Origin of the sequence: Streptomyces lothianensis, from assembly GCF_047779955.1 — a bacterium.
Classification (GTDB): Bacteria; Actinomycetota; Actinomycetes; order Streptomycetales; family Streptomycetaceae; genus Streptomyces.
The window spans coordinates 111639-168140 of sequence record NZ_JBLMKT010000078.1; the positions used below are offsets into that span (position 1 = coordinate 111639).

Annotated in this window: 52 protein-coding genes (2 of these 52 running past the window's edge); 17 read left to right on the forward strand and 35 right to left on the reverse strand. The window is 70.3% G+C overall.

The window, feature by feature from the left end:
- The 5 genes from ACLF6P_RS28365 to ACLF6P_RS28385 all read left to right on the forward strand — a co-directional run.
- Positions 1-367, forward strand: partial view of an endonuclease/exonuclease/phosphatase family protein gene (locus ACLF6P_RS28365; protein WP_415954199.1) — the 3' end only. Its footprint begins 1514 nt before the window's first position; 367 of the gene's 1881 nt are visible here — the last part of the coding sequence; the start codon falls outside the window, past its left edge; the stop codon is at positions 365-367.
- 109 nt (positions 368-476) lie between these two features.
- Positions 477-1433 carry a GNAT family N-acetyltransferase gene (locus ACLF6P_RS28370; RefSeq protein ID WP_415954201.1) on the forward strand — a complete coding sequence of 319 codons (957 nt, stop codon included), beginning with the start codon at positions 477-479 and terminating at the stop codon, positions 1431-1433.
- Positions 1434-1629: 196 nt separating this feature from the next.
- A complete protein-coding gene (locus ACLF6P_RS28375; RefSeq protein ID WP_415954203.1) occupies positions 1630-2610 on the forward strand; it encodes a MarR family transcriptional regulator in 981 nt (326 codons plus the stop codon).
- Positions 2611-2667: 57 nt separating this feature from the next.
- Positions 2668-3042, forward strand: coding sequence for a roadblock/LC7 domain-containing protein (locus ACLF6P_RS28380; RefSeq protein WP_415954205.1), 375 nt, complete (start codon positions 2668-2670; stop codon positions 3040-3042).
- Positions 3043-3046: 4 nt separating this feature from the next.
- Positions 3047-3478: a hypothetical protein gene (locus tag ACLF6P_RS28385; protein ID WP_415954207.1), complete on the forward strand. Its 432-nt coding sequence runs from the start codon at positions 3047-3049 to the stop codon at positions 3476-3478.
- 78 nt (positions 3479-3556) lie between these two features.
- Here ACLF6P_RS28385 and ACLF6P_RS28390 read toward each other — a convergent pair whose 3' ends face one another.
- The 6 genes from ACLF6P_RS28390 to ACLF6P_RS28415 form a co-directional block, all read right to left on the reverse strand.
- The gene (locus tag ACLF6P_RS28390) at positions 3557-3931 is read right to left on the reverse strand and encodes a hypothetical protein (RefSeq protein WP_415954208.1); all 375 of its coding nucleotides are present in this window, start codon (positions 3929-3931) and stop codon (positions 3557-3559) included.
- Between the two features lie 56 nt (positions 3932-3987).
- On the reverse strand, positions 3988-4380 hold the full coding sequence (locus ACLF6P_RS28395; protein ID WP_415954209.1) for a roadblock/LC7 domain-containing protein: 393 nt from the start codon (positions 4378-4380) through the stop codon (positions 3988-3990).
- 76 nt (positions 4381-4456) lie between these two features.
- Entirely contained in the window at positions 4457-5284 is an 828-nt protein-coding gene (locus tag ACLF6P_RS28400) for a transcriptional regulator (protein WP_415954211.1), read from the reverse strand.
- Positions 5281-5628: a hypothetical protein gene (locus ACLF6P_RS28405; protein ID WP_415954213.1), complete on the reverse strand. Its 348-nt coding sequence runs from the start codon at positions 5626-5628 to the stop codon at positions 5281-5283. Before ACLF6P_RS28405 ends, ACLF6P_RS28400 begins: the two co-directional genes overlap by 4 nt.
- 525 nt (positions 5629-6153) lie before the next feature.
- The gene (dapD, locus tag ACLF6P_RS28410; protein WP_415954215.1) at positions 6154-7143 is read right to left on the reverse strand and encodes a 2,3,4,5-tetrahydropyridine-2,6-dicarboxylate N-succinyltransferase; all 990 of its coding nucleotides are present in this window, start codon (positions 7141-7143) and stop codon (positions 6154-6156) included.
- 84 nt (positions 7144-7227) lie between these two features.
- Entirely contained in the window at positions 7228-8454 is a 1227-nt protein-coding gene (locus tag ACLF6P_RS28415; protein WP_415954216.1) for an MFS transporter, read from the reverse strand.
- Positions 8455-8644: 190 nt separating this feature from the next.
- Here ACLF6P_RS28415 and ACLF6P_RS28420 point away from each other — a divergent pair, with 190 nt between their 5' ends.
- Positions 8645-9556 carry a winged helix-turn-helix transcriptional regulator gene (locus tag ACLF6P_RS28420; protein WP_415954218.1) on the forward strand — a complete coding sequence of 304 codons (912 nt, stop codon included), beginning with the start codon at positions 8645-8647 and terminating at the stop codon, positions 9554-9556.
- A gap of 61 nt (positions 9557-9617) precedes the next feature.
- Here the strand turns inward: ACLF6P_RS28420 and ACLF6P_RS28425 are convergent, their stop codons facing one another.
- Both ACLF6P_RS28425 and ACLF6P_RS28430 read right to left on the reverse strand, forming a co-directional pair.
- Positions 9618-10283: a TetR/AcrR family transcriptional regulator gene (locus ACLF6P_RS28425; RefSeq protein WP_415954220.1), complete on the reverse strand. Its 666-nt coding sequence runs from the start codon at positions 10281-10283 to the stop codon at positions 9618-9620.
- 28 nt (positions 10284-10311) lie between these two features.
- Entirely contained in the window at positions 10312-10632 is a 321-nt protein-coding gene (locus tag ACLF6P_RS28430; protein WP_415954222.1) for a DMT family transporter, read from the reverse strand.
- Positions 10633-11200: 568 nt separating this feature from the next.
- Here ACLF6P_RS28430 and ACLF6P_RS28435 point away from each other — a divergent pair.
- Positions 11201-11704 (forward strand): hypothetical protein, encoded by a 504-nt coding sequence (locus tag ACLF6P_RS28435; protein ID WP_415954224.1) that lies wholly within the window; start codon positions 11201-11203, stop codon positions 11702-11704.
- A 120-nt stretch (positions 11705-11824) separates the two neighbouring features.
- On the opposite strand, the gene ACLF6P_RS28440 is transcribed toward ACLF6P_RS28435, so the two are convergent.
- The 8 genes from ACLF6P_RS28440 to ACLF6P_RS28475 form a co-directional block, all read right to left on the reverse strand.
- Positions 11825-12160 carry a metal-sulfur cluster assembly factor gene (locus ACLF6P_RS28440; RefSeq protein WP_415954226.1) on the reverse strand — a complete coding sequence of 112 codons (336 nt, stop codon included), beginning with the start codon at positions 12158-12160 and terminating at the stop codon, positions 11825-11827.
- Positions 12157-12630 (reverse strand): Fe-S cluster assembly sulfur transfer protein SufU, encoded by a 474-nt coding sequence (gene sufU / locus ACLF6P_RS28445; RefSeq protein WP_415954228.1) that lies wholly within the window; start codon positions 12628-12630, stop codon positions 12157-12159. Before sufU ends, ACLF6P_RS28440 begins: the two co-directional genes overlap by 4 nt.
- 10 nt (positions 12631-12640) lie before the next feature.
- Entirely contained in the window at positions 12641-13897 is a 1257-nt protein-coding gene (locus ACLF6P_RS28450; protein ID WP_415954229.1) for a cysteine desulfurase, read from the reverse strand.
- Positions 13894-14658 carry a Fe-S cluster assembly ATPase SufC gene (gene sufC, locus ACLF6P_RS28455; RefSeq protein WP_415954230.1) on the reverse strand — a complete coding sequence of 255 codons (765 nt, stop codon included), beginning with the start codon at positions 14656-14658 and terminating at the stop codon, positions 13894-13896. The genes ACLF6P_RS28450 and sufC overlap by 4 nt, the downstream gene beginning before the upstream one ends.
- Positions 14659-14663: 5 nt before the next feature.
- Positions 14664-14984, reverse strand: coding sequence for a non-heme iron oxygenase ferredoxin subunit (locus ACLF6P_RS28460; protein WP_415954232.1), 321 nt, complete (start codon positions 14982-14984; stop codon positions 14664-14666).
- Positions 14984-16162, reverse strand: coding sequence for a Fe-S cluster assembly protein SufD (sufD, locus tag ACLF6P_RS28465; RefSeq protein ID WP_415954233.1), 1179 nt, complete (start codon positions 16160-16162; stop codon positions 14984-14986). Before sufD ends, ACLF6P_RS28460 begins: the two co-directional genes overlap by 1 nt.
- An 86-nt stretch (positions 16163-16248) precedes the next feature.
- Positions 16249-17673, reverse strand: coding sequence for a Fe-S cluster assembly protein SufB (sufB, locus tag ACLF6P_RS28470; protein ID WP_415954235.1), 1425 nt, complete (start codon positions 17671-17673; stop codon positions 16249-16251).
- Positions 17670-18446, reverse strand: coding sequence for a helix-turn-helix transcriptional regulator (locus ACLF6P_RS28475; RefSeq protein ID WP_415954236.1), 777 nt, complete (start codon positions 18444-18446; stop codon positions 17670-17672). The genes sufB and ACLF6P_RS28475 overlap by 4 nt, the downstream gene beginning before the upstream one ends.
- Positions 18447-18694: 248 nt before the next feature.
- On the opposite strand from ACLF6P_RS28475, the gene ACLF6P_RS28480 reads away from it, so the two are divergent.
- From ACLF6P_RS28480 to ACLF6P_RS28490, 3 genes are all read left to right on the forward strand, one after another.
- Positions 18695-19618 (forward strand): ABC transporter ATP-binding protein, encoded by a 924-nt coding sequence (locus ACLF6P_RS28480; RefSeq protein WP_415954238.1) that lies wholly within the window; start codon positions 18695-18697, stop codon positions 19616-19618.
- Positions 19615-20382, forward strand: coding sequence for an ABC transporter permease (locus tag ACLF6P_RS28485; RefSeq protein ID WP_415954240.1), 768 nt, complete (start codon positions 19615-19617; stop codon positions 20380-20382). The genes ACLF6P_RS28480 and ACLF6P_RS28485 overlap by 4 nt, the downstream gene beginning before the upstream one ends.
- Before the next feature lie 130 nt (positions 20383-20512).
- Positions 20513-21511: a COX15/CtaA family protein gene (locus ACLF6P_RS28490; RefSeq protein ID WP_415954242.1), complete on the forward strand. Its 999-nt coding sequence runs from the start codon at positions 20513-20515 to the stop codon at positions 21509-21511.
- Here the strand turns inward: ACLF6P_RS28490 and ACLF6P_RS28495 are convergent.
- From ACLF6P_RS28495 to ACLF6P_RS28505, 3 genes are all read right to left on the reverse strand, one after another.
- Positions 21420-22589 (reverse strand): amidohydrolase family protein, encoded by a 1170-nt coding sequence (locus ACLF6P_RS28495; RefSeq protein WP_415954244.1) that lies wholly within the window; start codon positions 22587-22589, stop codon positions 21420-21422. The genes ACLF6P_RS28490 and ACLF6P_RS28495 overlap by 92 nt on opposite strands.
- 114 nt (positions 22590-22703) lie before the next feature.
- The gene (locus tag ACLF6P_RS28500) at positions 22704-23054 is read right to left on the reverse strand and encodes a hypothetical protein (RefSeq protein WP_415954246.1); all 351 of its coding nucleotides are present in this window, start codon (positions 23052-23054) and stop codon (positions 22704-22706) included.
- 90 nt (positions 23055-23144) lie between these two features.
- Complete coding sequence (locus ACLF6P_RS28505; protein ID WP_415954307.1) at positions 23145-24095, reverse strand: heme o synthase; 951 nt, start codon at positions 24093-24095, stop codon at positions 23145-23147.
- 453 nt (positions 24096-24548) lie between these two features.
- Here ACLF6P_RS28505 and tkt point away from each other — a divergent pair, with 453 nt between their 5' ends.
- From tkt to pgl, 5 genes are read left to right on the forward strand one after another with little or no spacing between them, the layout of a single operon-like run.
- Positions 24549-26636 (forward strand): transketolase, encoded by a 2088-nt coding sequence (gene tkt, locus ACLF6P_RS28510; protein ID WP_415954248.1) that lies wholly within the window; start codon positions 24549-24551, stop codon positions 26634-26636.
- Positions 26637-26679: 43 nt separating this feature from the next.
- On the forward strand, positions 26680-27798 hold the full coding sequence (gene tal / locus ACLF6P_RS28515) for a transaldolase (RefSeq protein ID WP_415954250.1): 1119 nt from the start codon (positions 26680-26682) through the stop codon (positions 27796-27798).
- A 4-nt stretch (positions 27799-27802) separates the two neighbouring features.
- The gene (zwf, locus tag ACLF6P_RS28520) at positions 27803-29332 is read left to right on the forward strand and encodes a glucose-6-phosphate dehydrogenase (RefSeq protein ID WP_415954251.1); all 1530 of its coding nucleotides are present in this window, start codon (positions 27803-27805) and stop codon (positions 29330-29332) included.
- A complete protein-coding gene (gene opcA, locus ACLF6P_RS28525; protein WP_415954253.1) occupies positions 29329-30456 on the forward strand; it encodes a glucose-6-phosphate dehydrogenase assembly protein OpcA in 1128 nt (375 codons plus the stop codon). Before zwf ends, opcA begins: the two co-directional genes overlap by 4 nt.
- Positions 30453-31238 carry a 6-phosphogluconolactonase gene (gene pgl / locus ACLF6P_RS28530; protein WP_415954255.1) on the forward strand — a complete coding sequence of 262 codons (786 nt, stop codon included), beginning with the start codon at positions 30453-30455 and terminating at the stop codon, positions 31236-31238. Before opcA ends, pgl begins: the two co-directional genes overlap by 4 nt.
- Positions 31239-31446: 208 nt before the next feature.
- Here the strand turns inward: pgl and ACLF6P_RS28535 are convergent, their stop codons facing one another.
- The 15 genes from ACLF6P_RS28535 to ACLF6P_RS28605 all read right to left on the reverse strand — a co-directional run bounded on the left by ACLF6P_RS28535 (position 31447) and on the right by ACLF6P_RS28605 (position 51977).
- Complete coding sequence (locus ACLF6P_RS28535) at positions 31447-31932, reverse strand: DUF2087 domain-containing protein (protein WP_415954257.1); 486 nt, start codon at positions 31930-31932, stop codon at positions 31447-31449.
- Between the two features lie 110 nt (positions 31933-32042).
- Entirely contained in the window at positions 32043-33695 is a 1653-nt protein-coding gene (gene pgi / locus ACLF6P_RS28540; RefSeq protein WP_415954259.1) for a glucose-6-phosphate isomerase, read from the reverse strand.
- Positions 33696-33774: 79 nt separating this feature from the next.
- Entirely contained in the window at positions 33775-35046 is a 1272-nt protein-coding gene (locus tag ACLF6P_RS28545; protein WP_415954261.1) for an MFS transporter, read from the reverse strand.
- Between the two features lie 157 nt (positions 35047-35203).
- Positions 35204-35539 carry an RNA polymerase-binding protein RbpA gene (locus ACLF6P_RS28550; protein ID WP_003976875.1) on the reverse strand — a complete coding sequence of 112 codons (336 nt, stop codon included), beginning with the start codon at positions 35537-35539 and terminating at the stop codon, positions 35204-35206.
- 291 nt (positions 35540-35830) lie between these two features.
- Entirely contained in the window at positions 35831-36061 is a 231-nt protein-coding gene (secG, locus tag ACLF6P_RS28555; protein ID WP_415954308.1) for a preprotein translocase subunit SecG, read from the reverse strand.
- 149 nt (positions 36062-36210) lie between these two features.
- Positions 36211-36987, reverse strand: coding sequence for a triose-phosphate isomerase (gene tpiA / locus ACLF6P_RS28560; protein WP_415954310.1), 777 nt, complete (start codon positions 36985-36987; stop codon positions 36211-36213).
- Positions 36988-36989: 2 nt separating this feature from the next.
- The gene (locus ACLF6P_RS28565; protein WP_415954263.1) at positions 36990-38201 is read right to left on the reverse strand and encodes a phosphoglycerate kinase; all 1212 of its coding nucleotides are present in this window, start codon (positions 38199-38201) and stop codon (positions 36990-36992) included.
- Positions 38202-38455: 254 nt separating this feature from the next.
- Positions 38456-39466 carry a type I glyceraldehyde-3-phosphate dehydrogenase gene (gap, locus tag ACLF6P_RS28570; protein ID WP_415954265.1) on the reverse strand — a complete coding sequence of 337 codons (1011 nt, stop codon included), beginning with the start codon at positions 39464-39466 and terminating at the stop codon, positions 38456-38458.
- A 216-nt stretch (positions 39467-39682) separates the two neighbouring features.
- A complete protein-coding gene (locus ACLF6P_RS28575; RefSeq protein ID WP_415954267.1) occupies positions 39683-42643 on the reverse strand; it encodes a M14 family metallopeptidase in 2961 nt (986 codons plus the stop codon).
- Positions 42644-42865: 222 nt separating this feature from the next.
- Complete coding sequence (whiA, locus tag ACLF6P_RS28580) at positions 42866-43855, reverse strand: DNA-binding protein WhiA (protein ID WP_415954269.1); 990 nt, start codon at positions 43853-43855, stop codon at positions 42866-42868.
- On the reverse strand, positions 43846-44871 hold the full coding sequence (locus tag ACLF6P_RS28585) for a gluconeogenesis factor YvcK family protein (RefSeq protein ID WP_415954270.1): 1026 nt from the start codon (positions 44869-44871) through the stop codon (positions 43846-43848). Before ACLF6P_RS28585 ends, whiA begins: the two co-directional genes overlap by 10 nt.
- Positions 44868-45809, reverse strand: coding sequence for an RNase adapter RapZ (gene rapZ, locus ACLF6P_RS28590; protein WP_415954272.1), 942 nt, complete (start codon positions 45807-45809; stop codon positions 44868-44870). The genes ACLF6P_RS28585 and rapZ overlap by 4 nt, the downstream gene beginning before the upstream one ends.
- A 36-nt stretch (positions 45810-45845) precedes the next feature.
- Positions 45846-47840 carry an excinuclease ABC subunit UvrC gene (gene uvrC, locus ACLF6P_RS28595; RefSeq protein ID WP_415954274.1) on the reverse strand — a complete coding sequence of 665 codons (1995 nt, stop codon included), beginning with the start codon at positions 47838-47840 and terminating at the stop codon, positions 45846-45848.
- Between the two features lie 61 nt (positions 47841-47901).
- The gene (locus ACLF6P_RS28600) at positions 47902-48597 is read right to left on the reverse strand and encodes a response regulator (RefSeq protein WP_415954276.1); all 696 of its coding nucleotides are present in this window, start codon (positions 48595-48597) and stop codon (positions 47902-47904) included.
- A 398-nt stretch (positions 48598-48995) separates the two neighbouring features.
- Positions 48996-51977, reverse strand: a complete 2982-nt coding sequence (locus tag ACLF6P_RS28605; protein ID WP_415954278.1) for a nitrate- and nitrite sensing domain-containing protein — start codon at positions 51975-51977, stop codon at positions 48996-48998.
- Between the two features lie 514 nt (positions 51978-52491).
- Between ACLF6P_RS28605 and ACLF6P_RS28610 the strand changes: the two genes are divergently transcribed.
- Both ACLF6P_RS28610 and ACLF6P_RS28615 read left to right on the forward strand, forming a co-directional pair.
- Positions 52492-52848 carry a LytR/AlgR family response regulator transcription factor gene (locus tag ACLF6P_RS28610; protein WP_415954280.1) on the forward strand — a complete coding sequence of 119 codons (357 nt, stop codon included), beginning with the start codon at positions 52492-52494 and terminating at the stop codon, positions 52846-52848.
- A gap of 132 nt (positions 52849-52980) precedes the next feature.
- Positions 52981-53409 carry a Rieske (2Fe-2S) protein gene (locus ACLF6P_RS28615; protein WP_415954281.1) on the forward strand — a complete coding sequence of 143 codons (429 nt, stop codon included), beginning with the start codon at positions 52981-52983 and terminating at the stop codon, positions 53407-53409.
- Positions 53410-53530: 121 nt separating this feature from the next.
- On the opposite strand, the gene uvrA is transcribed toward ACLF6P_RS28615, so the two are convergent.
- A protein-coding gene (gene uvrA / locus ACLF6P_RS28620; RefSeq protein WP_415954283.1) for an excinuclease ABC subunit UvrA crosses the window boundary here: on the reverse strand, positions 53531-56502 show its 3' portion. It continues 25 nt past the right edge of the window; only the last 2972 of its 2997 coding nucleotides appear in the window; the start codon falls outside the window, past its right edge; it ends in the stop codon at positions 53531-53533.

Genomic DNA, 56502 nt, shown 5'->3' on the forward strand with positions numbered 1-56502 from the left:
CCAGCCGCCGGTGCGCTCCTCCGAGGAGCAGCGGCTGCAGCAGGCGCAGGTGGTGAACGGCTTCGTCAAGGATCTGCTCGCGGTGCAGCGCAAGGCTGACGTGGTCGTGCTCGGTGACATCAACGACTTCGAGTTCTCGGCGACGGCGAAGGCGCTGACGGACGGCGGCGTCCTGGAGACCGCGATCACGTCGCTGCCGCGCGCCGAGCGCTACTCGTACGTCTACCAGGGCAACTCTCAGGTCCTCGACCAGATCCTGACCAGCCCGTCGATCGACGACTACTCCTACGACAGCGTGCACATCAACGCGGAGTTCGCCGAGCAGAACAGCGATCACGACCCGCAGGTCCTGCGCTTCGAGCCGTGAGCCTTTCGGTCGTGGCCGCCGTCCCGCCCCTCTCCGCCCTTGACCTCAAGCGGACTTGAGATTCCAGGATGGAGATCGACAAGACGGCGGCTACGACCAGAGGCCGGTCATGACCTCCATGACCCTGACCATCGAAACCGTTCCCGACCTGGACCGCCCAGGTATCGGCGCCGTGCTCGCCAGCACGTGGGACGCCAAAACCCCCGAGCGGCAGGACGCGGCGATCGCCGCAATCGTCAAGACATGGGAGAGCCGGCCCTGGCCCGCGGAGGGGCCCGTCGCGTACAGCGTGTTCAAGGGGACGGACGGCGCCTCGCTGCTGCACCTCTCGCAGTGGCGCCGGCTCTCCGACCACGACGCGTTCGTGGCCCGGCAGCGCACCGAGCGCAACACGGAGATCGACGACGCGGTGCCGGGCATCGAGCGACGCACGGCCGTCCCCGGCGACGGAGTCGGCTCACCCACGCCCGAGTGGGCCCGGGTGCGGAGCTTTCCGGGGGTGGTCGGGGGCGGTGTGCGGCGGTGGCTGCCGGGGGGGGGAGCCTCAGCACCGGGTGAGCGGTGGGTGAGGCGACGGACTGCCGGAGCCCGGTCCCCGGGCTCGTGCGAGACTCGCCGCATGATCCTCCGCCCCGCGACCCGCGCCGAACTGCCCGCCGTCCTCGCTCTGCTCGCGGACGAGAGTCAGGTGGTTGACCCCGAATCCGTGCTGGTCGGCGAGGCACACGAGCGGGCGTTCGAGGCGATCCGGGCCGACGCGCGCAACGAGATGCTGGTACTCGTGGACGGGACCGGGCTCATCGTGGGCTGCGCTCAGCTCACGTACATTCCCGGGCTCGGCCAGGCCGGGCGGGAGCGGGCGCTGGTCGAAGCGGTGCGGGTACGGGCGGACCGGCGGGGCGAGGGCCTGGGCGCGGAGCTGATGAGGCTGGCGGTCGACAGGGCCCGGGACCGGGGCTGCGGGCTGATGCAGCTGACCAGCAACAAGCGGCGGGATGCGGCTCACCGCTTCTACGAGCGGCTCGGATTCGCACGCAGCCATGAGGGCTTCAAGCTCTCGCTGTGAGCGAGCCGCTCCCTCGGGGACCGGCGCTCCTTCGACGTGCGCCGCGGACGCCGAGTTGACCCTTAAGTAGCCGGTCGGTAATCCGATCGCATAACGACGCCAATGAACAGGGTATTTCTCTTTCTGCCACCTTGAGCATCCCTCTTTCGGGTGAGTGGATTTCACTGATACACATTGCCTGCCGGTTAGGGGAGCAATGTCTGCTGTTCAGGATTTCCACGCGCGGGGTGCGGTTCATTCGATGATCCGCGCCCTGGAGCCATATGAGGCGGACAGAGCCACCTGCGCGATCCGAATATCCGGAAATCCGGGTGGCTCGCTGCACCTGCGTGAGGGCCGGGTGGTGAGTGCGGGCAGCCCTGGTGCGCCCGGCCTGGAGACCATGCTTCTGCGCTCGGGGCGCATACCGGAGCAGGAGTGGAGCGCGGCGCGGGCCGCCGTCGGCCCCGGGACGGCCCGCAACTGCGTCGAGCAGGCACTCGGCCCCCTGATCGCCGGCGGGCGCATCGGAGCCGCGGAGCTGCGGGTGATGCACCGGATGGCCGTGTACGACGCGATGTTCGCGATCGTCGCCGGACGCGTGGACGACTGTCGCGCGGCCGATCCCGACGGCGACGCGGTGGTCATGCCCGGTACCGACGAGCCCCCGTCGACGCTGATCCACGAAGCGGCCCGCAGGCTGCGGGCCCTGCTGAGCCTCGCCGACCCCGTGGCGCCCGACGGTGACGCGCTGCTGGCCGCTCCCGGCGCCGGGACCGCGGTCCGCGCCGGTTCCGAAGACGTCCGGGCCACCACGCCCGAGGTCCGCCAGGACATCGTCGCGCTCGCCGACGGCCGCCGCACCGCGCGTGACATCGCCTTCCGTACCGGCCGTGGGCTCTACACCGTGACGGTCGAGGCCTCACGCATGCTCGGCGAGGGACTGCTCGCCCGCGCCTCGTCCGCCGCCCTCGAGACCGGCCCGCGACCGTATGAGACGGGCCGCCGGGCGTTGACGCCCCGTCGGCCGGAGGGAAACTCCGCACCGGCCGGACCGCACCCGGGAGGAAGCCTCCCCCGTCGCGATCCCGAGGTCGGCCGCACACCCAGAACTCTCGCCCCGGAAATGACCGCGGCGAGTTGGAAGGGAATTTTCCGAAGGGGTGGACGAAGCAGGCATCCCGAGCCCGGAACTTGAGGGCAGGAAGAAATTCCCGATGCATGGAAACACATCAGCGCAAGGGGGGTCCACTGCATGGATCAACAGAAATTGGCCGAGGAGATGCGGCAGTTACGAAGGGAACTGCCCGGCATAACCGACACGGCCGTCGCGGCTGCCGACGGGCTGCTGATCGCAGCCGACACAAGCAGCACCATCGACGCGGAGAGCCTGGCCGCGATCGCCGCGGCGGGCCTCGGCCTGGCCCGGCGCACCACTGCCGCGACCGAGCGCGGCGAACTGCGCCGCCTCGTGAACCACGGCAGCCAGGGCTGCACAGCGGTGTACCCGGTGGGCGACACCGCGCTCATGGTGGTCGTCGGCGACGAGGGCATGGACGTCGAAGCACTGCACCGGGAGTGCCCGCCGGTGCTGAACCGGATCGGCATGATCCTGACGGACGGAGCGTGAACGCATGGCCGCCAAGCGAATGGCACAGAGCTTCTCGGACCAGTGCCTTGCCCTGTGCAAGGCACTGCGCTCGGAGACACCCGATTGCGTCGCCAGCGGGGTCGTCGACATGAGCACCGGCATGCTGCTCTCCTACGAGACGGTGGACAGCCACCCGCCGGAGGTACTCGATCTGCTCGCGGGGGCGACGTTGGACATGTTCCAGGGGCGCAACGTGGTGATGATCGAGGACGTGTTCAAGGAGCGCAGGGGTGTCAGCAGCGATCAGCACTACTTCCAGGAGGTCCTGGTGAACAGCGACCACTTGACGCACCTGTTCATCCGTATGAACGACCAGCAGGATGTGGTCGCCGTCGCCGTATGCCGCAAGTCGGTCAACGTGGGCATGCTCTTCGCTCAGGCACGCAGGGTGGTCAAGGAGTTCGCAGGGTTGTGACCCGTTCTGTGCGACGGGTTTCGTGACCACAGCGAAGGGCGGTGCCGCGCGCGAGGCGCGGCACCGCCCTTCGGCGTCTCACACGTCCAGCTCGCTTTCGATGCGCTTCAGCTGGTGGCGCGCCATGGCAAGGTTGGCGCGTTCCTTGTCCAGGGCCATGTAGAGGAAGAGCCCGCTGTTGTTACGGGACTTCAGCAGGCGGATGAGGTGGTACTGGCTGCCCAGGGTGATCAGGATGTCCTCGATCTCGTCCTTGAGGCCCAGCATCTCCATGGTGCGCATCTTGGCGCGCATCACGTCGGTGTTGCCCGCGGCCGCGACGGACAGGTCGAGGTCCTTGCCGCCGCCCAGGGTACCGAGGGCCATGCCGCTGCTGTAGTCGACCAGGGCGACGCCCAGCGCCCCCTCTATCCCGGTCATGGCTTCCTTGAGGGCCGTCTCGGTGTTGATCATCGGTGCCGCACTTCCTTTGCGTCGGTTCGGGGAACGGGGGGTGGGTGGGTTCATGGTCAGGTCTTCTCCAGTCGTTCGAACGCGCCGTCGAGCAGTTCTCCGATGCGAGAGCTGGACCGGCGGGCCTCGATGCGGAGTCGGCCGATGTTCGCCCGGGGCTCCGTCGCCAGCATCAGGACGGCCAGGCGTCCCGCGGCGTGGCCGACCAACCAGCCCTGGTCGCCGCGGATCAGGAGCTCGCGGGCCGTGCCCGTCGCAGTGGCCTCCGCCAATCGGAGAGCCGCAGTCAGGGCATCGGCGGTACGGGCGCCGGTGCTCGGTGTGTCGGGGCCGGTGACACGCTTGGCGATCACCTTTCCGTCGTGGTCGACGACAAAAGCTCCGGTGAGCTGCGGCATCGCGGCCCGCAGGCGCCGCAGTTCGTCCTCCAGCTCGGCCTCTGCCGCCATGATGTGCATCCTCTCCGCTCGGCGTCGGGCCCTGCGCCTCATCGAGGTGCTCCGGACACGTCGGACAGAAGTGGCTTCACAGAGCGACCTCCAAGGCGTCTCGGACACGCTGCAGCAGGGCGGTGTCCGGTGAAACGAAGCCGTCCGGTGCCCGTGGCCGGGTGGTGGGCGAGCGGCTCATCCGCTCGACACCGGGGGGCTCATGGGACGGCGGTCGGCACGACCGCACCAGACCGGCGATGGTCAGACGGCGCACTTCGAGGAGCACGTGGAAGGCGGGCCGGCCCAGTTCACCTGCGATCTCGACCGGTGTGCGGGAGCCGTCGGCCAGGGCGAGGAGAGCGCGTCGGCTGCCGGTCAGCCGCGGGTCGGCCTCGTACGGGCCTCGTTCCACCGGCAGTTCGTCCGTCTCCCGCCCCGGCCAGAGCCCGTCGAGCAGGCGCCGCCGGCGGTGGGACTCGTTCAGCAGCCGTCCGGCCGCCACGGAGCGGGGCGCGGCCTTGCCGGTGACGGACCCGTGCTGGAATCCGGCCGGTCCACCGCCGGGGCCGAGGGCGAAGAACGCGGCGTCGAAGAGGGCGGTGAGCCAGTACCTCTCGAGTTCGCTCTCGCCTACGCATCCGTCCTTGATCAGGTGATCCGGGACGGCGAGTGCATCCGAGCAGTGGACGACCGTCTCGTCCCACGTACTGCGCGGCAACCGCCCTGCGGCGACGAGCAGGCGCCCGAGGTCCGGCGCCGCTTCACTCTCGGCGTGCACCACGCGGCCGTCGATCAGCCGGAGCGACCCGGTGGCGCGCCGCAGCACGCCGGTGGCACGCTCGTCGGCAAGCCGCAGCAGCATGGGGGACCGGGCGGGCAACGCCGGCGGTACCTGCCCGGTGGCGGCGTGCGCGCGGTTCATCTCGGCCCTTGCCGTACGAGACCCTGTCCCAGCCGCCCTGCCAGGTCCTGCAGGCGCAGCCGGGCGAGTGCGAGATTGCTCGTGTCCCGGTCGAGCCAGAGATGGACGAAGGGGCTGCTGCCGGGTGCCGATTCGACGAAACGCAGGAGGTGGTACCCGGTCCCGTTGGTGACGATGAGGTCCTCGACCGAGGTGGGCCGGTCGGGTATCGGCCCTGGTTCGGCTGCGCGACCCGCCTCCGGCATATGCCCGGATTCGCGCCTACGGGAGGCGAACACGGCCGACTCCGCTACCAGCCGTGCCAGTTCGGCGGCCTCGACGGCGGCGGCCTCGGGATCCTCCATAGGCCACTCCCCCGCCGAATCCAGCGCGAACCCACAGGTCCAGTCCACGAGCGCGGCGCCTCTGGCGCCCGGTACACCCATTGCCTCAACCAGCAGCGCGTTGATCCCCGGCACCCAAATCCCCTCCCCCTCCGGCGCATCCGTCGCGCCCATGTGACCGGGAGGCTACGGGGCTTCCGGGTACCTCCGCCGCGCAGTGGCACATTCCAGCGGAACTTGCCCGGCACCGACCGAGACCTGTCCGATTCCGTTCGAATCCGGACAGGGTTTCACCGGCGCACCCGCGTGTATCCGGGGGTCCCACGGCAGAACCCGAACCTCCTCGGCTCCGGCCCGAGGGAGCCTCGCGTGGCCGGTCGAAGGCGGGCGGGATCGGCGGTGCCGCGGACACGCGAGCGCCCTCCCGGGCCGTCCTGGGGCCGCGGAAGGGCGCTCGATGGTGACCGACGTCGACAGCCACCGGCAGTTCGGCGGCAGGTCAGAGCGTTGATCGATGCGGCGGCCGCAGGTCACGGCCGTCCGTGATCAGTTGTGGCTGTGCAGCACGTCGTTCAGGCCGCCCCAGACCGCGTTGTTCGGGCGGGCCTCGACGATGCCCGAGACGGAGTTGCGGCGGAAGAGGATGTTGTTCGCGCCGGAGAGTTCGCGGGCCTTGACGATCTGGCCGTCGGGCATCGTGACGCGGGTGCCCGCCGTGACGTACAGACCGGCCTCGACCACACACTCGTCGCCGAGCGCGATCCCGACGCCCGCCTCCGCGCCGACCAGCGAACGCTCGCCGATCGCCACGCGCTGTGTGCCGCCGCCGGACAGCGTGCCCATCGTGGAGGCACCGCCGCCGATGTCGGAGCCGTCGCCGACGACGACGCCCTGGGAGATGCGGCCCTCGACCATGGAGGTGCCGAGCGTACCGGCGTTGAAGTTGACGAAGCCCTCGTGCATCACGGTGGTACCCGCGGCGAGGTGCGCGCCGAGGCGGACCCGGCCCGCGTCGGCGATCCGTACGCCCTTCGGCGCCACGTAGTCCAGCATCCGCGGGAACTTGTCCACGCCGTGCACGACGAGGTGCAGGCCCTCGGCGCGGGCGTTGAGGCGGACCGTCTCGAGGGTGTCGACGGGGACCGGGCCGAGGGAGGTCCAGGCCACGTTGGTGAGCAGCCCGAAGAGGCCTTCGAGGTTCTGCTCGTTCGGCCTGACCAGCGTGTGGCTGAGCAGGTGCAGGCGCAGGTACGCATCGTGGGCGTCCAGCGGCTTGTCGTCCAGGGAAGCGATCACCGTACGGACGGCGACGATCTCCACGCCCCGACGCTCGTCCTTGCGCACGGCCTTCGCGGCACCCGCGCCCAGCAGCTCGACGGCACGCTCGGCACTCAGCCGCTCGGTACCGGCCGGGCCGGGGGCCTCGCTGAGCTCGGGGGCGGGGAACCAGGTGTCGAGGACGGTGCCGTCCGGGGTCAGCGTGGCAAGACCCGCGGCGACGGCGCCGGTGGTACGGGGGGCAGTGATGTCGGTCATGGGGGAAAACCTAACCGGCGGGCGTGCGGGGAGGCGAACCGGTCTCAGGGTGCGGGCCCGGCGATACGTCGCCAAGGCGGCGCTTCACGCCGAAGGCGCCGTACGCCTTTCTGGTCGACGAGCGTACGGACACCACAGGACGGCGCATCCCGCGCCCGCCGCGAGGGCCGCGCAGAGCGGCCACAGCAGGGCGGGCGCGGCGGCGAGGACCGCGCCTCCGAGGGGTGCGGCGAGCACCGTGCCGCTGATGGAGACCCCCGCGTACAGGCTCTGGAAACGCCCTTGCGCGTGTGCGGGCGCCTGGTCGGCGACGTACGCGGTGGCGGTGGTCTTGTACAGGATCTCGCCGAGCGTGAGCAGCGCCATGGTGGCGATCGCCGAGGCGAGGACGGTGCCCGGGATGAGCACCGCGTAGCCCGCGCCGACGAGGACCAGGCCGCAGCCGACGATCCGCAGTGGCGGGCGGGACCTGAGGGCGAGGGCCACGGGGAGTTCGAGGCAGAGGATCAGGCCGCCGTTGACGGCGATCATCCAGCCGTAGACCTGGGTGCCCATGCCGTGCTCGGCGAGGTGCACGGGGAAGGTCGTGTACTGCTGCCGGTAGACGAGGTCGACGACGAGGATCGCGCCGAGGAGCACGAGGACGGCGGGCCTCGCCCGCAGCTCGGGCCACAGCCTGCCCGCGGCAGGCGCCTGGGTGGCACCGGCCTCCTCTCGTACGGAAGGAGCGGGCTTGGCCACCGCGCCCGCCGGCACCATCCGCGCCGTCCAGCACGCGAAGGCCAGCGTGCCGATTCCGTCCGCGACGAACAGCCAGTCGTATGAGACGGAGGTGGCGACGAGCGCCCCGAGCGGCGGGCCGATGGTGATGCCGCCGTTGGACGCGGCCCGGATCACGGCGAAGGCCTGGCGCCGCCCGCCCTCGGGGACGAGGGCCGCCACGAGCGCGGAGTTGGCGGCGCGGACCACTCCGGTCGCGTACTCGGCGAGCGGCAGCGCGAGATAGAGCGCGGGGAGCGGGAGCAGCGGCAGGGCGGCGAGTACGAGGCCGGCGGCGACGGCCGCGGCGAGCAGTACGGGGCGGTGGCTGAAGTGGTCGCCGTACCAGCCGCCGGTGAAGTTGCCCGCCACCACGCCGAGTCCGCCGAGCCCCGCGATCAGGCCGGCCTGGGAGACGGGGAGGCCGCGCGGTCCCGTCAGGTAGAGGAAGACATAGATGAACGTGAAGCTCACAAGCGCGTTGAAGAACACTCCTGCCGCCAGCAGCCATACGGGCCGCGGCACCGATCCACCGATACGCAACGCGCCCACCCCACCCCTCATACCGCCCCCGCCGCCCGCACGAGCAGGTCAGTTCCTTTTGGGAACTGACTATGGCAGCATAATGATCGGCAGGTCAACGGAGATCCGGTGATCGATGGAGACCCGGTGATCGATGGAGATCCGGCGGTCACGGGATCCGGCAGGTCGACGAGGATCCGTCAGCGCGAAGGGACAGGCCATGGCACGCAGGAGCAGCCTCAATGACGCCGACTGCGCCATCGCCCAGGCGCTCGACGTCGTCGGCGACTGGTGGACGCTCCTGATCGTCCGCGACAGCGCGCGCGGCGCCCATCGTTTCGAGGAGCTCCAGCGTGAACTCGGCATGTCCCGCAAGGTGCTGGCCGAACGCCTGAAGCTGCTCGTCGACGCGGGCGTCCTCGACAAGGTCCCCTACCAGGAGCGCCCGGTGCGTCACGAGTACCGGCTCACCGCCCGCGGCCGGGCCCTGCTGCCGGTACTGATCGCGCTCCAGGACTGGGGGGACACCTGGGTGCTGGGAGAAGGGGAACTGATGGCCACCGCCGCCGATCCGTCACAGGAAGCCGCCCGCGTGCACGCCCTGCGCGGGACCCGCGTCCCGCAGGACGTCAAGCTCGTCGACAGCGCGGGCGAGGTCCGCGATCCGGTGTCGCGGAGCCCGTTCACGGTGCTCTACTGCTTCCCCGGCGCATACGCCCGCAGCGAGTCGTATCCGCCGGGCTGGGCCGGGATCCCCGGCGCGACCGGCTGCACGCTCGAGTCCTGCACGTACCGCGACCGGCTCGCCGAGTTCAGCGAAGCGGGCGCGAGCGTGCACGGTGTCTCGACCCAGCGGCCGGACGAGCAGCGGGATTTCGCCGAGAAGGAGCGGCTGCGTTTCCCGCTGCTCTCGGATGCCGAGCTGTCCCTCGCGGCGGCACTGCGGCTGCCGACCTTCCGTGCGGGCGGGGTGAGCCGGCTCAAGCGACTGACGCTCGTCGTCGACCGCGAGCGGCGGATCCGCGAGGTGTTCTACCCGGTCACGGACATCACGGCGAGTGTGGACGCGGCACTGGAGGCCGTACGGGACGGGCGGGCCGGGCGGGCAGCCGTACGGGACGGGCAGGCCTGACCGGCAGCCGTACACCGGACGGGCTGGTCGCTCAGGCAGCCGTACCGGACGGGCAGGTCGGTCAGGCGCCCGACGGGTCCGGCGCGCCCGACGGCTGAGCGTCCCCGGCGGCGGTGCCGCCGTTCCCGTGTGCGGGAGAGCCGCCCTGCCCGCGCACGGAGGCGCCACCGCTCTCCTCTGCCGGCGCCGCGCCGCCCACCACCCGGTCGAGCATCTCGCGTGTGTACGCCTCGTCGTACTCCGCTCCGGTCAACAGCACCTGCAGACACACACCGTCGAGCAGGGCCACCACCGCCCGGGCCGTGGTCCGGTCGATGCGTCGCATGAGGATCTCCTCGACGGCGGCGCACCACTCGGCGGCCACCGGCCGCAGCGCCGGGCGGCGCAGGGCGGCCAGGTACAGCTCGTACTCCAGCTCGACCCCGGCGCGGTCCCCGGCCAGCCACTCGCCCGTCAACCCGGCGAGCACCCCGGCGAGGTCCGCATCCGGGGCGAGGTGTTCCGAGCGTTCGCGTACCAGCCTGCCGAAGCCCTCGTTGGTCTGGGCCATGGCGGCGACCATGAGATCGTCGAGCGAGGCGAAGTGGTAGGTGGTGGAGCCGAGCGGGACATCGGCCTCGGCGGCCACCGAGCGATGACTGAGCCCGCCGATCCCCTTCCTGCCCACGACCCGGATCGCGGCATCGATGATCCGCTGGCGCCGCTGCGGATCGTACCGGCGTGCCATCAGCGCACTCCCGTCCGTGCGGCCGCCATCAGTGCGCCCCGCCCAGATTGAGCAGCACGACACCGCCGATGACCAGGGCGATCCCGAGCAGCTTGGCCGCGCTCGTGGACTCCCCGAGGAAGACCATTCCGATCGCGGCGACGGCGGCCGTCCCGATGCCGGCCCAGATCGCGTACGCGGTCCCCACCTGCATCGTCTTCAGGGTCTGCGCGAGCAGCGTGAACGCGAGCAGATACCCGAGGACCGTCCCGAGCGAGGGCCACAGCCGCGTGAACCCCTCGCTGTACTTCATGGCCGTGGTGCCGGCCACCTCCGCCGCGATGGCCGCGGCCAGCAGTCCGTATCCCATGCGGACCAGGGTACGCGCCGTTGCGTACGGGTGTACATAACCATGCGGGCTAAGGTGTGCCATCCGATTCGAGGGGAGCGAAGAACAGCGATGGCGTACCAGGGGTGGGGGCCACAGGGGCCGGGCGGGCCTCAGTTGCCGCAGGGGCCACATGGACCGCAGGGTCCCTACGGACCGTCCGGCCCGTACGGCCCGTAGGGCTGGGGCGGCTGGCCACCGGCGCCGAAGCCGGGCGTGATAGGCGGATCGCCCTCGCCTACGTGGTGATGGGCCTGCTCAGCCTGCTGGTCACCTCTCGGCCGTGAACGGCCGAGCTTGTACGGCTCGGTCGCGCACGCCTTGTCGCGCTCCTGACTACCCCCTACGACGGGACGGTCACAGGTCGCATCTCGCACCAGGCCGACGGTGGCACCGGGGCGACGGGTACGGTGACAGGCACCCACGCCGCACGACACGCGCACGGCGACGCCGACCACCTCCCACACCCCAACCGTCTCCCCGGGCAAGCCGGTTCGTGCCTTAAGGCTCAAGCGTTCGGCTCCGCCACACTACCGGCCGATCCCCGACGGTGGGCCCAGATGCGATTCCTCCCCGGCGTGAACACCGAGGCCTCCTCGCAAGAACCCGGTGGACTCCTGTCGTCGCGGCCGTCGGACCCGCCGTCCTGGAATCGGCGGGCCCGCTCACGGCGCTGAAGCGCTCGTACCGCCTGGTGCGCGGCAACTGGTGGCGCACGTTCGGGATCCTGGCGCTCGGCTCGATCATGATGGTGGTCCCGATGTGGATCGCAGAGATCCCCCTGATGTTCCTGGCACCGCAGCCCTCGACCGAGACCTACGGACCGTACGACGAACGGCCCGCCAGCCTCGGCGAGGCCTTCTCCGAACTCTACGGCGACTCGCTCTCCGGTGTCTGGACGTACCTGATCGTCTCGATGGCGATCATGATGGTGCTCCAGCTGCTCGCCCAGGCCTTCATCCAACTGGTCACCGCGCTGCTCTACATCGACCAGCGCATCCGCCGCGAGGGCCTCGGCGACAGCCTCGCCCGCGCGGCGGCCGACGGGCAGTAGGCGGCGCACACAGGCTCACGCAGGCGTACGCAGGCAAACGAAAGGGCCCGCACCAAGCATGGTGCGGGCCCTTCCCGTACGGAGACACTCCGCGCGCGGACGCCTCCCGTACGCGAAACCCTAGACGTTGAAGCCGAGCGCCCGCAGCTGCTCGCGCCCCTCGTCCGTGATCTTGTCCGGGCCCCACGGCGGCATCCAGACCCAGTTGATGCGCAGCTCGTTGACCAGGCCGTCGGTGGCCGACTTGGCCTGGTCCTCGATGACGTCGGTGAGCGGGCAGGCCGCGGACGTCAGGGTCATGTCGATCGTCGCGATGTTCGCGTCGTCGATGTGGACTCCGTAGATGAGGCCGAGGTTGACGACGTCGATGCCCAGCTCGGGGTCGACGACGTCCATCAGCGCCTCGCGCACCTCTTCCTCGGAGGCGGGCTTCAAGGTTGCGGTCTCGTCGCTCATGCGCTCTTCCTTCCGGCGGGCTGCTCGGACTCGCCGAGTGCCTGGGCGGTCGCGTCCTTCCAGGCCATCCAGCTCAGCAGCGCGCACTTCACACGCGCCGGGTACTTGGAGACCCCGGCGAACGCGACCGCGTCCTCCAGGATCTCCTCCATCGTGTCATCGGGCTCGATCTTGCCCTTGGACTGCATCAGCTCCAGGAAGGTGTCCTGGATCTGCCTCGCCCGCTCGAGGTCCTTGCCGACCAGGAGGTCGTTGAGGACGGAGGCGGAGGCCTGGCTGATGGAGCAGCCCTGGCCCTCGTACGAGACATCCGCGATCCGCGTGCCGTCGTACTTCACGCGGAGCGTGATCTCGTCGCCGCAGGTCGGGTTGACGTGGTGCACCTCGGCGTCGCCATCGCGCAGACCACGCCCGTGCGGGTGCTTGTAGTGGTCCAGGATGACTTCCTGGTACATCGAATCCAGCTTCACGTCAGCCCTCTCAGCCGAAGAAGTTCCGTACGTGCTCCAGGCCCTCGACCAAGGCGTCGACCTCGGCCGGCGTGGAGTACAGATAGAACGACGCTCGCGTGGTCGCAGGAATTCCGTACCGCAGGCAGACCGGCCGCGCGCAGTGGTGGCCGACCCGGACCGCGATGCCCTGCTCGTCCAGGACCTGGCCCACGTCGTGCGGGTGGATGTCCCCGAGCGTGAAGGAGATCGCGGCGCCGCGGTCCTCCGCCGTGACCGGACCGATGATCCTGAGGTCCGGCACTTCGAGGAGCCGCTTGACCGCGTACTCGGTGATCGCGTGCTCGTGGCGCGCGATGTTCTCCATGCCGATCGAGTTCAGGTAGTCCACCGCCGCACCGAGTGCGACGGCCTGCGCGATCGGCGGCGTACCCGCCTCGAACTTGTGCGGCGCGGGAGCGTAGGTGGAGGAGCTCATCGAGACGGTCTCGATCATCTCGCCGCCGCCGAGGAACGGCGGCAGGTCCTCCAGGAGCTCCTGGCGTCCCCACAGCACACCGATGCCCGTCGGGCCGCACATCTTGTGGCCGGTGAAGGCCACGAAGTCGGCCTGCAGCGCCTGCACGTCGAGCGGCATGTGCGGGGCGGCCTGCGAGGCGTCGATGCAGACCAGGGCGCCGACCTCCTGGGCGCGGCGCACGATGGCCTCGACCGGGTTGACCGTGCCCATGATGTTCGAGACCAGCGTGAAGGAGACGATCTTCGTCTTCTCCGTGATGACCTCGTCGATGTTGCTCAGGTCGAGGCGGCCGTCGTCGGTGAGGCCGAACCACCGCAGCTTCGCGCCGGTGCGCTGCGACAGCAGCTGCCACGGCACGATGTTGGAGTGGTGCTCCATCTCCGTGATGACGATCTCGGTCTCGTGGTCGACCTTGTACGGCTCATCGGCCCAGCCGAGCATGTTGGCCACGAGGTTGAGGGACTCCGAGGCGTTCTTGGTGAAGATCACCTCGTCGCGGGAGGGCGCGTTGATGAACTCCGCGACCTTGTCCCGCGCGCCCTCGTACAGCGCCGTGGCCTCCTCGGCGAGGACGTGCACACCACGGTGGACGTTGGCGTTGTGCTGCTCGTAGTACTCGCTGATCACGTCGAGCACCTGGCGCGGCGTCTGCGAGGTCGCCGCGTTGTCCAGGTACACGAGCTTCTTGCCGTCGTGGAGCACCCGGTCCAGGATCGGGAAGTCCTTGCGGATCGCCTCGGTGTCGAGGAGGCCCGGCAGCTGTGTCATACGGCGGCGCCACCCTTCGTGTACTTCTCGTAGCCCTCGGCCTCAAGAGTGTCGGCCAGCTCGGGGCCACCCGACTCGACGATCTTGCCCGCCGCGAAGACGTGCACGAAGTCGGGCTTGATGTAGCGCAGGATGCGCGTGTAGTGCGTGATCAGCAGGGTGCCGACCTCGCCGGTCTCGCGGACGCGGTTGACGCCCTCGGAGACGGTGCGCAGGGCGTCGACGTCAAGGCCGGAGTCGGTCTCGTCGAGGATCGCGATCTTCGGCTTGAGGAGCTCCATCTGCAGGATCTCGTGGCGCTTCTTCTCACCGCCGGAGAAGCCCTCGTTGACGTTGCGCTCGGCGAAGGACGGGTCCATCTGGAGGTCTTCCATCGCGGACTTGACCTCCTTCACCCAGGTGCGCAGCTTGGGGGCCTCGCCGCGGATCGCCGTGGCCGACGTACGCAGGAAGTTGGAGACCGAGACGCCGGGGACCTCGACCGGGTACTGCATGGCGAGGAACATGCCGGCGCGGGCACGCTCGTCGACCTCCATGGCGAGGACGTCCTCGCCGTCCAGGGTGACGGTGCCCTGGGTGATCGTGTACTTGGGGTGGCCCGCGATGGAGTAGGCGAGCGTGGACTTGCCGGAGCCGTTCGGGCCCATGATGGCGTGGGTCTCGCCCTGCTTCACGGTCAGGTCGACACCCTTGAGGATTTCCTTGGTGCCGTTCTCGACCTCGACGGTGACGTGCAGGTCGCGGATTTCAAGCGTTGCCATGTGCCTCAGGACTCCTGGGTGACGGAGACGAGCACATCGTCCCCTTCGATCTTTACGGGGTATACGGGGACGGGGCGCGTCGCGGGAAGGCCGGACGGCTTGCCGGTGCGGAGGTCGAACGCCGAGCCGTGCAGCCAGCACTCGATCTGGCAGTCCTCCACCTCGCCCTCGGACAGCGAGACGTTCGCGTGCGAGCAGATGTCGTGGATCGCGAACACCTCGCCCTCGGTCTTGACGAGCGAGACCGGCGTGCCGTCGAGTTCCACCCGCTTCGGGGTGTCCTCCTCCAGCTCGCTCAGCGCGCAGACCTTGGTGTACTCGGCCATCAGACGGACGCCTCGAGCTCTTCCTCGATCTTGGCGATGAGGCGCTCCTCGATGTCGGCGACACCGATCTGCTGGACCAGTTCCGCGAAGAAGCCGCGCACGACGAGGCGGCGGGCCTCGGGGGCGGGGATACCGCGGGCCATCAGGTAGAAGAGCTGCTCGTCGTCGAAGCGGCCGGTCGCCGAAGCGTGGCCGGCGCCGACGATCTCGCCGGTCTCGATCTCCAGGTTCGGCACCGAGTCGACGCGGGCGCCGTCGGTGAGAACCAGGTTGCGGTTCATCTCGTAGGTGTCGGTGCCCTCGGCGGCGGCCTCGATGAGGACGTCACCGATCCACACCGCGTGCGCTCCCTCGCCCTGCAGCGCGCCCTTGTAGACCACGTTGGACTTGCAGTGCGGCACGTTGTGGTCGACGAGGAGGCGGTGCTCCTGGTGCTGTCCGGCGTCGGTGAAGTAGAGGCCGAGCAGCTCGGCCTCGCCGCCGGTGCCCGCGTACTGGACGCGCGGGTGCAGGCGTACGACGTCGCCGCCGAAGGTCACGACGACCGACTTGAAGCCGGCGTCGCGGCCGAGCAGGGCGTTGTGCTGCGAGCAGTGGACGGCCGTGTCGTCCCAGTCCTGCACGGAGACGAAGGTGACCTTCGCACCGTCACCGATCAGGAAGTCCACGTTGGCGGCGCGCACACCGTCACCGGTGTGGTCGATGACGATGACGGCCTCGGCGAAGGCACCGATCTCGAAGACGGTGTGCCCGAAGGTGGTGCCGCCCTCGCCGTGCAGCTGGACGCGCACGGGCTCGGTGAGCACCGTCTCCTTGGGGACCGAGATCACGGTGGCCTTCTCGAACGAGGAGTAGGCCTGCGCGGCGATCCGGTCGACCGGGGTGCCCGCCTTGCCGACGCGCGCGTCGTCCCGGGTCACCGACTCGACGGTCACGCCCTCGGGGGCGTCGACCTGCGCCCTGATGGCGCCGTCCGCCGTGGCGGTGCCGTCGTGCAGGCCCTTGAGACGGTCGAGGGGGGTGAACCGCCACTCCTCCTCGCGGCCGTGCGGGACCGGGAAGTCCTGCACGTCGTAGGACGGGGGCGCGCTCATGCGGGTCGCGACGGTGGACTCGGCGGCCACCGCGACGGCACCCGCCGTCGTGGAGCCCCCGGGGATGTTCTGAGCCTCAGCCATGGCTGTCGTAGTGCTCGCTTTCTTACGTAAGTGGCTTGACGGAGACGGTGGTGGGCGGCCCCGCAGGACCGCCGGCCCGAGGGGCCTTAACCGACCGCGCCCTCCATCTGCAGCTCGATCAGCCGGTTCAGCTCCAGGGCGTACTCCATGGGCAGCTCCTTCGCGATCGGCTCGACGAAGCCGCGCACGATCATGGCCATGGCCTCGAACTCGGTCATGCCGCGGCTCATCAGGTAGAAGAGCTGGTCCTCGGAGACCTTGGAGACGGTGGCCTCGTGGCCCATGGACACGTCGTCCTCGCGGACGTCCACGTAGGGGTAGGTGTCCGAGCGGGAGATCTGGTCCACGAGCAGCGCGTCGCAGAGCACGTTGGACTTCGAGCCCGGGGCGCCCTCGCCGATCTCGACCAGACCGCGGTACGAGGTGCGGCCGCCACCGCGGGCCACCGACTTCGACACGATGTTGGAGGAGGTGTTGGGCGCCATGTGGACCATCTTGGAACCGGCGTCCTGGTGCTGGCCCTCGCCCGCGAAGGCGATGGACAGCGTCTCGCCCTTGGCGTGCTCGCCCATCAGGTAGACGGCCGGGTACTTCATGGTGACCTTGGAACCGATGTTGCCGTCGATCCACTCCATGGTCGCGCCCTCGTACGCCACGGCGCGCTTGGTGACCAGGTTGTAGACGTTGTTCGACCAGTTCTGGATCGTCGTGTAGCGGCAGCGGCCGCCCTTCTTGACGATGATCTCCACGACCGCGGAGTGCAGCGAGTCGGAGGAGTAGATCGGGGCGGTGCAGCCCTCGACGTAGTGGACGTAGGCGTCCTCGTCGACGATGATCAGCGTCCGCTCGAACTGACCCATGTTCTCCGTGTTGATACGGAAGTAGGCCTGCAGCGGGATCTCGACGTGCACGCCCTTCGGCACGTAGATGAACGAGCCGCCGGACCACACGGCCGTGTTCAGCGAGGCGAACTTGTTGTCGCCGACCGGGATGACGGTGCCGAAGTACTCCTTGAAGAGCTCCTCGTGCTCCTTCAGCGCGGTGTCGGTGTCGACGAAGATGACGCCCTGCTCCTCCAGGTCCTCACGGATCTGGTGGTAGACGACCTCCGACTCGTACTGGGCCGCGACACCGGCGACGAGGCGCTGCTTCTCCGCCTCCGGGATGCCGAGCTTGTCATAGGTGTTCTTGATGTCCTCGGGCAGCTCTTCCCAGGACTCCGCCTGCTTCTCCGTGGAGCGCACGAAGTACTTGATGTTGTCGAAGTCGATGCCCGACAGGTCCGAACCCCAGGTGGGCATGGGCTTCTTGTCGAAGAGGCGCAGGCCCTTGAGGCGGAGCTTGGTCATCCACTCCGGCTCGTTCTTCTTCGCCGAGATGTCGCGGACGACGTCCTCGTTGAGACCGCGCTTGGCAGCCGCGCCGGCCGCGTCGGAGTCGGCCCAGCCGTACTCGTACTTACCCAGGCCCTCGAGTTCGGGGTGGGCAGTCTCCTCGATGGGGAGAGTCATGCGGGGTTCCTCCCGGCCGTGCTTGCTGTGGTGGCTTCTGCTTGCGTGGTCTGCGCGGTCTGCTTGGTCTCACCACGTGGGATGAACGTCGTACAGACGCCGTCCCCGTGGGCGATGGTGGCCAGTCGCTGCACATGGGTGCCGAGCAGACGGCTGAAGAATTCCGTCTCCGCCTCGCAGAGCTGTGGGAACTGCTCGGCGACATGGGCGACCGGGCAGTGGTGCTGACACAGCTGCTCGCCGACCGGTGCGCTTCGCGCGGTAGCAGCGTACCCGTCGGCCGACAAGGCCTTGGCCAGCGCCTCGGTGCGCTGCTGCTCCGGCACGCTCTCGAGCGCCTTGCGGTAGCCCTCGGCCTGGGCCGCGAGCCGGGCCCGGGCGAAGGCCGCGACGGCCGCCTCGCCCTTCTCCCCGCCGCCCACGGACTGCGAGATCCAGCGCAGGGCGTCGGCGGCCAGCTTGTCGTAGGACTGCTCGAAGGCGTCCCGGCCGCAGTCGGTCAGGGCGAAGACCTTGGCGGGGCGCCCGCGCGTACGGGCTCCGTAGACCTTCTTCTCACGCGACTCGACCACATCGTCGGCCGCCAGCGCGTCGAGGTGCCGGCGGACGGCGGCCTGGGTGAGGCCGAGGCGTGCGGCGAGGTCGGCCACGGTGGACGGACCGTGGTCGAGGATGGAACGCGCGACACGGTTGCGCGTCGAGCGCTCCCCGGTCGCGAGCTCCTCCTGAGGAGCTCCGACGGGAGCCTCCGAAGCCTCGCCGACGTTTTTCACAACGCCATTGTTGCGTAATTCATCCGGCACCGACAACCGCCCTGGTGGGCGGCCGGGGGTGCGGTGCGTCACTTAGGGACACCTAACTGAACACGGAGGGTGACGGCCGGTGAACGCCGAGGTCAGCGGAGCTGTCGTATCGACCGAAGGGGCGGCGGACGAACCGTGGGATCGCACCTGACGGCCGTACGGCCCCGCCGAACACCCGGCGACCGGGGACCGGCAGACGATCCCTAGACTCAGTCCTCATGCGAACCGAGCCCGTCGTCCAGCTCACGAACCTCGTGAAGCGGTACGGCAGCAAGACCGCCGTGGACGGCCTGGACCTGGAGGCCGCGGCGGGCATCACCGCCGTCCTCGGTCCCAACGGCGCCGGCAAGACCACCACCGTCGAGACCTGCGAGGGCTACCGGAAGCCGGACTCCGGCACGGTCCGCGTCCTCGGCCTCGACCCCGCACGCCAGGCCCCCGAACTGCGGCCGCGTATCGGCGTCATGCTGCAGACCGGCGGCGTCTACTCCGGTGCCCGCGCCGACGAGATGCTCCGCCACGTCGCCAAGCTGCACGCCCACCCGCTCGACGTCGACGCGCTGATCGAGCGGCTCGGCCTGGGCAGTTGCGGCCGCACGCCCTACCGCAGGCTCTCCGGCGGCCAGCAGCAGCGCCTCGCGCTCGCGCTCGCCGTCGTGGGCCGCCCCGAGCTGGTCTTCCTCGACGAGCCGACGGCAGGCCTCGACCCGCAGGCGCGCCGCGCCACCTGGGCTCTCGTGCGGGAACTGCGCGCCGACGGGGTCAGCGTCGTCCTCACCACGCACCACATGGACGAGGCCGAACAGCTCGCCGACGACGTCGCCATCATCGACGCGGGCAAGGTCATCGCCCAGGGCAGCCCCGAGCGGCTGTGCAAGGGCGGCGCCGAGAACACGCTGCGCTTCTCCGGACGCCCCGGGCTCGATCTCGCCTCGCTGCTCAAGGCACTCCCCACGGACACGGCGGCCGCCGAGCTCACCCCGGGCTCATACCGGGTGACCGGTGCCGTCGGCCCGCAGCTCCTGGCCACCGTGACGACCTGGTGCGCCCAGCACGGGGTGATGCCGGACCGGATCTCGGTGGAGCGGCACACGCTCGAGGACGTCTTCCTGGAGCTGACCGGTAAGGAGCTGCGCGGATGAGCGCCGGTACCCATACGCCGAGGCCCGGAGCGGCCCCGCTGCCCCGGATGATCGGGGCGCAGGCCGCCTTCGAGACGAAGATGCTGCTGCGCAACGGTGAACAGCTGCTGCTCACCGTCGTCATCCCCTCACTGCTCCTGGTGCTGTTCTCGACCGTCGACATCATCGACACGGGCGAGGGCAGCTCGGTCGACTTCCTCGCGCCGGGTGTCCTCGCGCTCGCGGTGATGTCCACGGCCTTCACCGGGCAGGCCATCTCCACGGGCTTCGAGCGGCGCTACGGGGTGCTCAAGCGGCTCGGCAGCTCGCCGCTGCCGCGCTGGGCCCTGATGACGGCGAAGACCCTCTCCGTCCTGGCCGTCGAGGTGCTGCAGATCGCCCTGCTCACCGCGATTGCCTTCGCCCTCGGCTGGTCCCCGCACGGCAACCCCCTGGCGGTCCTGCTCCTGCTGGTCCTCGGCACGGCGGCCTTCTCGGGCCTCGGCCTGCTGATGGCGGGCACGCTGAAGGCGGAGGCAACGCTGGCCGCCGCCAACCTCGTCTTCCTGCTCCTCCTGGTCGGCGGCGGCGTGATCGTCCCGCTGGACAAGTTCCCGGACGCCGCCCAGTCCGTACTCGGCCTGCTGCCCATCTCGGCGCTCTCGGACGGCCTGCGCGACGTCCTCCAGCACGGCGCGGGCATGCCGTGGGGCGACCTCGGGATCCTGGCGGTGTGGTCGGTGCTCGGCCTCGGTGCGGCGGCGCGCTTCTTCCGCTGGGAGTAGCGGCCAGGCGCGCTCCTTCCGCTGGGAGTGGCTGCCAGGTGCGCTTCTTCCGCTGGGAGTGGCGGTCACGGGGGCCGCACGGCGCGACCCTCGTGAAAACGTGCACAAACCCGCCCTCTACGATGTCCCCGTGCCAAACGTGACCCGAGCCGATGCCGCGCGAGCCGCGCGCAACCCGCTCGCCTTCATCGCCGAGCGCTGGACCCCCTCAGAGCGGATCCTGCGGCGCGCGATCCTCTCCTCCCTCGTCATGAACGTGCTGATCGTCGTGACCGGCGGCGCCGTCCGGCTGACCGGCTCCGGCCTCGGCTGCCCGACCTGGCCCAAGTGCACCGACGACTCGCTCACCGCGACCGCCGAGATGGGCTTCCACGGCGTCATCGAGTTCGGCAACCGGATGCTCACCTACGTGCTGTGCGCGGCCGTCGGCTGGGCGATCATCGCGGCCCGCTCGAACAAGCCGCACCGCCGCGGTCTCACCCGCCTGGGCTGGGTGCAGTTCTGGCTGGTCATGAGCAATGCGGTGCTCGGCGGCATCGTGGTGCTGGTCGGCCTCAACCCGTACACGGTCGCGGCGCACTTCCTGCTCTCCACCACGCTGATCACCGTCGCCACGGTGATGTGGCAGCGCGCCGGGGAGGGCGATGCGGCGCCGCGTCCGCTGGTCGGGAAGTCGGTGCGCCAGCTGGTCTGGATCCTCGCCGTCGCGGCCGGGCTGCTCGTCGCCGTCGGCACGGTGGTCACCGGCGCGGGACCGCACGCGGGCGATTCCAGCGAGGTGCACCGCATCCCGCTCGACTGGGAGAACATCACCAAGCTGCACGCGGTCCTTGCCTGGGTCGTGGTCTCGCTGACCTTCGCCCTGTGGTTCGTCCTCAAGGCCGTCGACGCCCCGCCCGGCCCGCTCGCCCGCACCCGCACCCTGTTCCTGATCCTGCTCGCGCAGGGCGGCATCGGCTATGTGCAGTACTTCACGGATCTCCCTGAGCTCCTGGTCGCGGCGCACATGCTGGGCTCGTGCCTGATGTGGATCGCGGTCATCCGCCTGCTGCTCGCACTGCGCGAGCGCCCTGCCGAGGCACCCGGTGTTCCGGCGCAGGCGGAGTCCCCGCTGGCGGCCGCGCGCTGATCCCGTAGACCCGTCCGGCGTTCTCCGCCGCGATCATCGCGGCGACCCGGTCCGCGTCCGTACGCGACCAGGCGCCCTCCGCGACCCAGCCGCCGAGCACGCGCGCGAGCGCCTCGCCGAAGGCGCGGGCCGCGACCACGTGCAGTTCGGGCAGCCCGCGTGCCCCGCTGGAGAACAGCAGCTTCCCGAACGGCGCGAGTTCCAGCACCTCGGCCAAGGCGGCCGCGGCACGTGCGCCGCCCGAGCACGCCAGGGCCGGGCCGAGGTCCGCGTACACATGCGGGAAGAGTCCGGCCAGCTGGGCGGCGTGGCGGTGGTACGGATAGCCGTGCAGCAGCACGAGGTCGGTCCCGAGCCCGGCCGTCGCCCGCGCGAAGCCCGTGACGTACGGTCCCGGATCGCCCGCCCCCGAGTGCAGTTGCAGCGGCAGCCCGCTGGCGACGGCGATCCACAGCAGATGCCGCAGCAGCACCGGATCCTTCAGCCGCCCGCCGACCTGTCGGCCGGCCAGCCACCGTGCGGCGGCCCCGCGTACCTCGCCCGCGTCCGGGGGCTCGGGCACGAGGGCGAGGCCGTGGCGTACGCCGGCGACCGAGGTGAACGCGATCGCTCCGGCCGCCGCGCCGTGCACGGACTCGGCGAGGTTGGCGAGGAAGGACTCGACGGTCCCCGAGGTGTCGGCGACCTGCTCGGCGAGCAGTTCGAGCCGGACGATCTCATGGGCGATCGCCCCGCCGAAGGCCGCGAGCTCCGCCGGACCGGTCAGGTCCTCGGCAAGCCCCGTGTCGACGAGGTACGTGGTGATTCCGCTGCCGCCGAGCAGCCGCCGCCCCGCCTCCACCACCCCGAGCTCGCGTCGGCGGGCCAGGTAGTGCGGGGCCGGACAGTGCGGCTGGAGGCCGAGCAGCGGCGGGCACCAGCGCCGTACGGCGAACCCGGTCTGGGTGTCGAAGAAGGTCGTGCCGGGGGCGGGTGGTCCCTCCCCCCGGCCGAGATACGCCTCGAACGTGCCGAGCCCGAGCTCGGTGCGCAGCACGCCGTGGCAGTGCTGGTCCACCAGGGACGGTGTGTCGATCATCCGGTGCTCCCTGCGCTGGACCGAGGTTCCTAACGGTCCTAACGCGAGAGCCCGCCCCAGGTGTTGCTCCGCCCTCAGGACGGAAAGCGCGCCTGCCGCCCGGGCAGCAGGCGGCTACTTGTTCTTCGGGCCGCCGACCTGGATGCCCGCCATGCGCGACCACTCGTACCGGCCGGTCTTCACCCGGGCCGCGAAGTCGCCGTCGAAGTCCTCGTGCACCGTGAGACCGGCCTTGTCGACCGCGCCCTCGGCCACGGCGTGGCTGGTGGCAAAGGCATCGCCCCAGGCACCGTCCTGGCCGACGAGCACGATCCGCGTGCCGCGCTCCCCCACGTACGCGAGCTGTGCCTCGGCCCCGCCGTGCTCCTTGGCGAAGGCACCGAGCTGCTTGGCCAGCTTCGCCACGGCCCGCTCGTTCCCGGCGCCCGCGCCCGTGCCCGCCGTCTGCGTCTTGGTCTCTCCCATACAACGCATGCTACCGACCGGTAGCCAAACGCGCCACGCCCGTCCCGGCGCAGGACGCCACTCCGTCCCGGCCAGGGCACCAGGCCCGTCTCAGCGCAGGAACGGGTCCACCGCGACGGCCACGAACAGCAGCGAGACGTAGGTGATCGACCAGTGGAACAGCCGCATCTCCTTGAGCTTCGCGCCCGTCACCTCGGCCTTCGCCCGGTTCTGCAGCGCGTGCGCCTCCCACAGCCAGAAACCGCCCGCGAGCAGCGCGACCAGGGTGTAGAACCAGCCGGTGTAGCCGAGCGGCGTGAGCAGCAGCGAGGCGCCGACCATGACCCAGCTGTAGAGGACGATCTGCCGGGCGACCACCTTGTTGGAGGCGAGCACCGGAAGCATGGGCACGCCCGCGCGGGCGTAGTCGTCCTTGACCTTCATGGACAGCGGCCAGTAGTGCGGCGGCGTCCAGAAGAACATCACCAGGAAGAGGATGACCGGCGCGTAGGAGAGCGAGTTGGTGACCGAGGACCAGCCGATGAGCACCGGCATACAGCCCGCGATCCCGCCCCACACGATGTTCTGCGAGGTCCGCCGCTTCAGGATCATCGTGTAGACGACGGAGTAGAAGATCAGCGCACCGAGCGCCAGCCAGGCCGAGAGCCAGTTGACGGCGAAGCCGAAGAGCAGGGTGGAGCCGATCGCGAGGGCGATACCGAAGGCGAGGCACTCGCGCGGGCTCACCATGCCGGTGACAAGGGGCCGCTGCGAGGTCCGCTCCATGAGCGCGTCGATATCGCGGTCGTACCACATGTTCAGGGCATTGGCCCCGCCCGCCGACAGATAGCCGCCGAGGCAGGTCACCAGGACCAGCGACAGATCCGGCACGCCCTGCTCGGCGAGGAACATCACCGGCACGGTCGTGATGAGCAGCAGCTCGATGATCCGTGGCTTCGTCAGCGCGATGAACGCCATGACACGGGCCTTGAACGGCCGGTGGTTCGCACTGTTCGTTCCCAGCGCGCCCGCAGGACGGGACTCGACGGCCGTCACGCACACCCCTGACAGAGACTCCCAGCGAGCACGCCGGACGTCGACGGTTGTGAACACCCGGTAAAGGCTCGCGCGTACCACGCCACTGTAGACGTTGCCCGTACTTCGTCCTTCGCGGGGGTGGGTCGTGTTGGGGTACCGGCCCGTTCGGCCCTCCGGCCGGTGTCGGCGGGCGCATCCGGCCGACTCCGGCAGGCGTATCCGGCCGCGACCGGGCAGTCTGGGAACGGCCCTGAAGACGGCCTTGAAGTTGGTCCAGACGAGCGGCGTGTCCATCACTTGAGAACGTCGGCGGCGGCAGCGGGGTCCACGGGAGCGGAGCCCGGAATAGGCGCCGAAAACAGCCGGTAGGCTCGGCGGTGGAGGCCGGGCGGCGCAGCAACGCCGGGCTTCGTAATCCGGCCGCGCACGCCGCCGGTTTCGACATGTGGAGCATGTGGAGAGGAGCCCTGACCCAGGGTGAGCACCAAGCCGACCACCACAGACCTCGAGTGGACCGAGCTCGACCAGCGCGCCGTCGACACGGGACGTGTCCTGGCCGCAGATGCCGTACAGAAGGTCGGCAACGGCCATCCCGGTACGGCCATGAGCCTGTCCCCGGCCGCGTACACCCTCTTCCAGAAGGTGATGCGCCATGACCCCGCCGACCCCGAGTGGGTGGGGCGCGACCGTTTCGTACTCTCCGCCGGTCACTCGTCCCTGACGCTCTACATCCAGCTCTACCTGGCCGGTTTCGGTCTGGAGCTCGATGATCTCAAGGCGTTCCGCACCTGGGGTTCCAAGACCCCCGGTCACCCGGAGTACGGTCACACCCCCGGCGTGGAGACCACCACCGGACCGCTCGGCCAGGGTGTCGCGAACGCCGTGGGCATGGCGATGGCCGCCCGCTACGAGCGCGGCCTGTTCGACCCCGAGGCCCCGGCCGGCGAGTCGCCCTTCGACCACTTCGTCTACGCGATCGCCGGTGACGGCTGCCTGCAGGAGGGCATCTCCGCCGAGGCCTCCTCGCTCGCGGGCCACCAGAAGCTGGGCAATCTGGTCCTGCTGTGGGACGACAACCACATCTCGATCGAGGGCGACACCGAGACCGCCGTCTCCGAGGACACCTGCAAGCGCTACGAGGCCTACGGCTGGCATGTGCAGCGCGTCGACCCGAAGCCGGACGGCGACCTGGACCCCGAGGCCCTGTACAACGCGATCGAGGCCGCGAAGGCGGTGACCGACAAGCCGTCGTTCATCGCGATGCGCTCGATCATCGCCTGGCCCGCCCCCAACGCGCAGAACACCGAGGCCGCGCACGGCTCGGCGCTCGGCGACGACGAGGTGGCCGCCACCAAGCGCGTCCTCGGCTTCGACCCGGAGCGCAGCTTCGACGTCTCCGACGACGTGATCGCCCACACCCGTGGCGCGCTGGCGCGCGGCGCCGAGGCCCGCAACGAGTGGGACAAGTCGCTCGCCGCCTGGCGCACCGCCAACCCGGAGCGCGCCGCCGAGTTCGACCGGATCAACGCGGGCGAGCTGCCGGCCGGGTGGGAGGCCAAGCTCCCCGAGTTCGAGACCGGCAAGGGCGTGGCCACGCGTGCCGCCTCCGGCAAGGTCCTGCAGGCGCTGGGCGCGGTGATCCCGGAGCTGTGGGGCGGCTCGGCCGACCTCGCGGGTTCCAACAACACCACGATCGACAAGACCAGCTCCTTCCTGCCGGCGGACAACCCGCTGCCCGGGGCGGACCCGTACGGCCGCACGATCCACTTCGGCATCCGCGAGCACGCCATGGCCGCGGCCATGAACGGCATCGCGCTGCACGGCCACACCCGTATCTACGGCGGCACCTTCCTGGTGTTCTCGGACTACATGCGCAATGCCGTGCGTCTGTCCGCCCTGATGCACCTGCCCGTCACGTACGTGTGGACGCACGACTCGATCGGCCTCGGCGAGGACGGCCCCACCCACCAGCCGGTCGAGCACCTCGCCGCGCTGCGCGCCATCCCGGGCCTCAACCTGGTCCGCCCGGCCGACGCCAACGAGACGGCGATCGCCTGGCGCGAGATCCTGCGCCGCGGCAGGAAGGACTACGGCAAGTCCGCCCCGCACGGCCTCGCACTGACCCGCCAGGGTGTGCCGACCTACGAGCGCAACGAGGACGCCGCCAAGGGCGGCTACGTCCTGTTCGAGGCCTCCAAGGAGACCCCGGACGTCGTCCTCATCGCCACCGGTTCCGAGGTCCAGCTGGCCGTCGGCGCCCGGGAGGCCCTGGAGGCCGACGGTGTCGCCACCCGGGTCGTCTCGATGCCGTGTGTCGAGTGGTTCGACGCCCAGGACCAGCAGTACCGCGACAGTGTCCTGCCGCCTTCGGTGAAGGCGCGGGTCGCGGTCGAGGCCGGCGTCGGACTGACCTGGCACCGCTTCGTCGGGGACACCGGCCGGATCGTCTCGCTCGAGCACTTCGGTGCCTCGGCCGACGGCAAGGTGCTCTTCGAGGAGTTCGGCCTGACCGCCGAGGCGGTCACCGCCGCCGCGAAGGAATCTCTCGCCGCGGCCGCGCGCTGACGCCCCCAGACGCTTCATACGACACGTAGGAGATGCAATTTCCATGACAGACGCACTCAAGCGCCTCTCCGAGGAAGGCGTCGCGATCTGGCTGGACGACCTGTCGCGCAAGCGCATCACGTCCGGCAACCTGGCCGAGCTGATCGACCAGAGCCATGTCGTGGGCGTCACGACGAACCCGTCGATCTTCCAGAAGGCGATCTCCTCCGGCGACGGCTACGAGCAGCAGCTCGCCGACCTCGCCGCCCGCAAGGTGACCGTCGAGGAAGCCATCCGCATGATCACCACCGCGGATGTACGGGACGCCGCCGACATCCTCCGCCCGGTCTTCGAGGCGACCGAGGGCCAGGACGGCCGGGTCTCCATCGAGGTCGACCCGCGCCTGGCGCACAACACCAAGGCCACGGTCGCCGAGGCCAAGCAGCTGGCGTGGCTGGTCGACCGGCCGAACACGCTCATCAAGATCCCGGCCACGAAGGCGGGTCTGCCGGCCATCACCGAGACGATCGGCAAGGGCATCAGCGTCAACGTGACGCTGATCTTCTCGCTGGAGCGCTACCGCGAGGTCATGGACGCCTACCTCGCGGGCCTGGAGCAGGCCAAGGCCAAGGGCCTGGACCTCACCCGGATCCACTCGGTGGCCTCGTTCTTCGTCTCCCGCGTGGACACCGAGATCGACAAGCGCCTCGACGCGCTGGGCACCGACGAGGCAAAGGCGCTGCGCGGCAAGGCCGCCCTCGCCAACGCCCGGCTCGCCTACCAGGCCTACGAGGAGGTCTTCGGCGGCGAGCGCTGGGCCGCCCTCGACCGGGCCGGCGCCAACCGGCAGCGTCCGCTGTGGGCCTCGACCGGCGTCAAGGACCCCGCGTACAAGGACACCCTGTACGTGGACGACCTGGTCGCACCCGGCACCGTGAACACGATGCCGGAGGCCACCCTCGACGCGACCGCCGACCACGGGCAGATCACCGGCAACACCATCGCCGGCACCTACGAGCAGGCCCGCGCCGACCTCGACGCCGTGGAGAAGCTCGGCATCGCCTACGACGATGTCGTCCAGCTCCTGGAGGACGAGGGCGTCGAGAAGTTCGAGGCCTCCTGGAACGACCTGCTCAAGTCGACCGAGGCGGAGCTGAAGAAGCTCGCCCCTTCGGAGGGCTGACACCTTGAGCACAACCGGAGCAAACCCGCTCCGTGACACCGCGGACCGACGGCTCCCGCGTATCGCGGGGCCGTCGGGCCTGGTGATCTTCGGCGTCACGGGCGACCTCTCGCGCAAGAAGCTGATGCCCGCCGTGTACGACCTGGCCAACCGCGGGCTGCTGCCGCCGGGCTTCTCGCTCATCGGCTTCGCCCGCCGCGAATGGCAGGACGAGGACTTCGCCCAGGAGGTGCACGACGCCGTCAAGCAGCACGCGCGGACCCCGTTCCGCGAGGAGGTCTGGCAGCAGCTCATCCAGGGCATGCGCTTCATCCAGGGCAACTTCGACGACGACGACGCCTTCGAGCAGTTGAAGGCCACCATGGAGGACCTGGACAAGAAGCAGGGCACGGGCGGGAACTTCGCGTTCTACCTCTCCGTACCGCCGAAGTTCTTCCCCAAGGTCGTCCAGCAGCTCAAGAAGCACGGCCTGGCCGACGGGCCGGGCGAGTCCTGGCGGCGCGCGGTGATCGAGAAGCCCTTCGGGCACGATCTCGCCTCCGCCAAGGAGCTCAACGCGATCGTGCACGAGGTGTTCAAGCCGGACCAGGTGTTCCGGATCGACCACTACCTCGGCAAGGAGACCGTCCAGAACATCCTGGCGCTCCGCTTCGCCAACACCCTCTTCGAGCCGATCTGGAACCGGTCCTATGTCGACCACATCCAGATCACGATGGCCGAGGACATCGGCATCGGCGGCCGCGCCGGCTACTACGACGGCATCGGCGCCGCGCGGGACGTCATCCAGAACCACCTGCTCCAACTGCTCGCGCTGACCGCGATGGAGGAGCCCTCCTCCTTCGACGCGGACGCGCTCGCGGCCGAGAAGACCAAGGTGCTCGGCGCGGTCAAGCTGCCCGATGACCTGTCCACCGGAACGGTCCGCGCCCAGTACACGGCCGGCTGGCAGGGTGGCGCGAAGGTCATCGGCTATCTGCAGGAGGACGGCATCGACCCCGCGTCGAAGACCGACACCTATGCCGCGGTGAAGCTGCAGATCGACAACCGGCGCTGGGCGGGTGTGCCGTTCTACCTGCGCACCGGGAAGCGGCTCGGCCGCCGGGTCACCGAGATCGCCGTGGTCTTCCAGCGCGCCCCGCACTCCCCCTTCGACCACACGGCGACCGAGGAGCTGGGCCGCAACGCCCTGGTCATCCGGGTGCAGCCGGACGAGGGTGTGACGGTGCGCTTCGGTTCGAAGGTGCCGGGCACGTCGATGGAAGTACGCGATGTGTCCATGGACTTCGCGTACGGCGAGTCCTTCACCGAGTCGAGCCCCGAGGCGTACGAACGCCTGATCCTCGACGTACTGCTCGGCGACTCCAACCTCTTCCCGCGCACGGAGGAGGTCGAGCTGTCCTGGAACATCCTCGACCCCGTCGAGCAGTACTGGGACGCCAACGGCAAGCCCGCCGAGTACCCGGCGGGCACCTGGGGTCCCGTCGAGGCGGACGAAATGCTCGAACGAGACGGACGGAGCTGGCGTCGGCCATGAAGATCGACCTCACGGACACCACCTCCAGCAAGATCAACAAGTCGCTCGTCATGGGCCGCCGCGCGATCGGCACGCCCGCCGTCGGCATGGTGCTCACCCTCGTCATCGTCACCGACGAGGAGAACGCCTACGACGCGCTCAAGGCCGCGAGCGACGCCTCGCGCGAGCACCCCTCGCGCACGCTCGTCGTCATCAAGCGCGTCTCGCGCACCCCGCGGGACCGTACGCAGTCCCGGCTCGACGCCGAGGTACGGGTCGGCGCGGACGCGGGCACCGGCGAGACCGTGGTGCTCCGCCTGCACGGCGAGATCATCAACCACGCCCAGTCGGTGGTGCTCCCGCTGCTGCTGCCCGACGCCCCGGTCGTCGTCTGGTGGCCGGTGAACGCCCCGCTGTCGCCCGCCACCGACCCGCTCGGTTCGCTGGCCCAGCGCCGCGTCACCGACACCTACGCCGCCGAGCAGCCCATCCACGAGCTGACCGCGCGCGCCGAGACCTACACGCCCGGCGACACGGACCTGGCGTGGACCCGCATCACGCCGTGGCGCTCGATGCTGGCGGCGGCGCTCGACCAGGTCACCTGCCAGGTGAACGAGGTCGAGGTCGAGGGCGAGGAGTTCAACCCGAGCTGCGAGCTGCTCGGGATGTGGCTCGCGGACCGGCTGCAGGTGCCGGTCCGGCGCTCGCTGTCCTCGGGGCCCGGGCTCACGGCCGTACGGCTGGACACGGACTGCGGGCCGATCGTCCTGGACCGGGCCGACGGATCGCTGGCCACGCTGTCCATGCAGGGGCAGCCGGACCGTGCGGTGGCGCTGAAGCGGCGCGAGACGGCGGAGCTGATCGCGGAGGAACTGCGGCGGCTCGACCCGGACGACACCTACGCCTCGGCGCTGCGCTTCGGCGTGGAGCGGCTGGGGGCTCCGGGGCCGGTGTCCGCCGAGCCGGAGACCGGGTCCGGACCGGCCCGCTCCTCCCGTACGGACAAGGAGCCGGCGTCCTCTTCGCAGGAGGCGGCCTCCACCGCCGTGGCGAAGGCTCCGGCCGCGGTCACGGAAGCACCGGAGGCGACGCCGGCGCGGGGGCCGAAGAAGGCGACCAGGGCTTCGGGGGCGAAGGCGAAGTGACCGCAGCACCCCAGCTGGTCGTCCACCGCGACAAGGAACTGATGGCACAGGCCGCGGCGGCCCGGCTGCTCACGAAGATCGTGGACGCGCAAGCCGCCCGCGGATCGGCCTCGGTGGTCCTCACGGGCGGGCGCAACGGCAACGGTCTCCTTGCCGCGCTCGCCGCCTCGCCCGCCCGGGACGCGATCGACTGGTCGCGTCTGGACCTGTGGTGGGGCGACGAGCGGTTCCTGCCGGAGGGCGATCCGGACCGCAATGTCACACAGGCCCGCGAGGCGCTGCTCGACGCGGTCCCGCTCGATCCGGCGCGGGTCCATGCGATGCCGGCCTCGGACGGGGCCTGCGGCAACGACCCGGACGCGGCCGCCGAGGCCTACGCGGCCGAACTGGCCCGGGCCGCCCGGCCCGAGAACCACGCCCGGGTCCCGGCCTTCGACGTACTGCTGCTCGGCGTCGGCCCGGACACGCATGTGGCCTCGCTGTTCCCGGAACACCCCGGCGTACGCGAGACGGACCGCATGGTCATCGGCGTCCACGGCGCCCCCAAACCACCGCCCACGCGGATCTCCCTCACCCTGCCGGCGATCCGCGCCGCACGTGAGGTGTGGCTGCTCGCGGCGGGCGAGGACAAGGCGAAGGCAGCGGCGATCGCCCTCTCCGGCGCGGGCGAGATCCAGGCCCCGGCGGCGGGCGCATACGGCCGCGCCCGCACGCTCTGGCTCCTGGACGCGGCGGCGGCTTCCCAGCTCCCGCGGCAGCTGTACCCGCCGGCGCTCGCCTGAACCGCACCGTTCGGGCACTGCTCGTCCGCCAGGGCCCGGACGGCTGATCAGACGATCCGCCGTTCGGGCCCTGGCGGGCGACCCGGCATCACGGCGACGGCCCTGTGGACGGGCCGGCCTGCGTACCGCCGCACCAAGCCCGCTCCCCGAGCGTCGTTCCAGGTCATGAGTGGGTATCCGCTGCTCCGGGGGAACCCACAGGCCGCCCTCAGGCCGCCTGGTAGCGGGTGCCGTCCTTCGTGCGCCGCAGCAGCCCGCCGTCGACACAGTAGCGGCGCAGCATGGCGCTGTCCTCGTGCACGGTCGTGAAGCGCCGGTTGACCTCGGGCTCCGTGTAGTCGCGTGCCGCTTCGAAGAGGGTCCGGACCAGATGTGCGAGCAGCTCATGGCGTACGGCGGGGCGCATCGGCATGGAACGCAGCCGCCCCTCGGCGAAGAACGGCCACAACTCCTGGGGGACGTCCTGGTCTTCAGTGCGGGTCCCGGTCGCGAGCGCCTTCTGGAAGACGGCGGCGTCGGCCTTGAAGGACCCGTCCGGCTGCGGCTCGATCAGTCCGGCTCCGATGAGCCGGGACAGATGCTTCTGTCCCTGCTTTCCCCCGGTGGCCTCGGCCGCGTCGCCGAAGCGGACGATGCTCGCGTACAGCTTGAGGCGTTCGGGATCGGCGAGGGCGGACAGCAGCTGCCGGCTCATGGGCGGGACCTTCCTGGGGGGCGACGGGCGCCGCGGACTGGGCCGCAGCAGTGTCGCCCCCCGAAAGGGCACGGCGCACCCGAATTACGCCGCGCCCCCGCATCCCGGGCTCAACGCCCGCGCATCTCCCGGTACTTGGCGACAAGGGCCTTGGACGAGGCGTCGAGGCCGGGGACCTCGGTGCCTTCGGTGAGGGCGGGTTCCACGCGCTTGGCGAGGACCTTGCCGAGTTCGACGCCCCACTGGTCGAAGGAGTCGATGTTCCAGATCGCGCCCTGCACGAACACCTTGTGCTCGTACAGGGCGATCAGCTGGCCGAGCACGGACGGGGTGAGCCCGGGGGCCAGGATGGTGGTCGTGGGGTGGTTGCCCTTGAAGGTCTTGTGCGCGACGAGTTCCTCGGGCACCCCCTCGGCCCGTACTTCCTCGGGCGTCTTGCCGAAGGCGAGCGCCTGGGTCTGGGCGAAGAAGTTGGCCATCAGGAGGTCGTGCTGGGCGGCAAGGCCCGGGAGCAGGTCGTCGACCGGCTTTGCGAAGCCGATGAAGTCGGCGGGGACGAGCTTCGTGCCCTGGTGGATCAACTGGTAGTACGCGTGCTGCCCGTTGGTGCCGGGCGTGCCCCAGACGACCGGCCCGGTCTGCCAGTCGACGGGGTTGCCGTCGCGGTCCACGGACTTGCCGTTGGACTCCATGTCCAGCTGCTGGAGGTACGCGGTGAACTTGGACAGATAGTGCGAGTACGGCAGCACCGCGTGCGACTGCGCGTCGAAGAACGCTCCGTACCAGACGCCGAGCAGCCCGAGCAGGAGCGGCGCGTTTGCCTCGGGCGGCGCGGTGCGGAAGTGTTCGTCGACGAGGTGGAAGCCGTCGAGCATCTCCCGGAAGCGGTCCGGTCCGATGGCGATCATCAGCGAGAGCCCGATCGCCGAGTCGTAGGAATAGCGCCCGCCGACCCAGTCCCAGAACTCGAACATGTTGGCCGTGTCGATGCCGAAGTCGGCGACCTTCCCGGCGTTCGTCGACAGGGCCACGAAGTGCTTGGCCACGGCCTCCTGCCCGGCCCTGAGGCCGGTAAGCAGCCAGTCGCGCGCCGAGGTGGCGTTGGTGATCGTCTCGATGGTGGTGAAGGTCTTCGAGGCGATGACGAACAGCGTCTCGGCCGGGTCGAGGTCCCGTACGGCCTCGTGCAGGTCGGCGCCGTCCACGTTGGAGACGAAGCGGACCGTGAGATCGCGCCGGGTGTAGGAGCGCAGCGCCTCGTAGGCCATCGCGGGGCCGAGGTCGGAGCCGCCGATGCCGATGTTGACGATGTTCCTGATCCGCTTGCCGGTGTGGCCGGTCCACTCGCCACCTCGGACCTTCTCGGAGAACGCGCTCATCTTGTCGAGGACGGCGTGCACCTCGGGCACCACGTTCTGCCCGTCGACCTCGATGACGGCCTCGCGCGGGGCGCGCAGAGCCGTGTGCAGCACGGCCCGGTCCTCGGTCGTGTTGATCTTCTCGCCGCGGAACATGGCATCGCGCAGGCCGAAGACGTCACTGGCGGCGGCCAGCTCGCGCAGCAGGGACAGGGTCTCGTCGGTGACGAGCTGCTTCGAGTAGTCCAGGTGCAGATCACCGACCTGGAGGGTGTAGCCGGTGCCGCGCCCGGGGTCGTTCGCGAAGAGGGTGCGCAGATGCGTCTCGCCCAGCTGCTCCCGGTGCTTGGCCAGCGCGGCCCACTCGGGCATCTGGTTCAGCCGCGTACGGTCACTTGCGTTCATCTCGGACTTCCAGCCCTCTCAATAGTCCGCGGCACTCGTCCTGAGCGCCGCGCCCCGCTGCCTCCCCAAACCTAGTTGATCAGGTGTCTCTTCGAGTCGTCTGTCCCGTGCCGGGCGGCTTCGGCCCGGGGCACGGGACGTCGCTCCGCACCGGCAGCAGCACCGCGACCGCGGCCACGAAGACCGCCGCCGCGAGCAGCGCCGGAGCGTTCGGTCCCCAGCCCGTGGCCACCGCTCCGCCGAGCAGGGCGCCCAGCGGCGCACCGGCCACCGCGAGGGTGCGGTAGGCGGCACTGATCCTGCCCAGCATCTCGCGCGGGCTGCGCTCCTGCATCAGGGTGCGCTGGCTGACGTTCCACACCATGCTCATCACGCCGAACAGCGCCAGGCTCACGAGCACCGCCCACAGCGTCCTGATCAGGCCCATCGCCACCAGGCACATGAGCTGCACGACCCCGGCGACGAACACGCCGCGTATCCGCCCGAGCCGGGCCGCGAACCGTCCGGCAAGGAAGCCACCGGCCACGCTGCCCGCCGAGAAGGCGGTCAGGGCGGCGGCATAGCCGCCGTCGCCGGCGTCCAGCCACCACTTCACGTGCATCACCAGGGTGGCGATCAGGGCGCCCATGCCGATGTTGCTGAGTGTGGTCGCCCAGCACAGGGCACGCAGCGGCCGGTCCCGCCACAGGACACGGATTCCCTCGGCGATGTCCCCACGCAGGGTCGCTCCGGCGGGCCTGGGTGCCCGCTCGGGAACCGGTATCCGCAGCGAGGCGATCAGGAACGCCCCGATGACGTAGGTGGCCCCGTCCACCCCGTACGGCAGCGCGATTCCGCCCGCGAGCAGCACGGGGACGAGTGGCGCGGCCACGAAGCCGCCGGCGATCTGCTGGCCGGTCATCAGCCGTGCGTTGGCGCTGCTCAGGGCGGTCCCGGGCACGAGAGCGGGCAGCAGGGCCGTGGCGGCGTTGTCGAAGAGGGTCTGGAGGGTGGTGAGCAGGAAGGCGAGGGCGGCCAGGAGTGCGATGGAGGCGTGTCCGAGGGCTACGGCCAGCGCGAATACGGTCATGAGGCCGCCTCGTACGGCATCGACGGCCCACATCGCCCGCCGCTGGTCCACCCGGTCGGCGACGGCCCCGCCGAGCAGCCCGAAGAGCAGCCACGGCAGATAGCCGCAGGCGCTCACCAGCGTGATCAGCAGCGGCTCGTCGGTGAGCAGCGGCAGCGCCGCGGTGCGCAGGGCGTCGCCGAACCTGGACAGCACGGCGGCGGCCCACAGGCGTCCGAATCCACCGCGCCAGGCGGGCACTTGCCCGCGCGCAGCCCCATCCCCGGTCTCGACGGCAGTCATCCTTCCCCCTTCGGTTCCACTGCTCGAAACCGTAGGGGGCGGCACTGACAATCGGCCGCGGCCGGACCTCACATGCAGGTCAGCGCCCGTGCGGAAGTATCACGGGCGTCGGGCCCCGCCCGGAGTCACGGGCGTCTCGCCCGGAAGATCACGGGCGTCAGATCTCGCCCCGGAGCTTCGCGAGCGCCTCGGCGAGGATCGCCTCGCCGTCCGCGTCGCTGCGCCGCTCCCGTACGTACGCGAGGTGCGTCTTGTACGGCTCGGTGCGCGGCGGGTCCGGCGGGTTGTCCCGGTCCTGGCCTGCCGGGAAGCCGCAGCGGGGACAGTCCCAGGTCTCGGGGACCTGCGCGTCGCTGGCGAAACTCGGCTGCGTCTCATGCCCGTTGGAGCACCAGAAGGAGATGCGCAGACGCGGCGCCGACTCGCCCCGCTCGGCCTCGCCCATCGGCCCCGCCCCGACCCGGCTTCCACGGATCGCGTTGCCACTTGCCACGGTCGTAACTCCCTGCGTAACGGTGCTGCACAGCGTTGCCCACCGACGGCTGCACCGCGGGGGCGACCGGCCTGAGCCAGTCTACGGAAGGCCCAACGCGCGTCCAGTGATCGGAGTTACACCCCCACCCCGAGACGTACGCCCCATATTAAGCACACATAAGTTCCGCTGTGGACGGGGAAAGCAAGTCCCACCCGAAGGGCCGAGACAGCAAAACGGGCAGCCGCCCCGAAAACCGAGGCAGGCTGCCCGAAAGGCGAAACGGCGGTGGAAAAGCCGCAGACCGTGGGGTCAGTTGTCGAGCTTCATCAGCAGTCCGAGCACCACGATGCACGCGAACCACAGGAGGCCGACCACGATGGTGATCCGGTCCAGGTTGCGCTCCGCGACGGAGGAACCGCCGACGGAGGACTGCATACCGCCGCCGAACATGTCGGAGAGGCCGCCGCCCTTCCCCTTGTGCATCAGGACAAGGAGCATCAGCAGCAGGCTGAAGACGATCAGGGCGATCGAGAAGCCCATAACCACGGCTGGATCCCACTTTCTGGCGGTTCACTCGGCTTCGGACAGTTGGTGTGCGGGTGTCGTCGGACATCTCGCACAGAGCAACATACGCGACGACGGGGGCCGCTCCCACCAGAGGGAGCCGACCCCCGTCAGGGTACCGGACCCTACTGGTCGCGGAACCGGACGATCTTGACGAACTCGTCGGCGTCGAGCGCCGCGCCGCCCACCAGGGCACCGTCGACATCGGGCTGCGCCATGATCGCGGAGACATTGCCGGACTTCACGGAGCCGCCGTACTGGATACGGACGGCGTCGGCCAGCTCCTGCGAGTACAGCTCGGCCAGGCGCCCGCGGATCGCACCGCAGACCTCCTGGGCGTCCTCGGGGGTGGCGACCTCGCCGGTGCCGATGGCCCAGACCGGCTCGTAGGCGATCACAATGGACTCGGCCTGCTCGGCCGGGATGTCCTTGAGCGCGCCGTCGATCTGGTTCAGCGTGTACTGGACCTGCTGGCCGGCCCTGCGGATGTCGAGGCCTTCGCCGACGCACAGGATCGGCGTCATGCCGTGCCGGTAGGCGGCCTTGACCTTGGCGTTGCAGACCTCGTCGCTCTCGTTGTGGTACTGGCGGCGCTCCGAGTGGCCGACGGCGACGTAGGTGCAGCCGAGCTTCGAGAGCATCGGGCCGGAGACCTCACCGGTGAAGGCGCCGGAGTCGTGCGCCGAGAGGTCCTGCGCACCGTACTTGATCTTGAGCTTGTCGCCCTCGATCAGGGTCTGGACGCTGCGCAGGTCGGTGAAGGGCACCAGGACGGCGACCTCGACGGCCTCGTAGTCCTTGTCGGCGAGCGCGAAAGCGAGCTTCTGGGTGTGGGCGATGGCCTCAAGGTGGTTGAGGTTCATCTTCCAGTTGCCCGCCATCAGGGGCGTACGGGTCATGATCTTCACTTCTCCAGTGCTACGAGGCCGGGGAGGGACTTGCCCTCGAGGTATTCGAGCGAAGCACCGCCGCCGGTCGAGATGTGACCGACCTCGGCCTCGTCGAAGCCGAGGATGCGGAACGCCGCGGCCGAGTCACCGCCGCCGACCACCGAGAAGGCGGCGGAGTGGACGAGGCCCTGGGCGACGGCACGGGTGCCGCTCGCGAAGTCCTTGTGCTCGAAGACACCCATCGGGCCGTTCCAGAACACGGTGGCGGCGTCCTGCAGCTTCGCAGCGTACAGTTCCTCGGTCTTGGGGCCGATGTCCAGGCCCTCCTGGTCGGCCGGGATGGCCGTGGCGGGCACGGTGTCGGGGTGCACGTCGACCTGGTTCTTCAGGTCGGGGAAGTCGGACGAGACCCGGACGTCGACGGGGAGCAGGAATTCCACGCCCTTGTCGGCGGCCCGCTTCAGATAGTCCTGGCAGGCCGGGATCTGGTCCTTCTGCAGCAGCGAGAGACCGACCTCGTGGCCCTGGGCCGCGAGGAAGGTGTAGGCCATGCCGCCGCCGATGAGGATGCGGTCGGCCTTCTCGATCAGGTTGTCGATGACGGCCAGCTTGTCGGAGACCTTGGCGCCGCCGAGGACGACCGCGTAGGGGCGCTTGACGTCGTCGGTGAGCTTCTTCAGGACGCCGACCTCGGTGGCGATCAGGTAGCCGGCGGCGTGCGGCAGGCGGGCCGGCAGGTCGTAGACCGAGGCGTGCTTGCGGTGCACGGCGCCGAAGCCGTCGCCGACGTAGCAGTCGGCGAGGGCGGCGAGCTGGTCCGCGAAGGCGCCGCGCTCGGCATCGTCCTTGGAGGTCTCACCGGCGTTGAAGCGCAGGTTCTCGATGACCGCGACCCTGCCGTCGGCCAGGCCCTCGACGGTGGCTTTGGCGGATTCGCCGACGGTGTCGGTGGCGAAGGCCACCTCGGCGCCGAGCAGCTCGCCGAGCCTCTTGGCGGCCGGGGCCAGCGAGAAGGCCGGGTCCGGGGCGCCCTTGGGACGGCCCAGGTGCGAGGCGACGACGACCCGGGCGCCGGCGTCGGCGAGGGCCTTGACGGTGGGTGTCACGGCGCGGATGCGGCCGTCGTCGGTGATGGTGGTGCCGTCCAGCGGCACGTTGAGGTCGGCGCGGACGAAGACCCGCTGACCGGCGACCCCTTCGGCGAGCAGTTCGTCGATCGTCTTCATGGCTCAAGGACTCCTAGGACAACAACGGAAAATACAACGCGGTGCTGACAGCGAACGCGGCACTGCCGGCAGAGGAACGGACGGCGGCGGTACGGACGGGCCGGTACGGACGGCGTACGGACAGGGGCGCAGGGCCGCGGTCCGGCCCGCGGGCGGCCGGGGTGCAGCCCAACGGGGCCCGGCCGACGCGCCGTTCGGCGCGCCCTCCGAGCCCCGTTGCTCACATCAGGTGCCTGACCGGTCCGGCGAACGGCTCAGAGCTGGCCGCCGACGAACTCCGTCAGGTCGACGAGACGGTTGGAGTAGCCCCACTCGTTGTCGTACCAGCCGAGGATCTTCACCGTCCTGCCCTCCTGGACCATGGTCATGGAGGAGTCGAAGGTGCAGGAGGCCGGGTCGCTCACGATGTCCGAGGACACGATCGGGTCCTCGGTGTAGAACAGCCGGCCCTTCAGCGGGCCGTCGTCGGAGGCCTTCTTGAACGCGGCGTTGACCTCGTCCTTGGTGACCTCGCGCTGCAGCTCGACGACCAGGTCCGTGGCGGAGCCGGTCGGGACCGGCACGCGCATGGCGATGCCGTCGAGCTTGCCCTTGAGCTGCGGGAGCACCAGGGCGGTGGCCTTCGCGGCGCCGGTGGTCGTCGGGATGATGTTCTCCGCGGCGGCCCGGGCGCGGCGCAGGTCCTTGTGCGGGAAGTCGAGGATGCGCTGGTCGTTGGTGTACGCGTGCACCGTGGTCATCAGGCCCTTGACGATGCCGAAGTTCTCGTCGAGCACCTTGGCCATCGGCGCCACGCAGTTGGTGGTGCAGGAGGCGTTCGAGATGACGTGGTGGCTGGCCGGGTCGTACTGGTCCTGGTTGACACCCATGACGATGGTGATGTCCTCGTCCTTGGCCGGAGCCGAGATGAGGACCTTCTTGGCGCCGCCGGCGATGTGCTTGGCGGCGTCTTCCTTCTTGGTGAAGATGCCCGTCGACTCGATGACGATGTCGACGCCCAGGTCACCCCAGGGGATGTCGGCCGGGTTGCGTTCGGAGAGCACCTTGATGGTGTGGCCGTCCACGGTGATGGTGTCGGCGGTGTGGGTCACCTCGGCCTTGAGGCGGCCCAGAATCGTGTCGTACTTCAGAAGGTGGGCGGTGGTCGCGGTGTCACCCAGGTCGTTGACTGCTACGACCTCGATGTCCGCGCCCTGCTCGAGAAGCGCACGGAAGTAGTTGCGGCCGATACGACCAAAGCCATTGATGCCTACGCGGATCGTCACGAACCGATCTCCTCGTTGGTACGCCGGGCTATGCGCCGGCGAGCTGTATGGGATGTCCCCGACCGACTTCGACCCTACCCCTTGGGAGCCCTTCGGGTGACATCCAACGGGTCCGTACGAGTAAGGACGGCCCGCACCGGTTCGCCGGATACGGGCCGTCGTGGGCTCGGTCCCGGCTACGGTGCGTAGCCGGGAACAGGGGATCTCGACAAGGTGTCAGTGCCGGAGTGCGGCAAGCGCCTTGCCCATGATCTTGTCGCGTGCCTCCTGGCCTGGGACATGCTCCAGACCGAAGCCGAGAAGCACGGAGTCACGTGTGGTGACCGCCGCGTGGGAGCGGTAGAGCTCGCCGGTGCCCGACCAGTCGCCGGTGATGTTGGGGCTCCCGGCCGGCGCGGCCGAGACGGCCCAGCTGCCGAGCGAGGTCTCGAACCCCTCAGTCTCGGTGACGCTGCCGCCGATCACCACCTGGGCGTTGTCGGCGAAGACGCCGCGCAGCCCGAATCCGGGGTCGGTCACATAGCTGAGCGAGACCTCGACCTTCTTCCCCGCGTACGCGGAGAGGTCGAAGGCCACGGGCTGCCAGCCGTCCGAGGAACCGGTGAAGCTGTTCCACTCACCGCTGCTGCCGCCCGCCGTGCACGCGTTGCCGCTGCGGGTCAGGTAGCTGGTCAGGAACGGGTGGTCCCGCATGAAGAACCCGGCCCCGCACTCGGCGGGCACGGCCTGCGAGGTGTTCCCGTTCTCGTCGGGCAGCGTCGTCCAGTCGTCGCCGCCCGCCGTACGGGCTTCGAGCAGTGCGTGGTCGTAGGCGGGCTCGACGTTCCAGTTCAGGGCCAGCCTCAGCTCGGGCGTCTCGGCCGCGCTCACCCCGGTCAGGTCGATGGTCCGGGTCAGGCGCTGCCAGTCGCTGTCCCCGTGCAGCGCCGAGGCCATGCGCTCGCCCTCGTACGGTGCGTAGGGATTGGCGACGCCGGGGTACGAGCCCGCCGGGGCGCTGCGGAACTGCGGGAACTCCTCGGCGGGCAGCGAGTCCGAGGTGACCGTGTAGCGCCCCGCGCTGTCGAGCGGATTGCCCTCGGCGCCCGTGAGGGGCGTCCCGATACCGCTCAGGACCCCCTCGCCCTCGAAGCCGGCGGCGCCGGGTGCGGAGAGGCGTTCGTAGGCTCCGAGGTAGTACTGCGCGAAGTCGTTGGAGTTCGCGCGCCCGATCCGCACGTTGGCGCCCACGCGCTCACCGGCCGCGATCAGCCTGCCGCCCTCGTTGAGATACGCCCGCAGGGCGAGGGTGGTGGGCCCGCTGGGTGCCGGATCGCCCGTGTAGTGCACGACGGTGTCGAAGTGCGACAGGACGGCCAGCGGGTGCGGGGCGCCCTGTTCGGCCACGTCCCAGACGGTCGCACTGCGGCCGTTGGCGCGGAGCGCGTCCACGTACTTCTGCGCGTGCTGCTGCTCGACGCCTTCCTCGGCGACCACGAGAGTGGAGGCGCGGGGACGCTCGGCGACGGTGTACGTGAAGTGCTCGCTGGAGACCCGCTTGCCGCGCTTGGTGCGGCCGGTGTACCAGACCTCGACCTCGTCGCCCGGCCTCGCGTCCTCGATCTCGGCGCGGTACTCGTCGAAGTAGCGGTTGTCCTCGCCGCCGAAGACCTCGCCGCCGCGCCAGGCTTCGAGGTCCTCGTCGTGCGTGCGTCCGCCGTTGATCCGGTAGTTGAGCTCCTTGTGCCGCACCGACTTGCGGGCGACCACGGAGACCTCCTGGTCACCGCCGCGCGCGTACGAGGTGGAGAACGTGCCGGGGGTGAAGTCGGGCGCCTCGATGCCCACCGGCGAGGAGGGCCGGTCGGGGTGCATCGAGGACTCGGCCACGGCGAGGGCGAAGGGGATGTTCTTGGCGAACTCCTGCTGGATCAGCTCCTCGTCGTCCGGGAAGGTGAAGACGGACTCGCAGTCCTCGGGCCGCCATTCGTCGTCCGGGTCCTGCTCGGAGATGGTCTGGCAGGTGGACATCTCCGGGGTGAACATCGCCATGCCGTTGACGTTGCTCGCGTGGCCGTCGGCCTCACCGTTGGTGGTGTAGAGCTCGGAGGACACCTGCGGGCGGTAGCCGGGTACCGCGGGGTTGTCCGGGGTGCCGGCGAGCGCCTTGTAGAGCACGTCGTCGGGTGTGGGCGTGGCGACCTGCCAGCCCACTCCGTAGAGGATCAGCTGGGCGGCGGAGTGGTAGTTGATGCCGTACTGGAAGCCGATCCGCTTCTGGAACCGGTCGAGCGCCCTCGTCTCGGGCTCCGAGCCCGGGGAGGCGCCGCGGTAGGTCTCGCTGGACGGCCGGGGCGAGGAGCCCTCGTTGTCGTAGCCCCACTTGTAGGCGAAGTTGCGGTTGAGGTCGACGCCGTCGACGGCGGTGTGCTTGCCGTCCTTGTCGTTGTCCCGCATGTTCTTGCGCCACTGGCGGTTGCCGTCGGCGGCGTGTGTGTAGTCGTAGCCGTCGGGGTTGGCGGAGAGGACGAACCACAGCTCGGTCCGGTCGACGATCCGGGTGATCCGCGGGTCCTTGCCGTAGTTGTCGAGGTAGTGGTGCATGAGGCGGCGGGTCATCTCGGGGGTGATCCACTCGCGGGCGTGCTGGTTGGACAGGTACAGCGTGGCGGGTCTGGAGCCGTCACGGCGCCGGTCCGCGTTCTTGCTGATCTTCAGCGCGAGGATGTCCTCGCCCTTGACGGTCTTCCCGATCGAGATGACCTTCGTCAGCCGGTCGTGTGCCTGACCGGTCCTGACGATCTCCTCCTTGAGCCCGCCCTTGCCGCCGTACGGGCGGAAGACGCCGTCCCCGGCGGCCGCGAGCTTGCGCTGGGCCTTGGCGGAGACCTTGTGCTCGCGCATCTCGACGCCCTGGGCGCGCAGTTCGTCGGCCTGGCGTTCGGTCAGATACAGCTCGACGCTCGCCTTGCCCTTCCGCGAGGGCCGCTCGGCCAGTTCGTGTGCGTCCTGGCCCGCCGCGAGGAGCAGAGGCACCTGTTCCTCGGTGACATCGGCACGGAACACCTTGACGGCGTCCGCCGCGGCGGCGGGGTCCTCGGCCTTCGGCCCCTCCGCCTGGGCCGTGGGTGCTGCGGCGAGTAACCCGCCGGCCAGGAGTGCGGCGGCGGCGAGTACCGCGTTCGCTTTTCGTCTCATGAGCCCCCCTTGCTGTTGTCCGGCACATGTGTGCGTGGACGACAGGCTCATGACACTCCATGATCATGTCAATATGGCGTACCGAAGGGGGCGCGAGGGACATTCCCCTCGCGCCCTCTTCCACCGCGTACGGCCCCGACCTCGGCCGCGTGCGCTCTCGGCTTGGTCCGCCTGCGCTCCCGGCTTGGCCCGCCCGCGTTCCGGCGTCGTCCGCCTGCGTTCTCAGCCGGCCATGTTGTCGGCCATCTCCTCGGTCAGATTGGACTCCGTACCCGGAATGCCGAGGTCCGAGGCCCGCTTGTCGGCCATCGCGAGCAGCCGGCGGATCCGGCCCGCGACGGCGTCCTTGGTGAGCGGCGGGTCGGCGAGCGCCCCCAACTCCTCCAGGGAGGCCTGCTTGTGCTCCATGCGCAGCCGCCCGGCCGCCGCAAGGTGCTCGGGCACCTCGTCCTGGAGGATCTCCAGGGCGCGCTGCACCCGGGCACCGGCCGCGACGGCGGCCCGGGCCGAGCGGCGCAGATTCGCATCGTCGAAGTTGGCGAGGCGGTTGGCGGTGGCCCGGACCTCGCGGCGCATCCGCCGCTCCTCCCAGGCGAGCACCGACTCATGCGCACCGAGCCGGGTCAGCAGGGCCCCGATCGCATCGCCGTCGCGCACCACGACCCGGTCCACACCACGCACCTCGCGGGCCTTGCCCGCGATGGAGAGCCGGCGGGCCGCGCCCACAAGGGCGAGCGCCGCCTCGGGCCCCGGGCAGGTCACCTCGAGGGAGGAGGAGCGGCCGGGCTCGGTGAGCGAGCCGTGCGCGAGGAAGGCGCCGCGCCAGGCCGCCTCGGCGTCACAGGTCGCGCCGGAGACGACCTGCGGCGGCAGACCGCGGATCGGGCGTCCGCGGCCGTCGACCAGGCCGGTCTGCCGGGCCAGCTGATCGCCGCCGGCCACCACCCGTACGACGTAGCGCGAGCCGCGGCGCAGACCGCCTGCGGCCATCACCATCAGCTCCGAACTGTGCCCGAAGATCTCCAGGATGTCCTTCTTGAGGCGGCGCGCCGCCATCGCCGTGTCGAGCTCCGCCTCGATCACAATGCGGCCGCTGACCAGGTGAAGGCCGCCCGCGAACCGAAGAATCGCCGAGACCTCTGCCTTCCTGCAGCAGGTCCGGGTGACGGGGAGCCGGGAGATCTCATCCTTCACCGCTGCCGTCATCGCCATGGGCCGATCCTTCCATGCATCCGAAAAATACGGTCGTACGCGGCGGCCAGGAGCACCGGATCATGCTTGGCGGAACTCTCCTGCGAGGCCACCGGCGCCAGCTCGACCTCGGCTCCGAGACGCTTCGCAGCGTGCGTCAGAGATTCCGGGTCGGGCACGGCGGCCTGGTCGGCCAGCACCACGTCCAGGGCGAGTTTAGGGGCGTGTCGGGCCAAAACCTCCAAATGACGCTGCGGTGAGAAGCCATCGGTTTCACCGGGTTGCGGTGCCAGGTTGAGCGAGAGGACCCGCCGGGCCTTGGTCTCGACGAGCGCGTCGAGCAGTTCCGGCACCAGCAGGTGCGGGATCACGGAGGAGAACCAGGAGCCGGGACCGAGCACCACCCAGTCCGCGTCGAGCACCGCGGTGACCGCCTCGGGAACGGCCGGCGGGTCGGGCGGCACCAGGTGCACGGACTGCACCTCGCCCGGGGTCAGCGCCACCGTCGCCTGCCCGCGGACCGTCCCGACGGCATCGGGCTGCCCGGGGTCGTGTCCCTTGACTAGGGCCTGCAGCTCCAGCGGTACGGCGGACATCGGCAGCACCCGGCCGTGCGCGCCGAGCAGCCTGCCGACCAGGTCGAGCGCCTGGACATGGTCGCCCAGCTGCTCCCACAGGGCGACGATCAGGAGGTTGCCGACCGCATGGTCGTGCAGTTCGCCCTGCGACTGGAAACGGTGCTGGATGACCCGGGACCACGTCTGCCCCCAGTCGTCATCGCCGCACAGGGCCGCGAGGGCCTTGCGCAGATCGCCGGGCGGCAGTACGCCCAGCTCGTCGCGGAGCCGGCCGCTGGAGCCTCCGTCGTCGGCGACGGTGACCACGGCGGTCAGGTCGCCGGTGATCCGGCGCAGCGCGGCAAGCGAGGCGGACAGGCCCATGCCGCCGCCGAGCGCCACGACCTTCGGCTGGGCGCCGCGCTTGCGGCTCAGCCGGTTGAGCCGCCCCAGCCGGACCCGTTGTGCGGGAGGTCTCACTCGCGCCCCATGTCCCGGTGGACCACGACGGTCTCCACGCCCTCGGCCCCGAGCCGGGCGGCCAGCTTCTCGGACATCGCCACGGAGCGGTGCTTGCCGCCGGTGCAGCCGACCGCGATGGTCACATAGCGCTTGCCTTCGCGGCGGTAGCCGGCGGCGATCAGTTGGAGGAGCTCGGCGTAGCGGTCGAGGAACTCCTTGGCGCCGGGCTGGTTGAACACATAGCCCGAGACCTCCTCGTTCAGGCCGGTGAAGGGACGCAGCTCCGGAACCCAGTGCGGATTGGGCAGGAAGCGGCAGTCGACCACCAGGTCGGCGTCGACCGGCAGGCCGTACTTGTAGCCGAAGGACATGACCGTGGCCCGCAGCTCGGGCTCGTCCTCACCGGCGAACTGGGCGTCCATCTTGGCGCGCAGCTCGTGCACATTGAGGCTGGAGGTGTCGATCACCAGGTCGGCGTCGCCACGCAGCTCGCGCAGGAGCTCGCGTTCGGCGGCGATGCCGTCCACGATCCGGCCGTCGCCCTGCAGCGGGTGCGGGCGGCGCACGGATTCGAAACGGCGTACCAGGGCCTCGTCGGAGGACTCCAGGAAGACGATGCGGCGCGTGACGTCCTTCGCCTCCAGTTCCGCGAGGGACTGGCGCAGATTGTCGAAGAAGCGCCGGCCGCGTACGTCCACGACCACCGCGATCCGTGCGACATTGCCCTGCGAGCGGGCGCCCAGCTCCACCATGGTGGGAATCAGGGCGGGCGGCAGGTTGTCGACCACGAACCAGCCGAGGTCCTCCAGACACTTCGCGGCGGTGGAACGGCCCGCGCCCGACATGCCCGAGATGATCACCAGCTCGGGGATGACCGCTTCCGCTGCCTCCCCGGGCGGCATCGTGGTGCCCGTGTTGCCCGTACTCACCTGTACTCCATCGTCGTGCTCGGTCATCGGTACTGCCCCCGTCGGTCGGTCGTACGTGCTTCGCTATTCCATGATCTCCCCAGTCGCGGTGTTGACCGCGGGCGCGGCGGGCTCCGCCTGCGCGAAGGCCGCGAGAACGGCCTCGGCGGTCTTGCGCCCTATGCCGGGGACCTCACAGATCTGGTCAATTGTGGCGGATCGCAGCTTTTTCACCGAACCGAAGTGGGTGATGAGCGCTTGCTTACGTGTCTCGCCCAGGCCGGGCACGGCATCGAGCGGGCTGCTGCGGATCCGCTTGCCCCGCTTGCTGCGCTGGTACCGGATCGCGAAACGGTGCGCCTCGTCCCGTACCCGCTGCAGCAGATAGAGCCCTTCGCTGGTGCGCGGGAGGACCACCGGATCATCGTCGTCCGGCAGCCAGACCTCTTCGAGGCGCTTGGCGAGTCCGCAGACGGCGACATCGTCGATCCCGAGCTCGTCCATGGCCCGCTTGGCGGCGGCGACCTGCGGCTGTCCGCCGTCGACGACGACGAGCTGCGGCGGGTAGGCGAACTTCCTGGGGCGGCCGTCGTCCTCGGTCGGCCCGGACGCGGCGGGTCCGGTCGCGGCAGGACCGGCGTCCGGCTCGGTGCCGTCCGGAGCCCACTCCCCCGTGCGCTCCTTCTCGGCGAGGTAGCGCTTGAAGCGACGCGTGATCACCTCGTGCATCGAGCGGACATCGTCCTGTCCGTCGAAGCCCCTGATCTGGAAGCGCCGGTACTCGCTCTTGCGCGCGAGCCCGTCCTCGAAGACGACCATCGAGGCCACCACGTCATCGCCCTGCAGATGGGAGATGTCGAAGCACTCGATCCGCAGCGGTGCGCTGTCGAGGTCGAGCGCGGCGGCGATCTCCTCGAGCGCCCGCGAGCGGGTGGTCAGATCGGAGGCGCGCTTGGTCTTGTGCAGGACCAGGGACTGCTGTGCGTTGCGCTGGACCGTCTCCATCAGGGCCCGCTTGTCGCCACGCTGCGGGATGCGCAGGCTGACCTTCGCGCCGCGGCGCTCGGTCAGCCACTCGGTGACGGCCCCCTCGTCCTCGGGCAGGGCCGGGACGAGCACCTCCTTCGGTACTGCATCGCCGCGCTCCTCCCCGTACAGCTGCTGCAGCGCGTGCTCGACCAGGCCGGCACCGGTGACCGCCTCGACCTTGTCGGTGACCCAGCCCCGCTGGCCGCGGACGCGCCCGCCGCGTACGTGGAAGATCTGTACCGCCGCCTCCAGCTCGTCCTCGGCGAGGGCGATCAGGTCGGCATCGGTGGCGTCGGCGAGGACCACGGCGCTCTTCTCCATGGCGCGCCGGAGCGCCTCGATGTCATCGCGCAGCCGCGCGGCCCGCTCGTACTCCATCTCCTCGGCCGCCTGCTGCATGTCCTTCTCCAGCCTGCGGATGTACGCGCCCGTGCGCCCGGCCATGAAGTCGCAGAAGTCCTCGGCCAGTTCACGGTGGTCCTCGGCGTCGATCCGGCCGACACAGGGCGCCGAGCACTTGCCGATATAGCCGAGCAGACAGGGGCGGCCGGTGCGCTCGGCGTTCTTGAAGACGCCCGCCGAGCAGGTGCGGACGGGGAAAACGCGCAGCATCAGGTCGACGGTCTCGCGGATCGCCCAGGCATGTCCGTACGGACCGAAGTAGCGCACACCCTTCTTCTTGGCACCGCGCATCACCTGGACCCGCGGATACTCCTCGTTCAGCGTGACCGCGAGATACGGGTAGCTCTTGTCGTCGCGGTACTTGACGTTGAACCGGGGGTCGAACTCCTTGATCCAGCTGTACTCCAGCTGCAGCGCCTCGACCTCGGTGGCCACGACCGTCCACTCGACGGAGGCCGCGGTGGTGACCATCGTGGCCGTACGCGGATGCAGGCTCGCGAGCGGCTGGAAGTAGTTCGCGAGCCGCTGGCGCAGGGATTTGGCCTTGCCGACGTAGATCACCCGGCGGTGCTCGTCGCGGAATTTGTAGACCCCCGGGGAGTCGGGGATCTGTCCCGGCTTGGGGCGGTAGCTGGAGGGGTCGGCCATGGGATCCACCCTACTGGCGGGCTGTGACAACCCGGAGCGGGCCGGGGCGGCTCCGGGAGGGTCAGTGGGACTCCAGAAAGGCGAGAACCGCGAGGACGCGGCGGTGGTCGTCGGCGGCCTCCGGGAGCCGGAGCTTGCTCATGATCGAGCGGACGTGCTTCTCCACGGTTCCCTCGGTGACCCAGAGGCGTCGCCCTATCCCCGCGTTGGACCGGCCCTCCGCCATCAGTTCGAGCACCTCCCGCTCGCGCGCGCTCAGCAGCGCGAGCGGATCGTCGCGACGCTGGGCGGCTACCAGTTCCTGCACCAGGGACGGGTCGACCACCGAGCCTCCCTTGGCGATCCGGTCGAGGGTCTCCAGGAACTCGTCGACGTCCGTGATCCGGCTCTTGAGCAGATACCCGATGCGCCGGCCGCCGGCGAGCAGCGCGAGGGCGTCCTCCACCTCCACGTACGCCGAGAGCACGAGGATGCCGGTCGCGGGGAACTTCTCCCGGATGACGGCGGCCGCCTTGAGCCCCTCCGTGGAGTGCTCCGGCGGCATCCGGATGTCGACGACCGCGAGTTCCGGGCGGTGCTCGGCGACCAGGGCGACAAGCGCCTCGCCGTCGCCCGCCTGCCCGGCAACCGCGTAGCCGACGCGTTCGCACAGGCTCGCGAGGCCCTCGCGCAGCAGGACGTCGTCGTCGGCGAGTACCACCCGCCCCTTCGGTGTGCTCCGTGACCTGTGCATGGCTGTGCTCTGCGCCTCGTTCATGGCTGTGCTCCGTGACCTTTCCACGGCCAGTCCCCTCCGTCGGCGGCGTACGCCGGACCGTCCGCTGCCAGCCTGCCCGACCAGGGGCTCTTCCTGCTAGCCGGAAGAACCCGGAGGTGCTGGCGGTAACCGGTCATGGGGGTGTGCCTGAACCGGAGTTGGGGGTCTGCCAGGACGACACCGCGGGCCGCGGCAGCCATCATTGAGCTCTCGGGAGAAACCCGGAACGTACGGGGCGCCGCGGTGATGCAGGCGGCAGTCACGGAGCGAACGCAGTCGGCGGTGGTCGGTCCGTGGCTGCACCGCCCGGCAGCCCCCGCGCACCCGTACGTGCCCCCTCCCCCCGATGCGCCGGGCGGCGCCCCCGTCCGTCCGGCTCACGGCCCCCGGCAGACGCATCAATCGGAGTCCAGGACCCCCCGTCTGGGCCCCGCGCGTCCGCCGGGCGGCCGACCTCCGGCGGCCGCGTCCACATCCTGGCCCGCGTCCGCGTCCTTGCCCGCACCCCCGCCCGCGCCCGTGCCCCCGCCCGCGCCCAGGCCCATCCCCGAGCCCAGGCCCTTGTCCTTGGCTCGGGCTCCTTCCGTCTCCCCATCCCCGTCCACGTCCACGTCCCCGTCCGTACGCGGCGCGGGAATCCGTACCTGCAGGGAAGTCCCCTCCCCCGCCCGGCTGTTGAGGTGCAGTGCGCCGCCGATCGCCTCGACGCGGTCGGCGAGGCCCATGAGTCCGGAGCCGCGCGCCGGTTCCGCGCCGCCCACCCCGTCGTCGGAGATGGCCAGCTCAACGGCGTCCTCGGCCCGCCGCACCCGTACGGTCACGAACTCGGCACGGGCGTGCTTCGCGGTGTTGGCGAGCGCCTCGGAGACCACGTAGTACGCGGCGACCTCGACCGGTTCCGGCAGCCGGGCGCGCGGGATCCGCAGATCGAGCTCCACGGGAACGGCCGAGCGGCGGGCCAGTGCGCGCAGCGCGGGTCCGAGACCGCCCTTGGACAGGATGGCGGGATGGATGCCGCGCGAGAGGCGCTGGAGTTCGTCGAAGGTGCTCTGCAGGCCGTCGCCGATCCGTTCCAGGTGGTCGAGGAGTTCCTCCGAGCCGGCCGGGGCGAGCGCTTCGGCGGTCCGCAGCTCCAGTTGCAGCGAGACGAGGCGCTGCTGCACCCCGTCGTGCAGATCGCGTTCGATCCGGCGGCGTGAGGCATCCGCCGCGGCCACCACGCGGGCGCGGGAGGCGGCGAGCTGCGCCCGGCTGTCGGCGTTGGCAATGGCGCTGGAGATCAGTTCGGTGAACGCGGCGAGCCGTTGCTCGGTGCCCGGCGGCAGCTCCTGCCCCGGCGGGCAGGAGGCGGCGACGGCGCCCCACAGCATGCCTTCGACGACGATGGGCGCACAGGCCGCGCCCGCCCTGCTGACCGGCTCGCCCGTGCGTGCCACCTCGGCCACGGCGGGTGCCTCGTGCAGCGCGCGGTCCGTGGCCCCGGTGCCGCCGAGTGCGGTGACGCTTCCGTCCGACTCGTACCGTACGACCGCAGCGGAAGCGGTCTCCAGGAGCAGGCCCACCTCGTGCGCCACCTCGCCGAACAACCGGGGTGGCGGCACGCCCTGCGCGACGAGGGTGGCGACCCGGTGCAGCGCGCTCTGCTCGCCCTGCACCCGTCGCCGCTCGGTGACATCGCGGGCAGCGGCGTGGATCAGGCCCTTCTCGGGGACGGGGCGCGCGTTCCACTGCAGCCAGCAGGAGCTGCCGTCGGCGCGCAGATAGCGGTTCTCGAACCGGAGCACCTCCCGGCCCTGCGAGAGCTGGCCGAGGGCCTCGCGGGTGCGCTCGCGGTCCTCCGCCACGACCAGTTCCATGAACGGGCGCCCGAGGAGCACCTCGGGCGCGTGCCCGAGCACCTCCTCGAAGGCGGGGTTGACCCGGCGGAAGTATCCCTCCAGATCGGCGATGCAGAGCAGGTCTGCGGAGAGCGTGAACAGGTTGTCGACCTCGTGCTCGGCCTCCTGGCGGCGGCCCTGCAGGCGGTTGAAGGAGGCCATGGTGCCGTTCAGACCGTCGAGCAGCTGTGCCCAGATCCCTTCGAACTCGGCCGAGTCCGTCCGGTGACCGAGCCGGTTGCCGTCGATGGCCTCCGTCATCGCCCGGGTCTGTGCGGTGAGCCGTTCGACGGTGCCGCGCAGCCGGCGGAAGGCATCGGCCAGGGTGCCGATCTCGTCCTGGCCCCGGTGCCGTATGTCATACGAGAGATCGCCGGCCGCCAATGCCTGCGCGCCGTCGGCGACTTCGGCCAGCCGGCGGACGACGGAGCGGCGCATGGCCAGCGCGAAGGCGGTGACGACGGCGACCAGGACCAGGAAGAGTGCCAGATCACGCCAGGCCCTGGCCTTGGCGGACCGGACACCTTCGGCGGCGGAGGCACGCAGCTCCTCCTCGGCGGCACGGGTGACGGTCCGCAGCCCGTCCATCCGGGTCGAGGCGGCCTGCGCCCAGCGTTCCGGCGAAGGATACGGGCCGGACGCGCCCTGAGCGATGCGGTCGCGCACCTCCTGCACCTCGGCCGATCCGGCGCGCGAGAGGGCCTGCCTGAGACGGGACCTGAGCTGCGGGGAGGCGGTGCGCCGGAAGGTGTCGAGGCGGGCGCCTTCCAGGGCAGGCAGGCTGCTTGCCGCCGGGGCGGGTCTGCTGCCGGGCTCGGCGAACAGGATGAACAGCTCGGCCCGCTCGGCGCCTGCGGCCTCGGTGGCCTGGATCATCGAGAGATGAGCAGTTGCCGTCGGATGTGAGGCGGCGTCGAGCTCGCGCGCCTCGACCAGTGCCACCAGGTCCACGACGTCCATCACCAGGGCGCCGAAGCCCGCGGCGGTGGAGTCGACGGTGACGGCGCGGTCGTCGTGGTTGCGGCGCAGGTCCTTCAGGCTCCGGCCGATGGCATCGGTCCGTTCCGTGAAGCGCCCGCCCTCCTCCGCCGCCGAGCGGGTGGCCTCGGCGAGTGCGGCGACGGTGTCGCGGCGGGCCTCGGCCAGGCCCTGTTCGGCCTGCGGGCCCGGCCTGAGGCGGTCGGACACGGTGGCCAGGCGTTCCTCGGCGAGCGCGTCAGCGAGAGCACCGGCGGCGAAGGACACCCGGGTGGCACGGTCGAAGTCCTGCAGTCGGCCCGCCTCACGCCACTGGCCCGTGGCGGAGACGACGGTGAGGGCGAGCAGAACTCCGACCGGCAGGAGGGCGAGGAGGAGCAGCTTGGTGCCGACATGCAGGCGGGCGAATACGGGAGTGGCGGGGGCCGCCCGGTCCCCTGCCGCCTGGTCCCCTGCCGCGCGCTCCTGTGCACGGGGCTCACCTGCGCCGCGCTCCTGTCCGCCGCGCTCTCGGGACCTTCGCACCCACCGCTCACGCACTGCCATGGCACCCCCGGGCCATCACGCCTCCCGTGCCGCCGACGGACGACGGCCGCTTCGGGCAGCTTCATGCTAGTGCCGCGTCGGGGAACCTTTGCCCGTCAAGGAGCGGCGTCCGGTGCGTGCTCTCCGGGGGTACCCCCTGCTCGAAGAGCTTGGGGGAGTGCGGGCCGGAAGTCCTCGTACTGGCCGTACTCGGGCTCTCGGCCCGTGCGGCGAAGGGGGCACCTCCCTGCTCGAACGAAGTTGAGAGCTTGGGGGAACGTGCCGGGCGTCGCGACGGGGCAAAGGTTCCCTGACGCGGCACCGGAGGGTGCCGAGGGGTGGATACCGGGTAGCCGGGTCGCGTACCGGCCCGTGGGACGGCTATGTGCAGGGAGCACCGATGTGGCATCCGACTCTGCGTGCGGCGCGCATGGTCGAAGCGGTCGACGGGCAGCGGGCAAGATTCCGGCTAGCAGGAAGGCGGGCGGGGGCACGGCCTTGGCACGCTGTGCGCATGGCGCTGCGCTGTCTCCTCGTGGACGACAACGCCCGTTTCCTCGAAGCCGCGAAGGCGCTGCTCGAGCGGGGTGGGGCGAACGTGGTCGCTCTCGCCGGTACGGGCATCGACGCGCTCGCCTGGGCCAGGGAGCTGCGGCCCGATGTAGCGCTGCTCGACATCGACCTCGACGGCGAGAGCGGATTCGAGGTCGCCGAGCTGCTCGCCGGGGTCGTCCCCCACCTGATCATGATCTCGACCCATGCCGCGGAGGACTTCGAGGAGCTCATCGCGGAGAGCCCTGCGCTCGGCCTGCTGCCGAAGTCCCGCCTCTCGGCACAGGCCGTGGACGAGATGCTGGGGGTGGGGGGCTAGGGGGTGGGGGGCTAGGGGGGTCGGCGGGGCGTGCCGGGATCGCGCGGGTCTGCGCAACCCTCGCGCAGGACGGGTGATACGTGCCGGTATCGTCGACCGGGTCACTCGTACCTCCTGAGCTGTGGAGACCCCATGTCCGGCAAGGCCACCGCCCGTCGTACCGTCCTCAAGGGCGCCGCCCTCGCAGGGACGGCCGGGCTCGGTGCCGCGGCCTGCTCCACGGACTCCGACCTCGGCCATGCGCAGAACCCCACGCCGACCGCTCCGGTCGACCTGGGCGACGCCTCGGCCGTGCCCGTGGGCACCTCGAAGCTCTACCGCGAGCAGCGCCTCATCGTGACCTGCGCCAAGGACGGCACGTACTCGGCGCTGAGCGCCCAGTGCACCCACGCCGGCTGTGTGCTCGACAAGGTCGAGGGCGACGAAGGCCACTGTCCCTGCCACGGCAGCCGCTTCAGCACCACCAACGGCGCCGCGATCGTGGGCCCCGCCTCGGTCCCGCTGGCGAAGGTCCCGGTGCGGGTCGAGAACGGCAAGCTGATCGCGGGCCCGAAGGTCTAGGTGTATTGCCCTGTGAGGTTGGGGACGCGGCTGGGAACCTTTGCCCGTCAAGAGTCCGATGGCGGCATGATCCGCCGGACACCCTGGGGCAGAGGTCCGGGGCGGGGCCCCGGACCCCTGCTCACGCCTTCCGCGCCCGGGTCGTCTTCTTCGCAGCCCCGGCCTTCGCCGAAACGGCCTTCTTCGTCGGTGCCTTCGCCGCCGAGACGGCCTTCTTGGCCGCCGTCTTGCGCGCGGCCGGCTTCCGCGCCCCCGGCACTGCGGCCTCGCTGATCCGCTCGGCCTCCAGCATGTTCGCCAGGAACTTCCCGGTGTGGCTGGACGGCACGCCGGCCACCTGCTCCGGCGTACCCTCGGCGATCACCAGACCGCCCCCGGAGCCTCCCTCGGGCCCCATGTCGACCAGCCAGTCCGCGGTTTTGATGACATCGAGGTTGTGCTCGATGACGATGACCGTGTTGCCCTTGTCGACCAGTCCCGAGAGCACCGAGATCAGCTTGCTGATGTCCTCGAAGTGCAGACCGGTGGTCGGCTCGTCGAGCACGTACACCGTTCGGCCCGTCGACCGCTTCTGCAGCTCGGAAGCGAGCTTCACCCTCTGGGCCTCACCGCCGGAGAGCGTCGGCGCCGACTGGCCGAGGCGGACGTATCCGAGACCGACCTCGTCGAGGGTCCGCAGGTGGCGGGCGATGGTCGGTACCGCCTCGAAAAAGTCGAGCGCCTCCTCGATCGGCATGTCGAGGACCTCGGCGATGGACTTGCCCTTGTAGTGGACCTCCAGCGTCTCGCGGTTGTAGCGCGCCCCGTGGCAGACCTCGCAGGGGACGTAGACATCCGGCAGGAAGTTCATCTCGATCTTGATCGTGCCGTCGCCCGAGCAGTTCTCGCAGCGGCCGCCCTTGACATTGAACGAGAAGCGCCCGGGCAGATAGCCGCGCACCTTCGCCTCGGTGGTCTCCGCGAACAGCTTGCGGATGTTGTCGAAGACGCCCGTGTACGTGGCGGGGTTGGAGCGCGGTGTGCGCCCGATGGGCGACTGGTCGACGTGCACGACCTTGTCCACGAGGTCATCTCCCTCGACCCGGGTGTGCCGGCCGGGAACGGACCTCGCCCCGTTCATCTCGCGCGCGAGGTGCGTGTACAGGATGTCGTTGACCAGCGTCGACTTGCCCGAGCCCGAGACACCGGTGACCGCGGTGAGCACACCGAGCGGGAAGGCCACGTCGATGTCCTGCAGGTTGTTCTCGCGGGCGCCGTGCACCACCAGCTGCCGGGCCGGGTCCACCGGTCGGCGGACGCCGGGCACCGGGATGGACCTCTTGCCCGAGAGGTACTTGCCGGTCATCGAGGACTCGTTGCCGAGCAGCTCGGCGAGGGGGCCGCTGTGCACGACCTTGCCGCCGTGCTCACCGGCGCCCGGGCCGATGTCGACGACCCAGTCGGCGACCTTGATGGTGTCCTCGTCGTGCTCGACGACGATCAGCGTGTTGCCCATGTCGCGCAGCCGCACGAGCGTCTCGATCAGCCGATGGTTGTCACGCTGGTGCAGACCGATGGACGGCTCGTCCAGGACGTAGAGCACCCCAACGAGGCCCGATCCGATCTGGGTGGCGAGGCGGATGCGCTGGGCCTCACCACCGGAGAGGGTTCCCGCCGCGCGGTTCAGGGAGAGGTAGTCCAGGCCCACGTCCACCAGGAAGCGCAGCCGCTCGTTGACCTCCTTGAGGACCCGCTCGGCGATCTTCTTGTCCCGGGCGTTGAGCTTCAGCCGGCCCAGGAACTCCGCGCAGTCGGCGATCGACATCGCGGAGACCTCGGCGATGGACTTGTCCATCACGGTGACCGCGAGAACGATCGGCTTCAGGCGCGTGCCCTGACAGGTCGGGCAGGGCACCTCGCGCATGTAGCCCTCGAAGCGCTCGCGGCTCGCATCGCTCTCGGCCTCGGAATGCCTGCGCTTGACGAAGGGCACCGCGCCCTCGAAGGCCGTGGTGTACACCCGCTCGCGTCCGTAGCGGTTGCGGTAGCGCACCTCGATCTGGGTCTTGTGCCCGAAGAGCAGGGCCTTTCTGGCGCGCTGCGGCAGGGCGGCGAACGGGACGTCGGTGCTGAAGCTCAGCGCGTCGGCGAGCGCGCCGGTGAGGCGGCCGAAGTACTCCTTGTTGTGGCCGTGCGACCAGGGGTGGATCGCTCCCTCGTCGACGGACTTGTCCTCGTCGGGCACGATCAGCTCGGGGTCCACCTCCATCCGCGTGCCGATGCCGGTGCAGTCGGGGCAGGCACCGAACGGCGAGTTGAACGAGAAGGAACGCGGCTCGAGCTCCTCGAACGACAGGTCGTCGTAGGGGCAGTAGAGGTGCTCCGAGTACATCCGCTCGCGCTCGGGGTCGCCCTCGGGGAGGTCGACGAAGTCGAGGACGACCATGCCTCCGGAGAGTCCGAGCGCGGTCTCCACCGAGTCGGTGAGCCGGCGCTTGGCGCTGTCCTTCACGGTGAGGCGGTCGACGACCACCTCGATGGTGTGCTTCTCCTGCTTCTTGAGCGCGGGCGGCTCGGAGAGCTGGATGGTGGCACCGTCGACCCGGGCCCGGCTGTAGCCCTTGGTCTGCAGGTCGGAGAAGAGGTCGACGAACTCGCCCTTGCGCTCGCGCACCAGCGGCGAGAGCACCTGGAAGCGGCTGCCCTCGGGGAGCGCGAGGACCTTGTCGACGATGGCCTGCGGCGACTGCCGCGAGATCGGCCTGCGGCACTCTGGACAGTGCGGCTTGCCGATGCGCGCGAAGAGCAGGCGGAGGTAGTCGTAGACCTCGGTGATCGTGCCGACCGTGGAACGCGGGTTGCGCGAGGTCGACTTCTGGTCGATGGAAACCGCCGGGGACAGGCCCTCGATGAAGTCGACATCGGGCTTGTCCATCTGTCCTAGGAACTGCCGCGCGTACGACGACAGCGACTCGACATAACGGCGCTGGCCCTCGGCGAAGATCGTGTCGAACGCGAGCGAGGACTTGCCGGAGCCGGACAGGCCGGTGAACACGATGAGGGAGTCGCGCGGGAGGTCGAGCGAGACGTTCTTCAGATTGTGCTCGCGCGCGC

What these genes read in the sequence shown, in the direction of transcription:
- ACLF6P_RS28425 (WP_415954220.1), bottom strand. Translation starts at nt 10,283, where the DNA reads ATGGCACGCCGGTACGATCCGCAGCGGCGCCAGCGGATCATCGATGCC.
- ACLF6P_RS28495 (WP_415954244.1), bottom strand. Translation starts at nt 22,589, where the DNA reads ATGATCGACACACCGTCCCTGGTGGACCAGCACTGCCACGGCGTGCTG.
- ACLF6P_RS28460 (WP_415954232.1), bottom strand. Translation starts at nt 14,984, where the DNA reads ATGGCCGAGTACACCAAGGTCTGCGCGCTGAGCGAGCTGGAGGAGGAC.
- ACLF6P_RS28565 (WP_415954263.1), bottom strand. Translation starts at nt 38,201, where the DNA reads ATGAAGACGATCGACGAACTGCTCGCCGAAGGGGTCGCCGGTCAGCGG.
- ACLF6P_RS28600 (WP_415954276.1), bottom strand. Translation starts at nt 48,597, where the DNA reads ATGAACGAGGCGCAGAGCACAGCCATGCACAGGTCACGGAGCACACCG.
- opcA (WP_415954253.1), top strand. Translation starts at nt 29,329, where the DNA reads ATGAAGATCGACCTCACGGACACCACCTCCAGCAAGATCAACAAGTCG.
- ACLF6P_RS28615 (WP_415954281.1), top strand. Translation starts at nt 52,981, where the DNA reads ATGTCCGGCAAGGCCACCGCCCGTCGTACCGTCCTCAAGGGCGCCGCC.
- ACLF6P_RS28380 (WP_415954205.1), top strand. Translation starts at nt 2,668, where the DNA reads ATGGATCAACAGAAATTGGCCGAGGAGATGCGGCAGTTACGAAGGGAA.
- ACLF6P_RS28485 (WP_415954240.1), top strand. Translation starts at nt 19,615, where the DNA reads ATGAGCGCCGGTACCCATACGCCGAGGCCCGGAGCGGCCCCGCTGCCC.
- ACLF6P_RS28500 (WP_415954246.1), bottom strand. Translation starts at nt 23,054, where the DNA reads ATGGGAGAGACCAAGACGCAGACGGCGGGCACGGGCGCGGGCGCCGGG.
- ACLF6P_RS28430 (WP_415954222.1), bottom strand. Translation starts at nt 10,632, where the DNA reads ATGGGATACGGACTGCTGGCCGCGGCCATCGCGGCGGAGGTGGCCGGC.
- ACLF6P_RS28400 (WP_415954211.1), bottom strand. Translation starts at nt 5,284, where the DNA reads ATGAACCGCGCGCACGCCGCCACCGGGCAGGTACCGCCGGCGTTGCCC.
- whiA (WP_415954269.1), bottom strand. Translation starts at nt 43,855, where the DNA reads ATGGCGATGACGGCAGCGGTGAAGGATGAGATCTCCCGGCTCCCCGTC.
- ACLF6P_RS28395 (WP_415954209.1), bottom strand. Translation starts at nt 4,380, where the DNA reads ATGGCGGCAGAGGCCGAGCTGGAGGACGAACTGCGGCGCCTGCGGGCC.
- ACLF6P_RS28535 (WP_415954257.1), bottom strand. Translation starts at nt 31,932, where the DNA reads ATGAGCCGGCAGCTGCTGTCCGCCCTCGCCGATCCCGAACGCCTCAAG.
- ACLF6P_RS28385 (WP_415954207.1), top strand. Translation starts at nt 3,047, where the DNA reads ATGGCCGCCAAGCGAATGGCACAGAGCTTCTCGGACCAGTGCCTTGCC.
- rapZ (WP_415954272.1), bottom strand. Translation starts at nt 45,809, where the DNA reads ATGACCGAGCACGACGATGGAGTACAGGTGAGTACGGGCAACACGGGC.
- ACLF6P_RS28390 (WP_415954208.1), bottom strand. Translation starts at nt 3,931, where the DNA reads ATGATCAACACCGAGACGGCCCTCAAGGAAGCCATGACCGGGATAGAG.
- sufB (WP_415954235.1), bottom strand. Translation starts at nt 17,673, where the DNA reads ATGACTCTCCCCATCGAGGAGACTGCCCACCCCGAACTCGAGGGCCTG.
- ACLF6P_RS28575 (WP_415954267.1), bottom strand. Translation starts at nt 42,643, where the DNA reads ATGAGACGAAAAGCGAACGCGGTACTCGCCGCCGCCGCACTCCTGGCC.
- ACLF6P_RS28610 (WP_415954280.1), top strand. Translation starts at nt 52,492, where the DNA reads ATGGCGCTGCGCTGTCTCCTCGTGGACGACAACGCCCGTTTCCTCGAA.
- sufC (WP_415954230.1), bottom strand. Translation starts at nt 14,658, where the DNA reads ATGGCAACGCTTGAAATCCGCGACCTGCACGTCACCGTCGAGGTCGAG.
- ACLF6P_RS28405 (WP_415954213.1), bottom strand. Translation starts at nt 5,628, where the DNA reads ATGGAGGATCCCGAGGCCGCCGCCGTCGAGGCCGCCGAACTGGCACGG.
- ACLF6P_RS28420 (WP_415954218.1), top strand. Translation starts at nt 8,645, where the DNA reads ATGGCACGCAGGAGCAGCCTCAATGACGCCGACTGCGCCATCGCCCAG.
- secG (WP_415954308.1), bottom strand. Translation starts at nt 36,061, where the DNA reads ATGGGCTTCTCGATCGCCCTGATCGTCTTCAGCCTGCTGCTGATGCTC.
- ACLF6P_RS28375 (WP_415954203.1), top strand. Translation starts at nt 1,630, where the DNA reads ATGTCTGCTGTTCAGGATTTCCACGCGCGGGGTGCGGTTCATTCGATG.
- ACLF6P_RS28450 (WP_415954229.1), bottom strand. Translation starts at nt 13,897, where the DNA reads ATGACACAGCTGCCGGGCCTCCTCGACACCGAGGCGATCCGCAAGGAC.
- ACLF6P_RS28440 (WP_415954226.1), bottom strand. Translation starts at nt 12,160, where the DNA reads ATGAGCGACGAGACCGCAACCTTGAAGCCCGCCTCCGAGGAAGAGGTG.
- ACLF6P_RS28545 (WP_415954261.1), bottom strand. Translation starts at nt 35,046, where the DNA reads ATGACTGCCGTCGAGACCGGGGATGGGGCTGCGCGCGGGCAAGTGCCC.
- uvrC (WP_415954274.1), bottom strand. Translation starts at nt 47,840, where the DNA reads ATGGCCGACCCCTCCAGCTACCGCCCCAAGCCGGGACAGATCCCCGAC.
- ACLF6P_RS28480 (WP_415954238.1), top strand. Translation starts at nt 18,695, where the DNA reads ATGCGAACCGAGCCCGTCGTCCAGCTCACGAACCTCGTGAAGCGGTAC.
- dapD (WP_415954215.1), bottom strand. Translation starts at nt 7,143, where the DNA reads ATGACCGACATCACTGCCCCCCGTACCACCGGCGCCGTCGCCGCGGGT.
- pgi (WP_415954259.1), bottom strand. Translation starts at nt 33,695, where the DNA reads ATGAACGCAAGTGACCGTACGCGGCTGAACCAGATGCCCGAGTGGGCC.
- tal (WP_415954250.1), top strand. Translation starts at nt 26,680, where the DNA reads ATGACAGACGCACTCAAGCGCCTCTCCGAGGAAGGCGTCGCGATCTGG.
- ACLF6P_RS28370 (WP_415954201.1), top strand. Translation starts at nt 477, where the DNA reads ATGACCTCCATGACCCTGACCATCGAAACCGTTCCCGACCTGGACCGC.
- sufD (WP_415954233.1), bottom strand. Translation starts at nt 16,162, where the DNA reads ATGGCTGAGGCTCAGAACATCCCCGGGGGCTCCACGACGGCGGGTGCC.